Genomic DNA, 56,959 nt, shown 5'->3' with positions numbered 1-56,959 from the left:
ACCAGTCCGGCGAACAGACCAATTCTCGACAAGATTCTCGTCCTCATTCTCGCAGCGGCGTGCCGCTCCCTATTTCGCGCAACCCTATGCAAATCCAGTCACTGCACATAGCCTACCGGCTTGCCGGTGATTGGATGCGCGAACACGCCCATCTCCACGCCGAAAATGCTATTGAGCACATCGCCTTGCATGATCTGGTCCGGCGTGCCCCGCGTCAGCAGCTTGCCGTCCTTCAACGCGATCAGTTCGTCGCAATAGCGCGCCGCCATGTTGGGGTCATGCAGGACAACGACGACGCAGAGGTCGCGCTTGCGGCTGAGATCCTTGACGAGGGCCAGAACCTCGACCTGATGGGCGATGTCGAGCGCCGAAATCGGCTCGTCGAGCAGCATGACGCCGGCATTCTGCGCCACCAGCATGGCCAGCCAGGCGCGCTGGCGCTCACCACCGGACAGTTCGTCCACCAACCGGTCGGCAAAACCCTCCATGTCGGTTAGAACAAGCGCCTCCTCGACATGCCGCCTGTCCTCGCCACGGAACCGGCCAAGCGCCCCATGCCAAGGGTAGCGCCCGAGTGTCGCCAGTTCGCGCACGGTAAGACCGGTCGCAGCCGGCGTCGCCTGCGGCAGATAGGCCAGCGCGCGGGCAAGTTCTCGCGCGCCCCACTGCGCCAGCGGCCGCCGGGCGAAGGTGATGGCGCCCGAGCTTGCCGGCTGCTGGCGCGCCAGCAGCTTGATCAGCGTCGACTTGCCCGAGCCATTGTGGCCGATCAGCCCGTAGACGCGCGCTCGTTCCAGTTCGAGCGAGACAGGGCCGAGCAATGTTCGCTCGCCGGCGGCGAAACGCACCGCGTCGATGTGGAAGGCTGTCTCGGCATGAATTCCAGCCACGGTCCTGGTCTCTCTCCTGCACGGCCCCTTGGTCCAGCGATCTGGCTTTCGGCGGCCGATGCCGGTTGACTATGAAACATGACCTTACTAGTCAACATTTAGATGAGTTTTTGAATCAACAAATTTTTGGCACAGCCGCTGCACGTCGAAATTCCGCGGGCAGTGGGATGTACCGAAAAGGCCCTGGCATATTGCGGCCAGGGGGTCCGCGCCCGTAAGCAGAGCCACCGTCGGGGCGCCGCCTGCCCCCGCGCCTCACATCGATGAAAGTCTCCGGTTCGCTCGATGATCAGACGTTTCCTCTCCTATTACGCACCCTGGAAGGGGCTGTTCGCGCTCGACTTTTCCTGCGCCGTGATTGCCGGCCTGCTCGAACTCGGCTTTCCGATGGCGGTCCGCTCCTTCGTCGACCATCTTCTGCCGCGCCAGGACTGGACGCTCATCATCATCGCTTCGGTCGGCCTGCTGGTGATCTATATGCTCAACACGGCGCTGATGGCGGTGGTCACCTATTGGGGCCATATGCTCGGCATCAACATCGAGACCGAGATGCGGCGAAAGAGCTTCGACCATCTGCAGAAGCTCTCCTTCCGCTTCTACGACAACCACAAGACCGGCCATCTCGTCGGCCGCGTGACCAAGGACCTGGAGGAGATCGGCGAGATCGCCCATCACGGCCCCGAGGACCTGTTCATCGCCATCATGACCTTCGCCGGCGCCTTCGTGCTGATGTTCACGGTCAACATGCATCTGGCGCTGGTCACGGCGGTCATCGTGCCTGTCATCGCGTGGGTGACCATGCGCTATGGCGACCGCATGGAGCGCAACTGGCAGGCGCTTTACGGCCGGGTCGGCGATTTCAATGTCCGCATCGAGGAGAATGTCGGCGGCATGCGCGTGGTCCAGGCCTTCGCCAATGAAGAGCATGAGCGCACGCTGTTCGCCGGTGACAACCAGCGCTACCGGCAGACCAAGCTCGATGCCTACCGCATCATGGCCGCCAGCAATTCGCTGAACTACATGGGCATCAGGCTGATCCAGCTCGTGGTCATGCTCGCCGGCAGCTATCTGGTCATCACCGGAGGCCTCAGCAATGGCGGCTTCGTCGGTTTCCTGCTTTTGGTCGGCGTCTTCGTGCGGCCTATCGAGAAGATCAATTCGGTGATCGAAACCTATCCCAAGGGCATTGCCGGCTTCCGGCGCTACACGGAGCTTCTGGACACCGAACCCGATATTGCCGACCGACCCGGCGCCAAGGCTGCCGGCAATCTCAAGGGTGACATCGAGTATCGCGATGTCGGCTTCGGCTATGGCGACGGCAAGCCTGTTCTGAAGGGTATCGACCTGACCATCCACGCCGGCGAGACAATAGCCTTCGTCGGTCCGTCCGGCGCCGGCAAGACCACGCTCTGCTCGCTGCTGCCGCGCTTCTACGAGGTGGATGCCGGTGCGATCAGCATAGACGGCATCGACATCCGCGACATGACGCTGGCCTCGCTGCGCGGCCAGATCGGCATCGTCCAGCAGGATGTTTTCCTGTTTGGCGGTTCGGTCCGCGAAAACATCGCCTATGGCCGTCTTGGCGCCTCCGACGAGGCGATCGCCGACGCGGCGCGGCGGGCCCAGCTCGACGGCATGATCGCCGGGCTGCCCGCCGGCTACGACACCATCATCGGCGAACGCGGCGTCAAGCTTTCAGGCGGCCAGAAACAGCGCCTGGCGATCGCGCGCATGTTCCTGAAGAACCCGCCGATCCTGATCCTCGACGAGGCGACATCCGCGCTCGACACGCAGACGGAACGGGAAATCCAGAAGGCGCTGGCAGCGCTCGCCAAGGGGCGCACCACGCTGGTCATCGCTCATCGCCTGGCGACGATCCGCGGCGCCGACCGCATCGTCGTCGTGTCTGAGTCGGGGATTCTCGAGCAGGGTTCGCACAGTGAACTGCTCCGCGCCGATGGCATCTACCGTCGGCTGCATGACGCCCAGCATCTTGCGCCTTCACATTGATCCCGGACAGGCGTGCTTCAGGGGCCGTCAAGCCGCCGATCCACCCGTGCCACGAGCGGGCACAACGCCGGTTACCGGGAGCATCCCTGAAAAGGCCGGCTCAGATTGCTGAATGCCTCTCCTGCGACAGGCGAGGTACAAACGTGGCCGGCTGCGCGACATCGGTTTCGCGGCGGGCAAGGCTGTTGCGCACCAGCGCGATCGTTTCGCGGCCGGCGGTTGCGATCTGGCGCGGCCTGTCGACGCCCACCACCATGAATTCGGTGATCCCAAGCGCTGTATAGGGAAGCAGCGACAGCGCGGCGCGCGCGGGAGGCCCGGAGAGATCGACAGCCCTGTGCCCAGGCTCGGATGCACCGTCCTCGGGCTGAATGCTGATGGGAAGCGCGAAGCTCAGCTTGCCGACGCGCCCATGCTCGGCCGCGGCGCTGCGCACCCGCTCCATCAGGTGCCGGACCTCGTCCAGCGGCCCGGGCGTCAGCTCGAAGACATCGGCATGCCGGCCCGCCACCCTGAGCGCCGTTCCGGACTGTCCGCCCATCCGAATACTGATACCGGCGCCTTGCGGCTCCTTGCGCGGCACATAGCCACCCTTGATGCTGTAGAAGGTACCTTCGTGGTCGAAGGGATTTTCGTTCGACCACAGCCGCTTCAGCAGCACCAGATATTCGTCGGTCCGCTGCCAGACGACGGTGTGCCCGACCGGCCTTGCGTCGGCATCGTCGTCATTCAGCGGCTCACTGAGCATCCGCAGCGACAGGCGTCCGCCGCTTTTCGCGGCGATGGACGCCAGCTGTCGCGCCGCCACCGTTGGATCGACCACGCCCGCCCAATGCGTCAGCACGACCTCCAGCGACGAGGTGCGATCCAGCACCTGTGCGGCAAGATCCATGTTGGTCAGCAGCCCGGCCTGGTCGTCGACGACAATCCTCCGGAACCCGACATCCTCGATCAGCGACAGCTTCGTCGCGGTTTCCGCGAAATCGTAGAAGAAGGGCACGTTTGAACTCGTGCCGGCGGGCTGAACTTTTCCGGGAACATGCGTGAACTCGATCGGCATTGCCATCTCCATCACGTTGGAACCATTGTTGCGCGACGAATGGTACGCATCAAATCACGACAGGCACGCAGCAGCGTGCCCGGGATTCGGTTCATTCAAACTCCAAATTGCCTGAAAGCGGCGGACGCTACCCTTGGCTCCGAGCCCTGCGACTCACGGAATGATGCCCAGGACAACGGCACCGGTAAAGACGAACGCGAGGGCAAAGACGATGTACGCAAAAGCTCCGGCATAGGCCGGGCGGAAGGTCTGGGCATTGGCCAGCCTCTGGCCGCCGCGATCAGTCTGAGCGTTCTGGATATAGGACATAACGACCTCCGTCTCGACAATTAATCTATAAAACTGGTAGACTTTGTCGATTGCTATTTTTTGCCCATTGTTAGAATGATCTTCTACAAAATTTTGAGATTATGGTAATTCATACTAGGCCCCCGCCGGAAAAGCCGGCCTCACGCGGCGCAAAAGCCAGTCGCATCATCGGCTTGCCAGGGTTTCGGGTACCGCGAGGTCAGCGGCCGGTCAGCAGATGCTTGATGAAAAGGTTGAACAGTTCCGTCTGGCTGGAAATGTCGAGCTTGGCATAGATGTGCTTGCGATGGATCTTCACCGTGCCCTCGGCGATCTCAAGGATCCTGCCGATCGACACCGAGGAATGGCCGCGCAGGATAAGGCTGACGATGCCTTGCTCGCGACGTGTCAGGCGAGACGGCGCGAAGGTTTCGAATGCCTGCTCGACATCCTGGCCAGCGGGCTTGTGCGCGGGTTCGCTGTCCGACCCGGCTGGCGCCAGATGCTCCCAATGCCGTTGCGCCAGGCTCGTCACCATGGGCGCCGTCTGCCGCAACCGCTCAAAGTCCTCGTCGCAGAAGGCCGGGCTGGCATTCGCCCGCAACAGGGAATAGGCGAGATAGAAGCTGCCCTGGACTGGGACGAGGAAGACGATCTCTTCGGCCAGCGTGCCCGACTGCATCGAAATGCATGGATGCACGTCGGGCGAATTGTAGTACTCGCCCTCGAAGAAAGCGTCGGGCGCCAGGTCGGCCAGGCGGTGCAGCCCCTGCGGCGTGCGCCGCGCGCAGGCCGAATAAACGGCATCGAGAAGATAGGTGCCGTTGAGATAATTGGCCATGATCTGGCTCGAGGACACCGCGCCAAGCCCGTCATGCAGGAACATCGGCCGGTTGCGGCCAGGATAGGCAAACACGCAGCTGAGATCGAACGGCGCCACTCCCCGCAACGCGGCGTCGAGCCTCTCGGCAAATCCCTGTTTTCCGATCAGCGACACCAGCTGCGGCAACGCCTCGTGCCAGTCCGCCAGCGCCGACATCCGTTCCATCCCGCCTCCCCCGCCTTCGCATCCTGCACCCGGCGCTGAGCGCCCGACATATCTCCTTGGGGATATATACGCGGATGACCGGCTCCTGAACTATCCCCCGGTCGCAAGGGGCGAAGCGGACAGGCTTTGCCGCAACGAAGGGGAACAGCGATGACAGAGCAAGCCATGGACCGCGGGACGGGCGGCGTCACCTACCAGACCGTCGACAAGCAGTATTTCGAACAGCGTCAGTTGCAGCGTCATGCCGGCCTGTTCTCGCTGTGGATGATGGGGGTCGGCGCGGTGGTGGCCGGCGAATATTCCGGCTGGAACATCGGCCTGGCGCAAGGCGGCTTCGGCGGCATGCTGCTGGCCGCGCTGATCATCGGCTTCATGTACATTTGCCTCTGCTGTTCGATCGGTGAGATGAGCGCGGCGTTGCCGCATACGGGCGGCGCCTATTCCTTCTCGCGCACCGCGCTCGGCCCCTGGGGCGGCTTCACCACCGGGCTTGCCGAGAACATCGAGTTCGTGCTGGCACCGGCCGCCAACATGTTCTTCATGAGTTCATACCTCGCCGCGATCTTCGGCACGCCGCAAAGCGCGCTGCCGCTCTGGTGGGTGGCCGGCTATGTCGTCATGCTAGGCCTGTCGCTGCGCGGCCTCGAACTGTCGATGAAGGTGGTGATCTACATCACCGTGGCGGCGATCGCCGTGCTTCTGTTCTTCTTCGTCGTCGCCATCCCGCATGTCGACTTCTTCAGATACGCGCTGAACATCGGAGCCGCGGCGGATGGTCCGGCCGCGCTGGCCGATGGCAACGGCCCCTGGCTGCCCTTCGGCTTTACCGGCGTCATGCTGGCCCTGCCCTTTGGCGTCTACATGTTCCTGGCCGTGGAACAACTGCCGCTGACGGCGGAAGAAGCGAAGAACCCAACCCGCGACATGCCGCGCGCACTCATCCTGTCGATCGTGACGCTGATCGCGCTGGCGCTCGGCGTGCTGTTCTTCAGCGCCTCGATCCCGCACGGCGCGCATGCGATGGGCTCTTCCGGCGAGCCGCTGCTCGACGGTTTCCGCACCATCTTCGGCGACGGCTGGGCCAAGCTTCTGGCTTCGGTCGCGGTGCTAGGCCTTGCCGCCAGCTTCTTCGCCGGCAGTTTTGCCTCGGGCCGCAACATCTATTCGCTGTCGCGCGCCGGTTACCTGCCCACGTCGCTTTCGGTGACCGGCGCCCGTACCAAGACACCCAACAGGGCGCTCGCCACCGGCTCGGCCATGGCGTTATCGATGCTGCTGGTGGTCTGGTATCTCGGTGGCGAGAACAATGTCGCCTTCATGGGCGGCTTCCTGGTCTCGATGATCGTGTTCGCCGGCATGGTCTCCTACATCCTGCAAAGCATCGCATACCTGCGCCTGCGCACCCTCTATGCCTCGATTGCGCGGCCCTTCGTGAGCCCGCTCGGCCGGTTCGGCGCCTATGCAACGATCCTGATCTGCATCGTCACGCTCGCCTACCAGTTCTTCGATCCGCTCTATCGCTGGGCGGCGATCGCGGCGGCGGTCTGGTACGCGATCGGCCTGGCCTACTTCGGCTTCTATCGCCGCCACCGCCTTGTGCTGTCGCCGGAAGAGGAATTCGCCGTGTCCGGTGGCGCGCTTGGCCATCCCGAGCGTCGGGGATAGCATTGGTTCTACCAGCACATTTGAAATCACCAGGCAGGACACGGGAGTAAAACATGGGCACAAGACTGGCTGGCAAGGTCGCTATCATTTCGGGCGGCGCGACGGGGATGGGAGGCGCAGCCTCGGAGTTGTTCGCGGCCGAGGGCGCCAAGGTGGCGATCATCGACCGTAATGGGGAAGCGGCGGCGGCCACGGCGGCGGCGATCCGCGCGCGCGGCCATGTCGCCGAGCATTTTGTCGCCGACGTGTCCGACGAAGCCCAGGTCGAGGCCGCGGTGAAAGGGGCGACTGAAAAGCTCGGTCCGGTCACGGTACTGTTCAACCATGCCGGCACCATCGTGATAAAACCGTTCCTGGAGACGACGGTGCAGGAATGGGACTGGCTGCATGCCGTCAATGTGCGCTCGATGTTCCTGATGACGCGCGCCGTGCTGCCCGGCATGATAGCGGCGGGCGGCGGCTCGATCGTCTGCACCTCGTCGATCTCTGCGGTGGCGGCGACGCCGATGGAGGTGCTCTACGACACCACCAAGGGCGCCTGCCACATGTTCGCGCGCGCCATTGCCGTGGAATTCCGCGACCGCAACATACGCTGCAACGCGGTCTGCCCAGGCTTCATCCGCACGCCACACGGACTGCGCGAAGTCGCCGATCTCGGCAGGCTGGGCGTCGATGTGTCAGACGCGGCACTTGCCGCGCAGCAGGGCCGGATCGGCGAGCCGGAGGAGGTTGCGAAGGCGGCACTGTATCTGGCCAGCGACGAGGCCAGCTTCGTCAATGGCGCGCATCTGTTCGTGGACAATGGCTTTACCGCGATGTGACCGGACAAGCTTGTCGGGACACTACCCGCGCTTGATCAGCGCCATCGCGAGCCGCCACTCCTTTGATGGCACGGCTGCTCCGCTGTCTTGTTACCCGGCTAACAGGTGCTTCGCTCAAGCCCGTTCGAGCGCGATGGCAATCCCCTGCCCGACGCCGATGCACATGGTGGCCAGCGCGTAGCGAGCCCCGCGCTCACGCAGCTCAAGCGCTGCCGTGCCGGATATGCGGGCGCCGGACATGCCCAGCGGGTGGCCGAGCGCGATGGCGCCGCCATTTGGGTTGACGTGCCCGGCATCCTCCGCGATGCCGAGCTGGCGCAGCACGGCGATGCCTTGCGAGGCGAAGGCTTCGTTGAGCTCGATGACGTCGAACTCTTTTGGCGTCAGGCCGAGCCGCGCGCACAGTTTCCGCGTTGCCGGCGCCGGGCCGATGCCCATGATGCGCGGCTCGACACCGGCGGCGGCCCCGCCGAGGATGCGGGCGATCGGCGTCAGGCCGTACTTCTTGACGGCCGCTTCCGAGGCGACGATCAGCGCCGCCGCCCCGTCATTGACGCCGGATGCATTGCCGGCCGTCACCGTGCCGCCCTGTCGGAACGGCGTCGGCAATTTGGCCAGCGCCTCGACCGTTGTGCCGGCACGGGGATGCTCGTCCTTCGAGACCACAACGGCTTCGCCCTTGCGCTGCGGGATCGTCACCGGCGTGATCTCCTTGGCCAGCCGGCCACTGGCCTGCGCCGCGACCGCCTTGTCCTGGCTGCGCACGGCAAAGGCGTCCTGGTCGGCGCGCGCCACGGAAAAGTCCTCGGCGACGTTCTCGCCGGTCTCCGGCATCGAATCGACGCCGTACTGCTTCTTCATCAGCGGGTTGACGAAACGCCAGCCGATGGTGGTGTCATGGATCTCGGCATTGCGTGAGAAAGCAGTGTCGGCCTTGGGCAGGACGAAGGGCGCCCGGCTCATCGATTCGACGCCGCCGGCAATCATCAGCTCCGCCTCGCCGGCCTTGATGGCGCGCGCCGCCATGGTCAGCGCATCCATGCCGGAGCCGCAAAGACGGTTGACGGTCGAGCCCGGAATCTCCTTCGGCAGGCCAGCCAGCAACAGCGCCATCCTGGCCACATTGCGGTTGTCCTCGCCGGCCTGGTTGGCGCAGCCATAGACGAGATCATCTACCGCTTGCCAGTCAACGCCGGCATTGCGCTCGACCAGCGCCTTCAGCGGGATGGCGCCGAGATCGTCGGCCCGCACGGAAGACAGTGAGCCACCAAAGCGGCCGATAGGCGTGCGGATGTAGTCGCAGATATAGGCTTCGGCCATTAGGCAGCTTTCTCTTTTCCGGTTCCTTCATGCGCTGCCTTGGTTCGTGCCTGCAGGTCGCGCAATGTCTTGAGTTCGAGTTCGCTTGGCGCCGGTGTTTCGTCAAGCGCCTCCGCGAACTTTACCGCCCAGCCACAGGTCTCCTGCACCTGCTGGCGCGAGACGCCCGGATGCAACGACACGACGGTGAATTCCTTGGTCACCGGGTCCGGCTTCCAGATGGCGAGATCGGTGATCAGCAGCGTCGGGCCGGCGGTGTCGATGCCCAGGCGCTTGCGATGATCGCCACCATTGCCATGGCCGAAGGAGGTGAAGAAGTCGATCTTCTCGACCATGCCGCGCCTGGTCTGCGCCATGGTGATGTAGACCTCCTTTGACGAGGTCGCGATCTCCGGGGCGCCGCCGCCGCCGGGCAGCCTTGTCTTGGGATGGAAATAGTCGCCGATGACCGTGGTGTTGATGTTGCCGAACTTGTCGAGCTGCGCCGCACCGAGAAAGCCGATCGAGATCCGGCCGCCCTGCAGCCAGTAGCGAAACATTTCCGGCACCGCGACCGTAGTGACGGCGGTTTCGCACAGGTCGCCATCACCAATCGACAGCGGCAGGACGTCGGGAGCGGTGCCGATCGTGCCGCTCTCATAGATCAAGGTGATGTCCGGCGCATGCGTCAGCCGCGCCACATTGCAGGCGGCCGACGGGGCACCGATGCCAACGAAGCAGACATCGTCATTCCCGAGTGCGCGGCTGGCGGCGATCGTCATCATCTCGTTGGCGGTGAAGCCCAGATTGTCGCTCATGCCGCTTTCCTCAGATGCTCGACTCTATCCGCGAAATCGTCGGCGCTCTTTTCGATGACGTTTGCCTGCATCCACGACTGGAATTTTTCACGGTCGGCGGCGATCCCGTCCCACTCCAGATACGCGGCGTTGTCACGCGCATAATAGCCATGCGCGTAGGATGGATGCGACCCGCCGGGCACGACGGATATCGCTGCTATCGTCCAGCGCGGCAGCACGGTCAAATTGGGATGCAGATCGTCGAAATTGTCGACCACCTCCTCCACCGTCACCACCGCCCTCTTGGCTGCCAGCACCGCTTCCTTCTGGATGCCGATGATGCCCTCGACCAGCACATTGCCTTTCCGATCGGCCTTCTGCGCATGGATGAAGGTGACGTCAGGCCGGATCGAGGGAACGGCCGCCAGCACCTCGCCGGTGAATGGACAGGTGACCGACTTGATGTTCGGGTTGACCACTGCCAGACCTGCGCCGCGATAGCCCCGGAACACGGCGCAAGGCAGGCCGGCCGCGCCCGCCTCATAGGCATTGGCCATGCCGGCATGGCTGTGCTCCTCGATCTCGATCGCCCGCGGAAAGCCGTTCTCGATGGCGTCGCGGGCACGTCGCAGCAGGCCGACGCCAGGATTGCCGACATAGGAGAAGACGATCTTCTTGGCCATGCCCATGCCGATCATCTGGTCGTAGATCAGGTCAGGCGTCATGCGGACCAGGGTCAGGTCGCGAAACCCCTGGCGGATCGCCTCATGCGCCGCCGCCGTCGGGATCAGATGGGTGAAGCCCTCGAAGGCGACAGTGTCGCCACTGTTCAGGTTCTCGGCAACGGCATCTTTGAGCGGCAGGAACTTGACCATCCAACATGCTCCGGGATCCAAAATGTTCGTATTGCGCACATATGTTTTATATGCGATACTTTTTACATCGAATGAAAGCGCCGAGTCAATCCGGACGACGATGCCGTTCCGAGGTGGTGAGATGGACGAAGAAGCCGCTTCCCGTGATCATGTCGGCTCGCTCGAGCGCGGTCTTTCTGTCATGGAGATCCTGGCCCGGCATCCCATGGGCATGACGCTGACCGAAATGGCCGAGCAAGCCGGCCTGACACGCGCCGGCGCCCGCCGCTTCCTGCTGACGCTTGTCGCCACCGGCTACGCCACCCAAAATGGACGTGTGTTCTCGCTGTCGCCACGCCTGCTGACCGTTGCCCGCACCTGGCTCGGAGGCGGCTCGCTGTGGAGCTTCGCCGCACCCATCATGCGGGCGGTGGCAACCCAATTGAACGAGGCCTGCTCGGCGGCGATCCTGTCGGGTCAGGACGTCGTCTATGTCGCCCGCATTCCCGGCCGCCGCATCCTCAGTGTCTCGCTCGATGTCGGCACCAGGCTGCCGGCATACTGCACCTCGATGGGACGCGTGCTGCTGGCTGGGTTGACGCCCCAGGAATTGAAACCATTTCTCGGCCAGGCGACGATCGAGAGACGAACCCCGAAGACGATCACCGACATCGGTCTGCTGGCCGAGGCCATCGGCAAGGCGAAGACGGACGGCTTTGCCATCGTCGACGAGGAGCTGGAACTCGGCCTGCGCTCGATCGCCGTGCCGATCCGCGACCGCGCCGAACGCACGGTGGCGGCAATCAATGTCTCGACCCAGTCGGCGCGCTTTTCAGTCGCCGAGATGGAACGGGAAATCCTGCCGGCCCTGCTTGGCGCGAGGCAGCGCATCGAGGATTTCTTTGTGGTTTAATCAAATGCCCCGAAACCTTTCAACGCCGGCGCTGCCCCTCATTGTCCTGCGGGACATTTCTCCCCGTATAGTGACGGGGAGAAAGTAGCTGGCCGCAACGCCGGCGTTTTATCTACGCTGATGATTGGCGAAAGAAGCGACGAGCGGCCCTCTCCCCGTCTCTATACGGGGAGTTGAGGAATGGTCCGCTTGCGGACGAAAAGCCAATTGCTTGGCTTTCGAATGACGAAAGCAGGCAGGTGAGGGGCAGCGCGAACGTCCGCAATTGCCTCTAATCAATGCTTTATGCGGTCCCGCATTGCGTACCACAACATTCCCAGCACATAGAGCGGCCCGCGCAGCGCCGTGCCGCCCGGGAACGGCATCGGCGTCAGTGTCGAGAACAGATCGAGCCGTGACGCATCGCCCGTGATCGCTTCGGCCAAGAGCTTGCCCGACAGCGTCGACAGGATGACGCCCTTGCCGGAATAGCCATGCGCGAAATAGACCTCGCCATAGTGACCGACATGCGGCAGCCGCGACGTCGTCACCGAAACCAGCCCGCCCCATGCATGATCGATGCGGCAGCCCTTGAGCTGCGGAAAAGTGGCTTCCATGTGCGGCCGCACGAAGCCGGCGATATCAGCCGGCGGCGACGGCGTGTAGCGCTCGCCGCCGCCGAACAGCAGTCGGCCGTCCGCCGACATACGGTAATAGTTCACCACGAAGCGGGTGTCGGACACCGCGACATTGGCCGGGATGACATTGCGCTTGCCCTCCAGAGGCTCGGTGGCGACGATATAGTTGCCGACCGGCATGATGCGGCTGTTGACGCGCGGCTCCAGCCCATGGAGCAGCGCATCGCCCGCCAGCACGACATGCTTCGCCCGGACCGATCCCTTGGCCGTCGACACCCGGATGGACGGTTCGCGCTCCAGTTTTACCGCCACCGAATTCTCGTGGATGACGACGCCGGCGGCCACTGCCGCGCGGGCAAGGCCGAGCGTGTAATTGAGCGGATGCATGTGGCCGCCAAGCGGCTCGTACATCGCTCCATGATAGGGCGTGTCGACCTTGGCCCGGGCATCCGCCGCCGACAGGATCTCGACGTCCCGAAATCTCATCACGCTCTCGAGGCATTTGGCCTCGTCTTCCAGATCCTCGAGATCGGAGCCGTTGACCGCGCCGACCAGATGACCGGTCAGCCTCAGGTCGCAATCTATGGCATGGCGCTCGATGATATCGAGCACCAGGCCGCGTGCCTCGAAGGCAAGATCGAACAGCGCCTTCGCCCGTTCGGGCCCGTAGAGCTTGACCAGCCCCTTCGCGCCCTTGCGCAGGCCGGGGATCATCTGGCCGCCATTGCGGCCCGATGCGCCCCAGCCGATCTTGCCGCCTTCGAGCAGCACCACCTTCAGGCCGCGCTGGGCGGCGTGGAGGGCGGCGGACAGGCCGGTGCAGCCGCCACCGACCACCACCAGATCGGCGTCGACATCGCCGACGAGCGGCGGATGGTCTGGCGCCGGATTGGCGGTGGCGACATAATAGGATTTGCCGATATCGAGACCGGAATTGAAGCCTGTCGAGGGTGCCATTGTCACACCTTCAGCAGCAGGTGGTCGCGTTCCCAGCTCGTCACCACGCCCTGGAACAGGTCGAGCTCGACACTCTTGACGCGCAGGTAGGTCTGGAAGAAATCCTCGCCGAGCAGTTGTCGCACGGGTTCGCAAGCCTCGAACCGATCCAGCGCCTCCTCCATGGTCTTCGGCAGCGTGCTCTTGATCTTGTAGGCATTGCCCGACGCCTCGGCCGAGCGCGCCAGTTTCTGCTCGACCCCGAGATAGCCAGCGAGCAACGAAGCGGCGATCGCCAGATAGGGATTGCAATCGGCGCCCGGCAAGCGGTTCTCGACGCGCCGCGCGGCGCGCCCGCCGGCGGGAACACGCAGGCCGCAGGAACGGTTGTCGTGCGACCATTCGATGTTGGCCGGCGCGCTGTGGTTGGGCCTTATTCGACGGAACGAGTTCACGTTCGGCGCGAACAGCGGCATGATCTCCGGCACATATTTCTGCAGACCGCCGATGAAGTGATCGAACATCTCGGTGTCGGCGTCGTCAGCGCCGGCAAACAGCGCGTTACCTGCTTCGTCGACGACGGACATGTGCAGGTGCATCGAGCTGCCCGCCTGGGCCGCGATCGGCTTGGCCATGAAGGTGGCATGCATGCCGCATTGCTGCGCGGCCTGGCGCGTCAGCCGCTTGAACAGCAGCACCTGGTCGGCGAGCGACAGCGGATCGCCATGCAACAGGTTGATCTCCAGCTGAGCTGTTCCCGATTCATGGATCAGCGTGTCTAGCGGCAGCCCGGCGGCGGCGGCATAGTCATAGACGCGCCGGATCACCGGTTCGAACTCCTCGAGCGCCACCATGTCATAAGGGTGCTGCACGCCCTCGGCGCGGCCATTGGCGCCGATCGGCGCGGTCACCGGTTGATCGGGGTTGGGGTTGGGCGCGGTGAGATAGAACTCGACCTCCGGCGCCACCACCGCCCGCCAGCCGCGCTGGCGGTAAAGGTCGAGCACGGCGCGCAGCACATGGCGCGGCGAGGCCATCCAGGGCCGGCCGTCCATGTGGAAGGCGTCGGCGAAGACATAGGCCTTGCCCGCGCCGCCGCCCGGCGCCAGGCACAGCGTCGAGATATCGGGCACCATGCGCATGTCCGGGTCAGAATAGGCGAAGCCCTCGTCGATGGAGCCGGAATAGCGGCCATCGATGCTGACCAGGAAGGCGCTGCTCGGCAGATAGAGCGCGCGGTCTTCCAGCGCCTTGAGGAATTTTGCCGTCGGCAAGGCCTTGCCGCGCAGCACGCCGTTCATGTCCGGCACCAGGCACTCGACCTCGTTGATGCCGTGCTGAGCCAGCCAGGCCTTGGGATCGTTGCCAGTAAAGAGAGAGGTATGGGTCTTCTTGTCGAGCATTTCGTTCAAGTCCGTATCAGAGAGAGTATGGCTTGCGCGGCCACGTCCGTTCCAGGGTTCAGCGCCATCCTGGCTGCATTGTCCCTGAGGCGCGCGCGCATGGCATCGTCGGCCAGCAGGCCGAGAATGGTTCTCTCCAATACTCCTTCGGTCCAGGCATCGCGGCCGATATGGTCGCCGACGCCGGTTTCGCCCGCGCGTTGCGCGTTGTCGTGCCCGTCCCAGCAATAGGGCATGATCAGCGACGGCACGCCGAAGCGCAGCGCCTCGCAGAAACTGTTGTTGCCGCCGTGATGGATGAACAGGTCCGACTTCGCCACCACGGAGGGCTGCGGAAACCAGGCATCGAGATAGACATTGTCGGGCACCGCGCGGTAGGCGTCGCGCAGGCCGCCGGCATTGACGATGAAACGCGCGGGCAGCCGGTCGAAGACCGCGAGCATGCGCTCGATCAGCCCGACATCCATGGCGCCGAGGCTGCCGAAGCTCATATAGACCAGCGGCCCCTTGTTGCGCGGGAACACCGGCACCTCGAACGGCCCTTCCGAACGCACGCAGCCTTCGAGATAGACGAAGCGGGCTGGGTCGAGCGGGTTGGCGCGCTCGCGCCGCACGATCGACGGCGTCAGCAGCAGATTGAGGTCGGGCGAGGTTTCGAGGAACTGGCCCTTCGGCAACGGCGCCAGGCCGGCATCCGTCCGAAAACGGTTGAAGCGGTCATGCGCCGGCGCCGAGGCCGCCAGATAGCGCGCCTCGAACGCGGCGCGCCGCGGATCGTCGGCGGCAAGCCCAGACAGATATGGCGGTACGTGCGTATCCGGCAGTTCCGTTTCGGCGCAGGACACGACGCGCACCCATGGGCAGCCGGCGGCAGCGATCGCCGGGAACATGATGACATTGTCGAGCACCACCGCGTCAGGCTTCAGCCGTGCCAGCAATTGCCGCAGCGGCGCCTCCGCATTGACGGCGGTGTCGACAATCGCCTGCCATGTCGGCGCGACATAGGTTTCAAGCTGGTCGATAGGGCTCAGCCGGAAATGCGGCAGGTGCCGGCGCACGAAAGCCTGCCAGTAGCTCTGGCGCTCGCTGTCGGTCAGCGGGTCGTCGGTCGGCAGCTGGTATTCCTGGAAACCATAGTCGGCAAAGACGCCGGAAAAACCGGCATGACAGATGAAGACGGGCCGTGCGCCCTGGGCGCGCAACGCCTGCGCGATGCCGACGCAATTCAACGCCGCACCGAAGCTTGCTTCGGGAAACAGCGCGATGGTCGGGCTGGCTTTACGCGTCAATTATTTCCTCTTCAATCGGGTCGGCTGATCATGCCGAACAGCGCGGGAGCGCCTCGGCTGGCCGCTTGCGGTCGCTGGCTGCGGGAGAGCCGCAGATGGATACGAAGCAGATCGGCAGCCACCTCATACTGCCGGTTTTCGAGATGGTCGAGTATGTTCAGGTGTTCGCGCAAGGATTGCTTCAGGCGGAACACATTGACCCCGGCATAGATGCCCGGCAGCCGGCGCAACCTTAGATGATCCGACAGCGCGTCGGTGAGGAAACGATTGGCACAGCCGTCGGCGATCATGCCGTGAAAATCGATGTCCAGCCGCTGGAATTCGCGCGTGTCGAACGCGGCGTCCGCCAGCGCCGCCAGCGCCTCCATGCCCTGGCGCAACGCCACTGCCCGCGCGCCATCCAGCCGGAAGCCGGGCGCCAGGATGGCGGCCGGTTCCAGCAGCAGCCGGAACTCATAGCTTTCGCCCTGCGCCTCCGGATCGTCCGGCGCGCGCCGAAACAGCCAGGACTGGCCAGGAGCACGGTCCAGAAGATTCTCATCAGTTAGTTTATTAAGTGCTTTTAGTACCGTCTTGCGCTCGGCGTCGTACCGCCGCATCAATCCCGCGACGGTCACCGTCTGGTCCAGCCGCCGCGCCGAGCGGTCGCGCAGGATCGCCTCGGCGAGTTCGTCTTCCTCGGCGGCGGGCAGTTCGGCGGCAACGGAAGGCTGCGCGGCGAGATCGATGGCCAGGTGATAACCGCTATCCGCCTCCCAGCGCACCACGCCCTGTTCCGCGAGCAGACTGAGCGCCGCCCGCACCGGTGTGCGTGAAACATTGCACAGCGAGGCGATCTGCTGCTCCGGCAGGCGCGCGCCTGGCTCGAAGCCGCGCTGCCGCGCCACATCCAGGATGCGCTGCGCCAGGTCGAGATGGTTGGTGCGAGGTCGTCGGGCTGCGGCTTGCATGACTGGTCTCGTGAACGGCATGACCTTCATCGTTGACCGATAAGCCTCACGGAGGCAATCGACCAGATTCCTCGGCCAGTTTTCAAATTATGGATTGACGTACTTTTTTCTGCAATAGTACTGTGTGTGCAATCGGCAATAAAAAGACCGAGGGAACAGGATCGCAGCAGCGGCATAGGTCGCGCCGGTCCAATAAAAATTCGACGATCAACCGAATGGGAGTCTGTCATGACCGCTACCAGCCTGCGGCGCCGTGCGCTGAGAACGTCTTCACTCGCTCTCGGCCTCGCCTGGGCGCTGTCCGCGCCGGCGATGGCCGCCGACCTCGTCATTTCCAACTGGGATGGCTACATGGCGCCCGACGCCATGGCCGCCTTCAAGACCGCGACCGGTGTTTCCGGCGAAGTGGTCGTCCACGCCACCAATGAAGAGATCATGGGCAAGCTCATCGCCGCCGGCGGCAAGGGCTATGACGTGGTGTTCGTCTCGTCCCCCTTCGCCGAGGTGCTGAACAAGCTTGGCCTGACCGAGCCGATGGACCACGCCAAGATCCCCAATCTCGCCAACCTCTATCCCGAAGCCACCAAGCTGCCGCACGATGTCGGCAACACCTTCTCCGTGCCCTATACCTGGGGCACGACGGGCCTCTGCTACCGCTCGGATCTGGTCAAGACCGCGCCGACGAGTTGGAGCGATCTGCTGGCCCCTTCCGACGAATTGAAGGGCAAGACCACCATGCTGGCGACCGACCGCTGGCTCTTGGCCGCCGGACAGCTCGACAAGGGTTTTTCGGTCAACGAGACCGATCCGGCCAAGCTCGCCGAGGTCAAGGACCTGCTGATCTCCGCCAAGAAAACCCTGCTCGCCTATGACGACACCACCTTCTATTCGAAGCTGGTCTCCGGCGAGGCGCTGATGGTTCAGGCCTGGGACGGCTGGTGCAATTACGGTATCGCCGAAAAGCCCGAGATCAAATACGTCATCCCGAAGGAAGGCTCGGACCTGTGGGTCGACACGATGGTGGTGATGAAGGCTTCCGAGCACAAGGACGACGCCTTCAAGTTCGTCAACTTCATGCTCGACGCCAAGAACCATGCCTGGGCGGCGCAGAACATCGACTACAAGGTGCCGAACAAGCCGGCGATGGAAAGCCTTCCCGCCGATTTCCTGGCCAAGTTCCCGAACATGGCGATGCCGGTGGCCGACCTCGTCAAGTTCGAGCAACTGCGCGACGTCGGCGAAGCCCAGCGCGACTATTCGAAGATCGTCAGCGAGATCAAGGCCGCGCAGTAAGGCGGCAGTTCCATCAGCATCCTGGAAGTAAGCTTGCGTCCCTTCGCGCACCCCTCTGCCCTGCCGAGCATCTCCCCCTCAAGGCGGGAGATGGGCTGTGGCATTGCCTTAGCCAACCTTCAACGCAGCAGGGTGAGCGAGACGTCGAGGCTGCCGACCTCCCCCCTTGAGGGGGAGATGCCCGGCAGGGCAGAGGGGGGCATTTCGTGAAGCACCTGCTCTCCCGTTCCTCCCTGCTGATGGCCCCGGCGCTGGTCTGGCTGACCGCGCTGATGGTGATCCCATGCGCGCTGGTGCTGGCACTCGCCTTCTTCCGGCGCGGCATCTATGGCGGCATCGACTACACCGTCACGCTGGAGAATTTCGGGCTGGTCTTCGACCCGCTCTATGCCGGCATCTTCCTCAATTCGGCACGCATCGCCGGCACGGCCACCCTGATCGCGGTGGTGATTGGCTATGCCGCCGCCTATGCGATATCAGCGGCCCCGCGCCGCTGGCAGCCGGTGTTCCTGTTCTTCGCCGTGCTGCCCTTCTGGTCCAACTACCTGATCCGCACCTATGCCTGGATCGTGCTGCTCAACCGCGAAGGCCTGATCACCCAGCTGCTGCGCTGGTTCGGCTACACCGGCGAGCCGCCATCGATGCTCTACACCGAGGGCGCGGTCATCGCCGGCCTCGTCTACAACTACCTGCCCTTCGTCATCCTGGCCTGCTACGCCCCGCTGTCGCGGCTCAATCCGGAGCTGGCGGAAGCCTCGCGTGACCTCGGCGCTTCGGCCATCACCACATTCCGCCGTGTCGTCCTGCCGCTGACCGTGCCCGGCATCGCCGCCGGCGCGGTCTTCGTCTTCGTGCTGTCGATCGGCAATTTCGTCACGCCCGCCCTGCTCGGCGGCGGCCGCTTCCAGATGATCGGCAACCTCGTCTACGACCAGTTCCTCACCGCCAATGACTGGCCGTTCGGCGCGGCACTGGCCATGGCGCTGATCGCCATCATGCTGCTGGTGCTGATGGCGCAGGCGCTTGCCGCCGATCGCGCCTCCGGCCGTGCGACTGAAGCCAAAGGTAACGCCGATGGCTGAGCGCTCCCCTGCAACGCGGCGCGCGCTCTGGCTTGTGCTCAGCCTCGTCTTCGCTTTCCTCTACATCCCGATCGCCGTGCTGGTGGTCCTGTCCTTCAATGAAGGCGGACTGCCGACGGCATGGTCGGGCTTTTCACTGAGATGGTATGTCTCGCTCGCCCACAATTCCGCGATCCTGTCGGCCGGCCTCAACACGCTGATCGTCGCGCTGGTCTCGACAGCAATCGCCACTTTGCTCGGCACGCTGCTGGCGATCGGCGTCGAGATGCGCCGGCAATATGGCAAGGGGATCGAGGCGCTGATCTTCGCGCCGATGATCATTCCCGACATCGTGCTGGCGATCGCGCTGCTCTCGTTCTTTTCCATGATAAACCTGACCATGGGCCTGCATACCATCATCCTCGCCCATGTGGTCTTCAACCTCGCCTTCGTCTGTTCGGTGGTGCGCGCAAGGCTGAAGAGTTTCGACTGGTCGATCGTCGAGGCCTCCGCCGATCTCGGCGCCTCCGCCGTCACCACCTTCCGGCGCGTGACACTGCCGGTGATCCTGCCGGCGGTGATCGCCGGCGCGCTGCTTGCCTTCACGCTCTCGGTCGACGAATTCATCATCGCCTTCTTCACATCAGGCGCCGGCCGCGCCTCGACCACGCTGCCGATGCAGATCTACGCCATGATCCGCTTCGGCATCACGCCGGAAATAAACGCGCTGGCGACCATCGTCATGGCCGTTTCCATCACCGCGCTCACCCTTTCGCAGCGCCTGAACCGTGGGATTGTCGGCCAATGAGCGAACCGCGAACGCTGCTCGCCATCGATCATGTGTCGAAGAATTTCGGCAGGGTCACCGCCGTCGACGGCATCTCGCTGGATATCCGCGAGAACGAGTTCTTCGCGCTGCTTGGACCATCGGGCTGCGGCAAGACCACGCTCTTGCGCATGCTGGCCGGCTTCGAGACGCCAAGCGATGGCCGCATCCTGCTCGACGGCCATGACATAGCCCGGACACCGCCCAACAAGCGGCCGGTCAATCTGATGTTCCAGTCCTACGCGCTGTTCCCGCACATGAGCGTGCGCGCCAACGTTTCCTACGGCCTGGAAATGGAGCGTTTGCCGGCTAAGGAAATCCGCTCCCGCGTCGACGCCATCCTGGCGACGACCGAGCTTGTCCCTTTCGCCGACCGCAAGCCGGAGCAACTGTCGGGAGGCCAGAAGCAGCGTGTCGCCTTGGCGCGTGCCTTGGTCAAGCGGCCCCGGCTGCTGCTACTCGACGAGCCGCTCGGCGCGCTCGACAAGAAGCTGCGCGGCGCCATGCAGCTCGAACTCAAACGTCTGCAGCACGAGGTCGGCATAACCTTCGTCATCGTCACCCACGACCAGGAGGAATCGCTGGTCATGGCCGATCGCATGGCGGTGCTGAAAGACGGCAAGCTGCTGCAATGCGACACGCCGCACGCGGTCTATGAACATCCAGCCGACCGTTTCGTCGCCGATTTTATAGGCGTCATGAACTTCGTGCCGGGCAAAGCCACCACCGAAGGCGTGATGGCCGCGAATGGCGCTGAGATCGCCGGCAAGGTTCCCGCCACGCTTTCGTCCGGCACTTCGGCAGTGGCGTCGGTGCGGCCCGAGCGCATTCGGCTGTACCCATCGGACGGAACCAAAAACCGCACGGCCGGCCGGGTCGAGGCATTGGCCTATCAGGGGCTCGACCTGCAGCTGCATGTCCGCACGCCGCTGTCGTCAAAACCGTTCCTGGTGCGCGTCACCGCCGATGCCGCCGACCGCCGGCCAGTATCGGCTGGCGACCAGGTCGAACTCGGCTGGGATGCCGCCGATGTCAGAATATTCGCAGAGTGAGGAGAACTTGATGGCGCAGAAGACGATCGCGTTTTTTCCTGAAGCGGCCTATGGCCCGGCGCTGAATTCCGTAGGCATCGCCCAGGCGGTCGAGGCGCGCGGCCACAAGGCCGTGTTCCTGTCCGATCCCGGCTTCGTCGATGTCTACAAGGGCTACGGCTTCGAAGCGCACCCGGTGAACCTGTCGGAGCCGATGCCGCCTGAGCAGATGGCGAAATTCTGGGAGGATTTCATCAACGGCCACATCCCGAACTTCCGCAAATCGCCCTACGACCAGGTCGACAATTACGTCAGGGATTGCTGGACGGCGATCGTCGACAGCGCCAAATGGGCGCAGAAGGATCTGCCACGCGTTCTCGACGCCATCAAGCCGGATGTGATCTGTGTCGACAATGTCATCCTTTTCCCGGCGATCAAGCAGTACGGCAAGCCCTGGGTGCGCGTCATCTCCTGCTCGGAAAACGAGATCGAGGACGAGGACATCCCGCCGCATCTCTCCGGCTGCGGCGAGAACGACCATGCCGGGCACCAGCGCTATCGCGACCATTTCAACGCCGTGATCAAGCCGATCCATGACGACTTCAACGCCTTCCTGTCTGCCAACAACGAGGCGCCCTATCCGACCGGCCAGTTCTTTGAGGCCTCCCCCTATCTGAACCTGCTGCTCTACCCGGAAGCAGCAAAGTTCAAGCGGCGCCATCCGCTCGACCCGGCAAGGTTCCAGTATCTTGAAGGCTGCGTGCGGCAGGAGAAGCCGTACACAGTGCCGACCTTCGCCCAGAACAACACCGGGCCGCTGCTCTATGTTTCCTTCGGCAGTCTCGGAGCTGGCGATGTCGATCTCCTGAAGCGCATCATCGCGACGCTGGGCAAGACGCGCTACCGCGCGCTGGTCAATGTCGGCGGCTACAAGGACCAGTACACGGATGTGCCCGGCAACGTCATCGTCGACAGCTGGTTTCCGCAGCCCTCGGTCATCCCGCAGGTCGATGCGGTCATCCACCATGGCGGCAACAACTCGTTCACGGAGTGCCTCTATTTCGGCAAGCCGGCCATCATCATGCCCTATGTCTGGGACGGCCATGACAACGCCACCCGTGTCCAGGAGACAGGCCACGGCTTCGGCATGCCGCGCTATGACTGGAACGATGCCGAACTGGTCGCCAGGATAGAGACCTGCCTGACCGATCCCGCGATCAAGGCCAAACTGGCGAGGACATCGGCGCAGATGCGGGGGCAGAATGGTCCGGAGAAAGCGGCGGGTTTGCTGGAGGCGTTGCTGTGAGGTTTGACATGCTGAGCCAAGGCACCCCCCTCTGGTCTGCCGGCCATCTCCCCCTCAAGGTGGTAGATCGGCCGTCACCACCGCTTTCGCCAATCGCAAAGCTCACAAGGAATGCGCCCCCGCGGATACTGCCAATCTCCCCCCTTGAGGGGGGCCTCTTAGAGCGGCAACGGATCGGCGTTCCGCGTCACGATCACGGAGCGCACTCATGACCTCCTCAGCCCCCCACCTTCACCACGCTTCCACCCGCACCGATCTCGTCGACTGGGGCGTCCAGCCGGACGCGCTGGACGGCGCCTCACACTCGACCGGACGGCTTGTGCATAAAGGCCCGAACAACCAGCCGGAATCCGGCATCTGGGTCTGCACGCCCGGGCGCTGGCGGCTCTCGATCCCGCGCGATGAATTGTGCCATTTCGTCTCCGGCCGCGCGACCTACCGGTCGGATGTCGGCGAGGTGATAGACGTCTCGGCCGGAACCGTGGTCATGTTTCCCGCCGGCTGGACGGGCGAATGCACGGTGCATGAGACCATGCGCAACGTCTACATGCTGGCCTGAACAGCAACGGGAGCGTGACGACATGCCGACACCGCACTGGCCGACGGCCTCGAGCGTGGAACTGGAGGATTGGGGCGCGGGCGGCAACACGATCGCCGGCTCGCCACGCGCCTCGGGCAAGGTCCTGTTCCAGCATTCTGACGGATCGAGCGAATGCGGCCTGTGGTCGTGCACGCCGGGCACGCGCAAGGTCAGCTTTGCCTCCGACGAGTTCTGCCATTTCCTGTCGGGACGCGGCAGCTACATCCACGACAATGGCGAGCGGATTCCGGTCGAGACCGGCACGCTTGTCTTCTTCCCCGCCGGCTGGACCGGCACCTCGACAATCACCGAAACGCTGACCAAGGCCTTCATGTGCCGGTGAGCACTTTTTCAAGGAAATCGATATGACAACCCCAATCATGAAATCGCCGCTCGCCATCACCGACCTCGTCGACTGGGGTGTCATCCCCACCATGATCGAGGGCGAGTCCCACACCTCTGGCAAGCTGCTGCACAAAGGGCCGGAAGGCCGGTCCGAATGCGGCCTGTGGGTCTGCACGCCCGGCAAATGGCATTGCCACGTCACCCGTGACGAGTTCTGCCACTTCCTCGAAGGGCGCTGCACCTACGTCCATGAATCCGGCGAGGTGATCGAGATCGAGCCGGACACCGCGGCCTTTTTCCCGCAGGACTGGAAAGGCGTCTGCACCGTCCATGAGACGATCAAGAAGGTCTACATGATCCGCTGAGCCTTCTCGATCAGTCTTCAAGGAGGACGAATATGCATTTCTCGCCCGACCGGCCGACCTTCTTCGTCAATCCGGACTACCGGCCGATGGCCGGCGCGACCAAGCCGGTGATTGACCCGGCGACGCTTGAAACCGTCGGCGCGATCGCCGCGGCCACCCATGGCGAGATCGACGCCGCGCTCACCGCCGCGACCAGGGCGCAGGCAGCCTGGAAGAAGCTCGACGCCAAGAGCCGCGCCAAACATCTGCACGCCGTCGCCAACGCCATCGAGGCCGCCGACTTCACGCGCTGTGCGGAGCTGATGGTGCGCGAGATGGGCAAGCCTTATCCGGAAGCCATCGGCGAGATCGCCAATTGCGCGCCGATCTTCCGTTACTATGCCGAGATGGCGCGCGACGATGCCGGCAAGATCGCCGGCACGACGCAGGCCGGTTCGTTCCAGTATGCGCGCTACGAGCCCTATGGCGTCTCCGTCCACATCATGCCCTACAATTTCCCGATCCTTTTGATGTGCTGGACGGTCGCCGCCTCGCTTGCCGCCGGCAATGCCTGCGTCATCAAGCCGGCCGAGGCGACGACGCTGTCGACGCTCGACTACATGAGCGTGTTCCGCTCGCTGCCGGAAGGGCTGGTCTCCTGCCTCCCCGGCGGCGCTGCCACGGCGCAGGCGCTGATTACGTCCGACCGCACCCATGCCGTCGCCTTCACCGGCTCGGTCGCCGCCGGCAAGGCGGTGGCGGTGGCTTGCGCCGAACGCATGAAACCTTGCGTCATCGAGGCCGGCGGCAGCGATCCGCTGATCATCAGCGCACACGCCCCGCTGGAGGTCGCCGCGGCCGGCAGCGTCACCGCTGCCTTCCATCTCACCGGCCAGGTCTGCACCTCGGCCGAGCGCTTTTTCGTCGTCGATGCGGTGCATGACCGCTTCGTCGAGCTGTTCGCCGAAAGGACACGCGCGCTGCGCATCGGAAACGGCATGGACAAGACCGAAATCGGTCCGCTGGTCAGCGAAGCCGCACGGGCCAAGGTGATGCGCCTGGTCGACGAGGCCGTGCGTGGCGGCGCCGTTGCCGTTACCGGCGGCCGCATCCCGCCGGCGCACCCCACCGGGTGGTTCTATGAGCCGACGATCCTGACCGGCGTGACGCCGGACATGGCCATCGTGCGCGAGGAATGCTTCGGGCCGGTCGCCGCCATCTGCCGCGTCAGGGATTTCGACGAGGCAATCCGGCTTGCCAATGACAGCCCGTTCGGGCTCGGCGCCTCCGTCTTCACCACCGACCTCGCCGAAGCGCATGAGGCGGCCGAGCGGCTGGAAGCCGGGATGGTCTGGGTCAACAACCCGCTGATCGACAATGACGCCCTACCCTTCGGCGGCTGGAAGGCATCAGGCCTCGGCCGGGAGCTCGGACGCCAGGGCCTCGATGCCTTCCGCCGTTCGAAGATGGTGATCATCGATCACAGACCGGCGATCCAGGAATGGTGGTATCCCTACCCCGACAGCTGGTTCCGCGAGACCGGCGGCCGCAAGCACGTGTGAAGCAGCAGCGCGGCACAACTGCCCTGCTCTCACCACATCATGCCCCGATCGCTTCGACCAAGACGCGCGAGACGGACGCGACAGCCGCGTTGCGCTTAGCCAGATTCGCCTTGGAGCCCGTAAGGTAGACCGTCATCACGATCGGATTGCCGGACGCCGGCCAGATGACGGCTGCATCATTGGTGCTGCCGCGATCTCCGGTGCCTGTCTTGTCGCCGCATGTCCAGCCCTTGGGCAGTCCTGCCCGGATACGGTCGTCGCCGGTCTTGTTTGCCACCAACCAGGCGACAAGTTGCGCCCGGCCTTTCTGTGACAGTCCGTCCGCGAGAGTGAGCCGCGCGACGGTCTCGGCCATGGCGGCTGGAGACGTCGTGTCGCGCACGTCGCCGGGCAGCGATTCGTTGAGCTCCGGCTCGATCCGGTCCAACCTAGTCACCGTGTCGCCGAGCGAGCGAAGATAGACCGTCAGTTGCGCAGGCCCGCCGAAAGAGTCAAGCATCAGGTTTCCAGCGCCATTGTCGCTCACTGTCACGGCTGCCTCGCAAATCGCGGCCATCGTCATCTCGCCGCCGGCATGGCTTTTCGTTACCGGCGAATTGGCAACCACGTCACTGTGCGGAACCTTGAGGCGGCGGTCCAGCTGTTCCATCCCGCCATCGACACGGTGCAGGACCAATGCGGCGGCCAGCGCCTTGAACGTGCTGCACATCGGGAACAGCTCGCTTTCCCGATACCCGAATTGTGCGTCCGTGCCGGAAATCCGGCATGCCACACCCAGGCGCCCGCCGCTTTCTGCCTCGATCCGCCTTATTTTCGGCGTCAGCCCATCAAATTTTGTCGGGCTCGCCGCCGCCTTCGCGATCGCGCCTAAGGTGGCGGGTGCCATCAGAACCACCGCGAGACCACTGATGAAATTGCGTCTGCTTGTCATGTCCACACTCTCTCTTGCCCCGCGCCGCAGAACTGGACCGGATCCGGCGCCATCGCAAACGAGTAAACGTCGCCTCCGTCATAAGAGAATCTAGGGCTCGAATTCATGAAGCGATCGCATCTTCCGCTGAACGGCCTGCGTGCCTTCGAGGCTTCAGCCCGTCATCTAAGCTTCACGGGCGCCGGCCTTGAGCTGCGCGTCACGCAGGCCGCCGTCAGCCATCAGGTGAAGGGTTTGGAGCAGGTGCTTGGCGTCAAGCTCTTTCGCAGGCTGCCGCGCGGACTTGTCTTGAGCGAGGAGGGCGAAGCATTGCTGCCGGTGCTGACCGACGCCTTCAACAGAATCAGCGTTACGCTCGACCGTTTCGAAGGGGGCCGTTTCAACGACATCGTCACCGTTGGCGTGGTTGGCACCTTCGCCGCCGGATGGCTCATTCCCCGGCTGCCGCTTTTTCATCAGGCCTATCCGGAAATCGATCTGCGCATCTCGACCAACAACAACCGGGTCAACCTCGCCGCTGACGGGCTCGACTTTGCCATCCGCTTTGGCGACGGCTCCTGGCAGGGAACGGAAAACACGCCGCTTGTGTCCGGCGCACTTTCGCCGGCCTGCGCGCCCGACATCGCGGCGCGCCTGCGCGACCCCTCGGATCTCGCTGGTGAGACTCTGCTGGCCTCCTACCGGGAAGACGAATGGCTGCGCTGGTTCGAGGCAGCCGGATGCCATTGTCCGCCGATCAAGGGAATCGTCTTCGATTCGTCCATCACCATGGCCAATGCCGCCGTCCAGGGCGCCGGCGTTGCGCTTTTGCCCGTCGCTATGTTCAGCCGCGAACTCGGCGATGGCAGCCTCATCCAACCCTTCGACTGGTCGGTTGAAGTCGGCCGCTACTGGCTATCGGCACTGCGCAAACGTCAACACTCCCGGTCGATGACGATGTTCGCGGACTGGCTGAAGACCCAAGCCGACAGCAATTCCAGGAAAGCTGTCTAGCGGTTCTCCCCCCGAAATCGCGTGGAAGGCAAGCCTCAGCCTATGCTTTCGCCGCCGTCGATGACCAGCGCCTGGCCGGTCATGAAGGATGAGCGGTCCGAGACCAGGAACAGGATGGCCTCGGCGATCTCCTCGGCGCTGGCCCAGCGCCCCATCGGGATCTTGGTGCGGACATAGTTTTCAATCGCATCCCGCCCGCCCATCTGGGCGATGAACGGTTCGTTGAACGGCGTGTCGACCCAGCCCGGGCAGAGCGCGTTGACGCGGACATTGTGCTTTGCGTAGTCGAGCGACATCTGCCGGGTCATCGCCACCACGGCATGTTTGGAGGTGGCGTAGGCGATCATTTCGCGATCGTAGAAGACGCCTGAATTCGAGGCGGTGTTGAGGATGACCCCGCCGCCCTGCGCGACCATCGACGGCATGACGATCCTGGCCGCCAGGAACTGGGCGCGGACATTGACCCGCCACGACGCATCCATGCCGTCGACCTCGACTTCGGTCAGCGTGCCGCCGACCTGAATGCCGGCGTGGTTGTGCAGGATGTCGATGCGGCCATGCCTGTCTAGCGTGCCGGCGATCAGTTGCTCGACGGCCGCGTCCTCGTTGACATCGGTGGCGATGGCCTCGGCCTGTCCACCCGATGCCCGGATGTCGCAAGCCGTCGCTTCGCCGGCGGCCCGGTCCCTGTCGGCGATGACGACCATCGCGCCTTCCCGGCCCATGATGATGGCGCCGGCGCGCCCGATGCCGGAACCGGCGCCTGTCACCACGGCGATGCGGTCTTTGAGGATCATGATGCGGCTTTCAGTTTGATGGCTTGCGTTGGCGCAGCTGCCATTGGGCAAGCACCACGAGCAGAACGGAGGCGACCAGCACGATGGTCGCGATGGCGTTGATTTCCGGCGTGACGCCACGCCGGATCGACGCGAAGACATAGATCGGCAGCGTCGTCTGCGCGCCGGCGACGAAGAAGGCGACGATGAAATCATCGAAGGAGAAGGTGAAGGCGAGCAGAAAGCCGGCGACCACCGCCGGCATGATCTGCGGCAGGACGATCGAGCGGAACGTCGTCAGCGGCGTCGCGTAAAGATCGCTCGAGGCTTCGACCAGGTTGCGGTCGAGACTGGCGAGACGCGTGCCGACGATCATCGTCACCAGCGCCATCGAGAACAGGCCGTGCGCGGCGATGATCGAGCCATAACCAAGCGACAGCCTGGGTGGCTGGTCGCCGGGCCAGATCGAGGCGAGGAACGGATTGACGACCGCGAACAGCTGGACCAGCGCGACCAGCGTGGAGATGCCGATGACGACGCCGGGAACGACGATCGCGGCCCCCAGCAGCGCATCGAACACAGCCCGGGTACGGGCACCAACGCGCGCCAGGCCGAGCGCCGCGGCCGTGCCGCACACCGCCGCGAGCAAGGCGCTGGTGGTGGCGATGAACAGGCTGTTCTTCAGCGCCTCGACCAGGAATGGATTTGACAGCGCGGTGCCGTACCACTGCACCGAGAAGCCGGTGAACTCGCTGGCATGGCGGCCCGCGTTGAAGGAGAACAATACGACAAGCGCGATCGGCAGATAGAGAAAGGCGAAGACGGCGGTGACGAAGGCGCGCATCAGATCAGATCCACACGGCGAGCGCCCGAGACCCGGGTCGAGATACGGTTGGCGGCAATCAGCACCACCACCGAAACCGCAACCAGCGTGATGGCGATGGCCGATCCGAACGGCCAGTTGCGCGACTGCAGGAACAGGTCGACCAGCGCATTGCCGATGAAGAACACCTTGCCGCCGCCCAGCAGCGTCGGGATGAGATATTCGCCAAGCAGCAGGATCATCACCAGCGAGAAGCCGGTCATCACGCCCGGCAGCGACAGCTTCAGGGTTACCCCCAGGAAGGTCGAGAGCGGCGTCGCGCCGAGGTCGGCCGAGGCTTCCAGCAGCCGGCGGTCGAGCCGTTCGAGACTGACATAGATCGGCAGGATCATCAGCGGCAGATAGCCATAGACGATGCCGAGCAGCACCGCGCCCGGCGTGTTGATCAGCCTGACATCGTCGAGACCGACAAGGGCGAGCAGTGCCGGGATGCCGCGCCCACCCAGAATGTACATCCAGGCATAGGTCCGCATCAAAAGGCTCGTCCAGAACGGGATGACGACGAGCGCCAGCAGGATCAGCCGCCAGCGCCGCGGCGCACGCAAGGCGAGGTAGTAGGCGACCGGATAGGCGACGAGCAGGCAGGCGATAGCGCCCACCGGCGCCAGAACCATCGTGTTCCAGAAGGCGGTCGCCCGCGCCGGAAGGTTGGCGTATTGCGCCAGCGTGAAGGCGGCCTGATAGCCGCCTTCCGGCGCCCGCTCGCCGACGCTGAACACGGCGATGGCAATGAACGGCAACACCAGGAACACCACCAGCCACGCCGTCGCCGGGGCAAGCAGCAAGGCGGTCAGGAAGTTATGACGAAATCTGTTGCCGTGCATGGAAACCGCCCCGATGCCGGTGGGCACGCGCCCACCGGTCAATTGTCCGCCTCAGCCCGGTTCTCAGGCGGACTTGAAACGTGCCATCAGCTCGGCGCGGCCCGGATCGGTCAGCGTCGCCGCGGCGCCGAATTCGAGCGGCGTCAACAAGTCGGCGGCCGGATAGAGGATCGGATTGTCCAACACTTCCTTCGGCAGCAGCTTGTTGACGCGCGCGTCGGTCGACGGCGCGCCATTGGCAAGGTGTTCCTTCACCGCGACCCGCGGGTTCATCAAATAGTTGAGCAGCGCATAGCCGGCCGGCTTGTTGGGCGCATCCTTCGGGATGGCGTAGAAGTCGGTCCAGATCTCGCCGCCTTCCTTGCCCAGCACATAGGCGATCTCGGGGATGTCGCGATGCAGCTGTGCGCCGTCATTGGTCCAGCACATGGTCATCCAGGCATCGCCGGCGCGCATTCCCGGCTGATAGTCGGACGAGACCGCGAACAGATGCGGCTTGACCTTCAGCAGCAGTGCCTCGGCCTTGGCGAGTTCGTCCTGCTTCAGCGAGTTGAACGAATAGCCGTAATATTTCAGCGCATTGCCGATCGTGGTCAGCTGGTAGTCATGCACCATGGTGCGGCCGTCACCCTCGGCCATGGCCGTGTCCCAGAACTCCTTCCAGCTCGTCATCGGCTTGGCGAGCTTCTTGGTGTTGACGGCGAACCCGGTGGTGCCCCAGTTCTTCGGCACCGCGTAGATGACCTTGTCGATCGTGCCCTCGGCGGTGAAGCGCGGATCTTCCTGCGTGCCGTCGAAATTCGGCAGCTTCGCCATGTCCAGCGGCTCGATGATGCCGAGCTTCTTGTAGGTCGAGATCGTGTAGTTGGTCGGCACGAACAGGCTCCAGCCCGACGCGCCGGCCTGCAGCTTGGCCAGCATCTCCTCGTTGGAGCCGAACACGTTGACCTCGACGGCGACGCCGGTGTCCTTCTTGAAGTTCTCGAAGGTCTGCGGGTCATGGTAGTTCGGCCAGGTGGCGATCGACATGCGGTCGCCAAGGCTCTCGGCGGCAAAGGCCGGCGTCGGCATGATGCCGATCTCGCGCGCCATCACCGCTGTCGCGATTCCGAGGCCTGTGAGGCCAAGAAAGTCGCGGCGGCCAATCGAGCCGCGCTTGAGGCGCATCAGCTGGTCAACGAATTTCTCGGGGCTTATCGGCAGTCCATCACGATATGATTTCGACATGTTTGTTTACCCTCTGGTTGGTCCCGTTGTTATTGGTCTCCGGAAACGCCAGCGGCGTTCCAGCGGCAAAGCCGATGGCGACGGGTTCACCCGGCTTGAAGAGGTTTCCATGGCCGATCACATGGTCGGCCTTGGCGAGCAGCGTGCCCAGGCCCTGGACCTCGATGGCGTATTCCGCCGTCGAGCCCAGGAAGATGCGGTTGCGCACGATGCCCTTGAACGGGCCGCTCGTCGGAGCGCCGAGACTGAGCGTTTCAGGACGCAGGCTGACCGAGACGGCCTCGCCCTTCCGCAAGGCGGCCCGCTTGCGCGCCGCTATGACGGTGCCATCGGCCAGTGCCACCTCCACCAGATCGCCGGAATGCCCGGCGACGGTACCGCTCAACAGATTGGTCTTGCCGACGAAGTCGGCGACGAACAGGTCGGCGGGCTCGTCATAGATCTCGCTGGGTTGTCCGAGCTGGACGATACGGCCGCCATTCATGACGCAGACGAAATCGCTCATCGACAGCGCTTCCTCCTGATCGTGGGTGACCAGGACGAAGGTGATGCCGATCTCGCGCTGCAAATTCTGCAGCTCGATCTGCATGTCCGTGCGCAGCTTCTTGTCGAGTGCTGCCAGCGGCTCGTCGAGCAAAAGCACCGCCGGCTTGTTGACCAGCGCGCGCGCCAGCGCGACGCGCTGCTGCTGTCCGCCGGAAAGCTCGTGGATCTTGCGGCGGCCATAGCCGGCCAGCCGCACCATTTCGAGCGCTTCGCCGGCCCGCTGGCCGATCTCGCGTGACGACAACCGGGGGCGGGCCTGGCGCAGCCCATAGGCGACGTTGTCCTCGACATCGAGATGCGGGAACAGCGCGTATTGCTGGAACACCATGTTGACCGGCCGCCGGTAGGGCGGCGTGCCCGCCATGTCCTGGCCTCGGATCAACACCTGGCCTTCGCTCGGCTGCTCGAACCCGCCGATCATACGCAGGCATGTGGTCTTGCCGCAGCCGGACGGCCCCAGCAGCGCGACAAAGGCGGAGGGCGGTACCGTGAGGTCGATGCCGGTGACCGCGGTCACCGCGCCATAGCGCTTGGTGACGCCGCGAAACTCGATGTCGGGCACTGCGGTCAAAGGCTGAGGGCTCCAGCGACAGGGCAATTTCAGGACGCTACCAGAGCCAAGTGCGGCTAGTATATACCTCGCAGGTGGTATATCTGATCTATTTTATCGTTCAGAGGGGTATGATTGAGCGTGTCCCGAGGCGACGAATACAACCATCTCGCCCAGCTCGTCGCCGCGACCCGGGAGACGAGCGGCGAGCTCTTCGGCAAGGCCATGGTCGATTGGCTGCGGCAACATGTCGGCTTCGATCATTGCGTGATCTTCGGCTATCGCGGCGCCTCACGCCCAACGCTTCTGTTCGAAACCTTCTCGCCGGCCGAAAGCCACGTCTTCGTCGCGCTCTACCAGGAAGGGCCCTATCTGCTGGACCCGTTCCATCACGCGGCGGTCGAGCGCAAGGAAGGGTTCTGGCGCATGCGCGAACTGGCGCCGGACCGCTTCTATACCAGCGAATATTTCCGCTCCTATTACAGCCAGACCAGGCTGGCCGAGGAGGTCGGCTTCTTCGTGCCGCTGCCCGACAAGGACGCGCTGGTTATCTCGCTGATGAGGCTGCGTGCTTCCGGTCCGTTTGGAACCGCCGATGCCCGGTTGTTACGCGACATGGCGCCGGCAGTGATCAGCCTGGCCCGGCTGCGCTGGCCGGGCCTGCCGGTCGACGAACCCACGGGAACGAAGCTGGACGAGACGATTGCCTCGGTCAACGACTTCGACCGTGCGCATATCTGGCAGAGCCTGTCGCTGACGCCGCGCGAAAAGCATGTCGTCGACCTGGTGCTGCAGGGGCACTCGACCGAGTCGATCGCCAGGGCCATGCGCATCGTGCCGGGAACCGTGAAGGTCCACCGCCGCAACATCTACCGCAAGCTAAAGATCAAGTCGCAGGCAGGGCTCTTCGCACGCTTCGTCGAGATCATCGGCGCCCGGATAAGGTAGCTCGACCAGCCCAGCCACAGCTTGCCGGGCAATCGCTTCTGATTCGAACGCCTCTCACCCCATTTTCGAGGGTTGGCGCCGCCCCTCACCTGCCTGCCGGCATCCTCTCCCCGTATAGTGACGGGGAGAGGAGTGCTCGTTACCGGTTTCGCCAATCGTCAGCGTCGCAAGAAGAGCGCCCAGGTTGCGGCCGGGCACTTCTCCCCGTCACTATACGGGGAGAAGTGCCCGGCAGGGCGATGAGGGGCGGCGCTGACTTCGACAATTGAGTCTCCACCACGACTGTCGTCGATTGCCCATGGCGCTCGATCAGGGTACCTCGCCGTCCCACGAGCCGGTTTCGGCCATCCGTTTCAGCAACGGCGCCGGCTTGAAGACTTGCCTGCCGGTGCGCTCATGCCAATACTCGAGCCGTTCAACGATCTTGCCAGCCCCTTCCAGTCCGGCCCAGAACATCGGGCCGCCCTTGCCGATGGGAAAGCCGTAGCCATTGACCCAGACGACATCGATATCCGAGGCGCGGGCAGCGATCTTCTCCTCGAGGATTTTCGCGCCTTCATTGATCATCGGATAAAGCGTTCGCTCGATGATCTCCTCGGCGCCGATCGCTCGTGGCGCGATGCCCTTCTCCGCGGCCTTGGCGCGGATGAGCGCCTCGACCTCAGGATCGGCAACCGGCGTGCGCGCGCCAGCCTCATAAAGGTAGAAGCCCCTGCCGGTTTTCTGGCCGAAACGTCCCTGTTCGCACAGCGTGTCGGAGATGACAGCCGTGAGGCCCCGCGCCTTGCGATTGCGCCAGCCTATGTCGAGGCCGGCGAGATCGCCCATCTGGAACGGGCCCATCGGCCAGCCGAAATCGGTGAACGCCTGGTCGATCTGGCCGGGCGTTGCCCCTTCGAGCAGCAGCGCTTCGGACTCGGAGCCGCGCGCGGCCAGCATGCGGTTGCCCACGAAGCCGTGGCAGACGCCGACGACGACAGCCACCTTGCCGATGCGGCGCGCCATGTCGACGACGGTCGCCAGCGCATCGGGCGCGGTCTTGTCGGCGCGCACGATCTCCAAGAGCTTCATGACATTGGCCGGCGAGAAGAAATGCAGGCCGAGCACATCCTGCGGCCGCGAGATCGACGCGGCGATCTCGTTGATGTCGAGATAGGAAGTGTTGGTGGCAAGGATGGCGCCGGGTTTGGCCACGGCGTCGAGCTTGCCGAATACCTCCTTCTTCACCGCCATGTCCTCGAAGACAGCCTCGACGATCAGGTCGCACTCAGCGAGGTCGGCATAGTCGGTGGAGCCCTTGAACTGGGCGAGCCGCTCGCGCTTGGCCTCTTCGGTCAAGGAGCCGCGGGTGACGGACACGGCGTAGTTCTTCTCGATCGTGCCAAGCCCGCGCTGCAGCGCCTCATGGCTGGTTTCCAGCAGGGTGACCGGATAGCCGCCATTGGCGAAGGCCATGGCGATGCCGCCCCCCATCGTGCCGGCGCCGATGACGCCGACGCGGGCGATCCGGCGCTTGGGCGTATCCTTGCCCGGAATCTTTGCCGCCTCACGTTCGGCGAAGAACAGATGGCGCTGCGCCCGCGACTGTTCGCTGGCGACAAGCGTCACGAACAGCGCGCGCTCGGCCGCCAGTGCTTCGTCGAAAGGCAGCGTGACGGCGTTGCGCACCGCTTGAGCACAGGCGACCGGCGCCTCGAGCCCACGCGCTTTTTTGGCGAGCAACGCGGCTTCGGCATCGAAAGCCGCCAGATCGGTTTGCTCGAGCTCGTCATCGCGGTCGCGCACCGGCGTGAACGGGCCACCCTTGCGGGCTATTTCCCTGGCGAAGTTCACCGCATGGGCGGTCAGATCGCCCTGGAAGACAGCGTCGACCAGACCGTTGGCATGCGCCTCGTCCGCACCGATCGGCGCACCCGAGACAATCATCCTCAGCGCTTTCACCGCCCCGACAAGACGCGGCAGCCGCACCGTGCCGCCGCCGCCCGGCAACAGGCCAAGCTTCACCTCGGGCAAGCCGAGCTTGGCGCCGGCGTCAGCGACGCGGAAATGGCAGCCCAGTGCCAACTCGAGGCCGCCGCCGAGCGCGGTGCCGTGAATGGCCGCGACCGTCGGCTTGGCGATGGTTTCGAGCGTCACGATCAGCGCGCGCAGTTCGGGCTGCCGCACCGGCTTGCCGAATTCGGTGATGTCGGCCCCGGCAACGAAGGTTCGGCCGGCGCAGGCGATGACGATGGCCGCGACAGAGGCGTCATCGCGCAAGGCAACCAGCGCCTGCATCAGCGGCTCGCGGACATGAAAACTCAGCGCGTTGACCGGCGGATTGTCGATGGCGACGATGGCGACATCGCCGTCCCGGCTGACCTTCACGAAATCGGACACGCAAAACCTCCCAGCATGATGAGCGACCGTGGCCGCGCGCACGGGATTTACAGCGCGACGAAGCGGATGGGAACCGGCATGGCGCAATGATTAGCGTTGGCCGCCAGCCTCCGCCACGAGCATCTCCGGCATCGCGGCATTCAGAGTGCGCCCGCCGCGCCATGAGGCGAAGGCAGCGACCAGGTAGAGGATTGCCGAGAAGCTGAAGGCAAAGACCAGGCCATGCTTGAACGGTGCCGACATCAGTTCGGGGAAGAAGGCGTGGCCGGTCAGCGTGTCAATGCTCTGTTGCGGCAGCGCGTGCAGGACATCGGCCGGGATCAGCTCGCCCATCGGATTGTAGCCGAGGAAGGCGGCGAACAGGCTGGCGACCGGCGGCATGTTGGCGATCTGATGGGCAACGGCTTGCGGCACATGCTGCGCCAGCAGCCCGGCCTCCATGCTTTGCGGCAGGCTGGCGGCAAGGCCGACGATCATCAGGCTGAAGAACAGGCCTATCGACAGCACCTGCCCGGCATTGGTGGTGGTGGCACGCATGCCAGAGGCCTGGCCGCGTTCGCGCGCCGGCACCGAATTCATGATCTGCGTCGAGTTCGGCGCCACGAACAGGCCGGAGCCAAGGCCGTTGAGGAACAGCAGGGCGGCAAAGGCCGTGTAGGAGAAGTCGGCCGGCAGCGCCATCATCGCCACGAAGCTGGCCGCGCCCACCACCATGCCGCCCACGGCGAAAGGCACGCCTCCGACGCGGTCGGAGAAATAGCCGGACACCGGCCCGGCGATGAGGAAACCTATGGTCAGCGGCAGCATGAAGATCGCCGACCACAGCGGCGTTTCCTCGAACGAATAGCCATGCAGCGGCAGCCAGATGCCCTGCAGCCAGACGATCAGCATGAACTGCAGCCCGCCGCGCGCGATGCCCGAGGCGAGGTTGGCGATGTTGCCATAGGCGAAACCGGGAATGCGGAACAGTTTCAGGTCGAGCATCGGCTTGGCGACGCGTTGCTCGATGAACACGAAGGCGATCAGCGAAATGAAGCCGATGGCAAAGAGGGTCAGCACCTTGGGGCTGGTCCACGCCATGACCTGGTCGCCATAGGGCTGAAGGCCATAGGTGATGGCGGTGAGAATGAGCACGAGGCCGAGGCCGAAGCTGATATTGCCGAGCCAGTCGATCGTGTGGGTGGAACGGTTCGGCGCATCGTGCAGCTTCAGATAGGCCCAGACCGTGCCGACAAGGCCAAATGGCACATTGATCCAGAACACCAGCCGCCAGTCGGTGTCGGCGAGCAGGCCGCCGATCAGCAGGCCGATGAATTGGCCGCCGATGGCCGCCACGACGTTGATACCGAGCGCGAAGCCGCGCTCGTTTTCCGGAAAGGCATCTGTGAGCAGCGCCGTCGAATTGGCCATGATCAGCGCGCCGCCAATGCCCTGGATGATGCGCACCGATATCAGGTACATCGCGGCGAAGTCGCCTTGGCCGGGCAACAGGCTGAGCGCGATCGAGGCTGCGGTGAAGATCGCGAAGCCGAGATTGTACATCCTGGCCCGGCCGAACTGGTCGCCGAGCCGGCCGAAGGCGACCACCAGCACCGCCGTGGCGATCATGTAGCCGATGATCGCCCAGAGCAGATAGTTGATGTTGCCGGGATCGAGCGCCTTGAGGCCGATGCCGCGAAACACCGCCGGCAGGCTGATCAGTAGGATGGAGCCGTTGATGGCGGCGGCCAGCATGCCAAGCGTGGTGTTGCTCAGGACCATCCACTTATGGTTCCGCGGAAGGCTCTCTAAGGCGGCGTTCATGATGACGACTTTCGAAGGTGCTGGCGTGATCCGGGCCGGCGCTATATATGAGGATGATCTCAGGTTTGGAAATATGAGGATGGCCTCGCAAAAAGCAAGAGCCTCGGTGTCAAATCCGCGTGCACCGCAGCAAAAAAGAGGACGCGAGCGGGTCGCGGCGCTGATGGCGAGCGCGGCACAGCTGTTCGTCGAGAAGGGTTTCGACGCCACGACGATGACCGAGATCGCCGCGCGGGCGGGTGCGGCCATCGGCACGCTCTACCTGTTCTTCCCGACCAAGGAGGCGTTGGCAGAGGCTATTCTGGCGGAGCATGCGGAAGCCCTGTCCACGCAACTGGACGCCTTGCAGGAACGCGCCAAAGGCCTCGCGCCAGCGGCGATCGCCGATGCACTGTTCGATGTGCTCGGCGCCTTCCTCGCCGCGCATCCTGCCTATTCGGCGCTGCTCGACCTTCCCGGCGACGATGGCTGGCGGCGCCAGATGCGCGCGAGACGGCGGGCGCAGATCGCGGCTTTGTTCGCGCGGGCCGAACCATCGCTGCCGCCGGGCCAGGCGGAGCGGCTGGCCGTCATCGTGCCGCAGCTGATGCGCATTCCGCTGGCGCTGGTCGGTGAAAAGAGATTGCGCGACGGCGTGCTGGAGGAATTGCGGCTGATGCTGGCGCGGCATCTGGGCGAGGTTGCGACGGAACGGTAAATTTACCGGACCGCCTTCTGCCCACCGGCAGCCGTGATCACGCCCACAATGATCAGCCCCGTCAACAGTAGCCGCACCCCGGCGCTGACGCCGAATGTGTTGAGCATGGTCAAAAGCAGCACCAGGAACAATGCCGCGCCCCAGACGCCGGGGACGTTGGCCTTGCCGCCGGCGACCGATGTGCCGCCGATGACGACGACGGCGATGGAGGCCAGCAGATATTCATTGCCGATATCGACATTGGCGCCACGGAAATAGCCTGCGAGCAGTGCGCCGTCGATGCCGCCGAGCGCCCCCGAAAGCGTGTAGGTGAGGAAGCGGATGCGGCCGACATTGACGCCGGCAAGCCACGCGGCGCGGATGTTCTGGCCGATCGCCAGCACCGAGCGGCCATAGACCATGCGCTGCAGGGCGATGGCAGCACCGATGGTGAACAGCACGGTGAGGATCGCCAGCACCGGAATGCCAAGGACCTGCCAGTTGGCGAAGTCGGCGAAACCCGGCGGCGGCTTGATCTGCAGCCCGCGCCCGTAGCTGATGTCGATCGACTGGATGATGAAGCTGGCCGACAGCGTGGCGATGATCGGCGGAATGCGCAACGCCCAGATCAGCAGATAGTTGACGGCGCCGACCGCCATGCCGCAGGCGAGTGCAGCCAAAAGCCCGACCGCGATCATGGAATCGTTGCCGTCCATCACTTTCATCGCGACGGCGCTGGCAAGGCCGATATTGGCCGGCAGCGAAAGGTCGACATTGCCGGGGCCAAGCGTGATGACGAACATCTGCCCGACGCCGACGATTACGGTGAAGACGGCAAGCGAAAGTGCGGCCGTGATCATGCCGCCCGCGCCATGGCCGCCGGTGAACACAATAGTCGCCAGCCATACCAGCAGCGCGCCGAGGAATGACCAGATCCAGGGTTTGGCGAGCAGGGATTTCACCAATGTCATCGCTCACCCCTCCCTGCGGCTGATCAGCACCCGCGCCGCCAGCACGATGATCAGGATGGCGCCGTTCGCGGCCACCTGCCAGTCGGGCGGGATGTGCATGAAGGTGAGCAGTGGCGAGGCGGCCAGTGCCAATGTCAGCGCGCCGATCACCGCGCCGATCGGCGACACGCGGCCACCGACGAATTCGCCCCCACCAAGGATGACGCCGGCAATCGCCAGCAGCGTGTAGCCATTGCCGATATTGGCATCAGCCGAAGTGGTGATGCCGATCAGGGCCATGCCAGACAGCACGCCAAAGACGCCGGCCAGCGCGAAAAGCACGATCTTGGTCTTCAGCAGCGACCAGCCGGCGCGCCCAAGTGCGGCCGGATTGCCCCCCGAGCCGCGCAGGATGACGCCATAGGACGTGCGCATCAGGCCGAAATGGACAATGAGGCCGACCAGCAGCGCCGCGATGATCGGGAATGGCACGAAGGGCGGTTTGAAAGCCATGATCGCCAGCAGCCAGTCCGGCGCCTTGCCGCCCGGTTTCGGCAGGACGAGAATGGCGAGCCCCTGCCAGACGAAGCTCATGCCCAGCGTCACCACGATCGAAGGCAGGTTGCGCAGATGGATGAGCGCGCCGAGCAGCGCATAGACCCCGATCGATCCGAGCAGGATGGCGGCGCCGACGAGCGGCGCGTCCTTCAGCCATGTCGCGGCGACACAGCCGACGAAACCGACAAAGGTGCCAATCGACAGGTCCAGTTCATTGCCGGCGATGACGAACATCTGCGCGATCGTCGCCAGCGCGATCGGGATCGCCAGGTTCAGCATCAGGCTGAAGCCGAAATAACTGATGGCGCGCGGGTTGAGCCAGGCGATGGCGATCAGCACGATCGCCAGCGACAGCGCCGGCAGCAGCCCGCGCAGCAGGCGGGCGCGCGCCAGCGCTCCACGCTCGGCGTAATTCCTGGCGGTGGTGTCGAGGCTGGCGGCAGTCATCTCAGGCCGCATCGCCGAAGGAGGACTGGATGATCTTCTCCTCGGTCAGCTCGTCGCGACGCAGATTGGCAACGATCCGGCCGTTCTTGAAGACATGGATGTGGTCGCAATTGTCGAGCTCTTCGGTTTCGGTCGTGTACCAGAGGAAGGTGCGGCCGCGCCCGGCCTCCTCGCGGATGAGGTCGTAGACTTCGAGCTTGGTGCCGATGTCGACACCGCGCATCGGATCGTCCATCAGCACGATCTGGGCGTCGGAGCCGAGCGCCCGGGCAAAAAGCGCCTTCTGCTGGTTGCCGCCCGACAGCGAAAAGATGTTGTTGTTCATGTCCGGCGTGCGGATGCCGATCTTCTTGCGCCAGAACTCGGCGAGTTCGGCCTCGCGCCGGGGCGAGATCAACAGCCCGCCGCGCAACCGTGCCAGCGAGCGGATGCCGATATTCTCCGCGATCGACCATTGCGGGAAGATGCCATCCGACTGCCGGTCGCCGGCGACCAGTGCCACCGGCGCGGTGACCTCGATGCCGGGCCGGGCGCGTGATGCCGCCGTAAAGATCGCCAGCAACAGGTCCGTCTGGCCGTGGCCCGCCAGACCGGCGAGGCCGATGATCTGGCCCGCATGCGCCACGAGTTCCTTGCCGTCCTCCTGGCGAACCGGCCGGGCCCTGACCCTGAGGACGCCGGTCGCCGGCCGGGCGCTCGCGATCGCCGCCTGCTTGCGAGCCTCCGCTCCGCCCATTGCCGCCACCAACCTGTCGCGATCGAAGGTATTGGCCGCGGCGGCGGCCACGATCTTGCCATCGCGCATCACCACGATGCGGTCGGCATTGCCGAGCACCTCGCCCAGCAGATGCGAGATCAGGATGCAGCTGCGCCCGCTGGCGACGAAGCGCCGGACGAAGGCCAGCAACTGCCCCGCCGTATGGGCGTCGAGCGACGATGTCGGTTCGTCGAGGATGACCAGTTCGAGCGGATCCTGCGTCACGGTGAAAGCGCGCGCCACCTCGACCATCTGACGCCGGCCGATCGAAAGGTCGCCTGCTATGTCGGCCGCCGAGATGGTATGGCCCGGGAAGATCTCGTCAAGCTTGGCGGTGATGAGATCCGCCGCCTTGCGCCGCCAGCCGACGCCGCGCAGCGACGGGTGGTTGATGCGTGTGTTCTCGGCGACGCTGAGATTGGGACACAACGACAGTTCCTGGAACACGCAGCGTATGCCAAGCCTCTGCGCGCGTGGCACGGAATAGTCTTGCTCCATGCCGCCGCGCACCGCGATCCGGCCGCTGTCGGGCAACAACGTGCCCGCCACCATGTGCATGAGCGTCGACTTGCCCGCGCCATTGTGGCCGACGAGACCGACACACTCCCCGGAACGAACGCTGAAATCGACACCGTCAAGCGCGCGGACAGCGCCGAAATGCTTTGCGGCGCTGTCCAGCCTGATGATGTCCGCACTTGCCCCGGACCGTGTTTCAGTCATGCTTGGCGGTACCCGGTGGCAATACGGGCGGCAACGATAGCCGGTGACTCACTTGATGTTGGCTTTGATGGCCGCCATGGCATCGGCTTGCGTGTATTCGTGGCTGGCTACGCCGCCCTTGACGATCTTCGGCAGTTCGGCCTCGAAATCGTCCTGGGTGAAGGCGAGGTAGGGCACCAGCAGGTCGTGCGGAATGTCGGTGCGGCCGTCGAGGACCTGCTGCGCCACCCAGAAAGCGAGTGACGATACACCGGGGGCGATGGAAGCCGACCAGGTCTTGTATCCGTCCTTGTCCTTCTGTTCCTTCCACCACTGCAACTCGTCCTGGCGATTGCCCATGATGATGGTCGGGCGCGGCTTTCCGGCAGCGGCGAAAGCCTGTGCCGCGCCATAGCCGTCGCCACCCTGATCGACGATGCCGACGACATCCGGAAGCGATGGCAGGATCGTCGCGACCGCCTTCTGGGCCGTGGTCTGGTCCCAGTCGCCCGTGACAGAGCCGACGATCTTGAACTCGGGATGAGCGGCGATGCCTTCCAGGATTCCGGCATGGATAGCATCATCGATCGACGTGCCGGCCAGCCCGCGGATTTCCAGCAGATTGCCGCCCTTGGGCTGGAACTTGGCCATCTGCTCGACTTCCTGCTTGCCCATGTCCTTGAAGTCGACGACGACACGATAAGCGCACGGTTCGGTCACCGTGCCGTCGAAGGAGACGACGACGATGCCGGCGGCGCAAGCCTGCTTGATGGCGCCGTTCAGCGCGTCCGGGGAAGCGGCGTTGATGACGATAGCGTCATAGCCCTGCAGGATGAGGTTCTGGACCTGGGCCGCCTGGGTCGGCACTTCCTTGTCGGCCGTCGTGAAGATGTCGGCGGCCGCGACGATCTTGTCGGCAACCGCCTTCTTGGTGACGATCGCATAGCTGTCGAGCATGGCCTGCCGCCAGGAATTGCCCGCATAGTTGTTTGAGAAGGCGATCTTCTTGCCGCTGGTATCCGCGGATGCGGTGCCTGACGCGAGCATGGCGGCAAGGGCGCCCAAGACGAACAGTTTCTTCATGTCGTACTCCTCCCATGAGTTTATTGGTCTGGCTGATTTTGGTGGCTGATGCGGTTCCGTCCCTGTTTTTTATCTATTGTCAGACAAATGCAGATGATCACGCTTGTCAACTGCGATCGGTGAGAGTTTGACGATCAACTTGCGGTGCAATGATTGAAAAGACTTCGCGTACTGGTCTAGGGATTGCGGGCAGGAGACCGAAATCAAGATGGCAGAAGCGCCGACCGTTGCTCTGGGCGCCCCGGGAATTCCGGCGCGTTGGACGTCAAGCGCCAAGAGCGGGGTCGGAACGGCGTTTTCGCCAACCGGCCGCGTCTGGTTCACGATCAGCCACGGCATCCTCAACGAGGTCTACTATCCGCGTGTCGACAGCGCCTGCACACGCGACATGGGACTGCTCGTGACCGGCCCCGGCGGATATTTCTCCGAAGAGAAACGCGACGCCGGGCACAGGATCGAACCCTTCGAGGAAGGCGTCCCCGCCTACAGGCTGGTCAACACCGCTGCCGATGGCGCCTACCGGATCGAAAAGCGCATCCTCGCCGATCCGGCGCGTCCGGTCCTGCTGCAGGAAATCGAGTTCACGCCGCTCAAGGGCGTCGCCGGCGATTACCATGTCTACACGTTGCTTGCCCCGCATCTCGTCAATGCCGGCATGGGCAACACCGCCTGGGTCGCCAAGCACAAGGGCGAGACGATGCTGTTCGCATCAGGGCGCGGCACATGCCTGGCGCTCGCTTCGTCCGTGCCTTGGGCCGCGTGCTCGGCCGGTTATGTCGGTGTCTCCGATGGCTGGCAGCAACTCCAGCATACGGGCCGGCTCGATCCGGCTTCGCTTCGGGCCGAAGACGGCAATGTCGCGCTGACCGGCGAGATCGGCTTTTCGGCTGGAAAGACCAAGGCCGTGCTGGCAATGGGTTTTGGGGCGACGCCCGAGGAAGCCGCCGACAACGCCCTGGCCAGCTTGAAACGGGGTTTTCCAGCCGCGGCCAAATCCTATGTCGAACAGTGGCGCAAATGGCAGACAAGCCTGCTGCCCCTCGACCGGCGCGCCGCATCCGGCATCAACCCCTATCGCGTCAGCACCGCTGTCCTGGCGACGCATCGTTCGTCGGCAAAGCCCGGAGCGACCGTCGCCAGCCTGTCGATCCCCTGGGGCTTCAGCAAGGGCGATGACGATCTCGGCGGCTACCATCTGGTCTGGCCGCGCGATCTGGTCGAAACCGCCGGTGGTTTCATGGCCGCCGGCGACCTCGACGAAGCACTGCGGATCCTCACCTATCTTCGCACCATCCAGGAGGCGGACGGCCACTGGCCGCAGAATGTTTGGCTGGACGGAACCGCCTATTGGCCGGGCATCCAGATGGATGAATGCGCCTTCCCGCTGCTGCTCGCCGACGCACTGCGCCGCGCCGGCCATCTGCCCCGCGCCAAGCTGGTCTCCTTCCTGCTGATGATCGAGCGGGCGGCGTCCTACATCGTCAAGAACGGTCCCGTGACGGGTGAAGACCGCTGGGAAGAGGATGCAGGCTACAGCCCTTTCGCACTGGCCGTGGAGATCGCGGCACTCCTTGCCGCGGCCGACATTCTCGACGCCTGCGGCAAGGCGGAGCCGGCAAACTATCTGCGCGAAACCGCCGACAGCTGGAACGACCAGGTCGAGCGCTGGACCTATGTGACCGGCACCGACCTCTCAAGCCAAGTTGGCGTCGCCGGCTACTATGTGCGCATCGCCCCGCCCGATACCGCCGACGCCGCGTCACCCAAGGACGGCTATGTGCCGATCAAGAACCGGCCGCCCGGCGACACCGACCGGCCGGCCGAGGCCATCGTCAGCCCGGACGCGCTGGCGCTTGTCCGCTTTGGCCTCAGGGCCGCCGACGATCCGCGCATCGTCGACACCGTCAAGGTCATCGATGCCCGGCTCCGTTGCGACCTGCCGCAAGGACCGCTCTGGTACCGCTATACCGATGATGGCTATGGCGAACATGAGGACGGCGCCCCTTTCGACGGCACCGGCCAGGGCCGGCCATGGCCGCTGCTGGCCGGCGAACGCGCCCACTACGAACTGGCGGCGGGCAACAATGCCATGGCGGAAAGCCTGCTCAGGACACTGGAGTCTTCGGCCGAACCCGGCGGCCTGCTGCCGGAACAGAGCTGGGATGGTCCCGACATGCCGCAGCGCGAATTGCGGCTGGGCGGACCGACGGGTAGCGCCATGCCGCTGGTCTGGGCGCATTCGGAGCATATCAAGCTGTTGCGTTCGCTTCGCGACGGCGCCGTCTTCGACATGCCGCCGCAAGGCGCCAAGCGCTACATCGAGGACAGGACCACATCGCCGCTTCGGACATGGCGGTTCAACAACAAGCTGCGCACGATCCCGTCCGGCAAGCTGCTGCGGATCGAACTGCCGACCCGTGCCGTGATCCGCTGGAGCATCGACGGCTGGGCGACTTCCGCCGAAAGCAACACGGCTGAAAACGCCTTCGGTGTTCATCTGGCGGACCTTCCGGTCGCGACTGCCTACGCCGATACCAACGTCATTTTCACTTTTCACTGGCTCGATGCCGACTGTTGGGAGAATGTCGACTTCTCCGTCGGCATCGAAGGCTAGAACCCGAGACAGTCACTAGATCTTCCCTCAAGAAACCAGGACGAGAACATGCAGATCGGAATGATGGGACTTGGCAGGATGGGCGCCAACATGGTCCGCCGCCTGATGCGTGACGGCCACGAATGCGTCGTCTACGACATCAACGCGGCCAGCGTCGACGCGCTGGTGAAGGATGGTGCCTCCGGGGCGTCGTCGATGGAGGAGTTCATCGGCAAGCTGGCCAAGCCGCGCTGCTTGTGGCTGATGCTGCCGGCTGCGATCACCGGCAAGGTCGTCGACCAGGCGGCGGGCCTTATGGAGCCCGGCGATATCATCATCGACGGCGGTAATTCCTACTATCACGATGCCGTCGACCAGGCCGCGAAACTCGCCACCAAGGGTATCCATCTTGTCGATGTCGGCACCAGCGGCGGTGTCTGGGGCCTGGAGCGTGGCTACTGCCTGATGATCGGCGGTCCCGACGTGGCGGTACAGCACCTCGATTCGATCTTTGCCACGCTGGCGCCCGGCGCCGATGCCGGTGCGCCCGCGCCCGACAAGGCCGGCGGCACGGCGCCCTTCGGCTACCTGCATTGCGGCCCGAGCGGCGCCGGCCATTTCGTCAAGATGGTGCACAACGGCATCGAATATGGCGTCATGGCCGCCTATGCCGAAGGCATGAACATCCTGAAATCCGCCAATGCCGGCAAGCGTCAGCGAACGGCTGACGCCGAGACCAGCCCTCTGGAAAACCCGCAATACTACCAGTTCGACATCGACCTGCCCCAGGTGGCCGAGGTCTGGCGCCATGGCAGCGTCATCGGCTCGTGGTTGCTCGATCTCACCGCCGGCGCCCTGAAGAGCGATCCGGCCCTGGCACAGTTCGGTGGCCGCGTCTCGGATTCCGGCGAAGGCCGCTGGACGCTGAAGGCGGCGATCGACACCGGCGTGCCGGCGCCGGTTCTGTCCTCGGCCCTGTTCGACAGGTTCTCCTCGCAGGGCGAATCCGAATTCGCCGACAAGTTGCTCTCGGCCATGCGCTACGCCTTCGGCGGCCATCTCGAGAAGCCCAAGGCCGGCTCGTGACGGCGGACAGGGAGACACGCTCATGAGCCAGGAACGTTCCGACACGCTGGTGCTCTTTGGAGCAACCGGCGATCTCGCCCACAAGAAGATCTTCCCCGCGCTGTATGCCATGGTCGCCAAGGGGACCCTCACCGAGCCGGTGATCGGCGTCGCCTTCGACCCTTGGGACCTGAAGCAGTTGCAGGCACGCGCCCGCGACGGCATCGTCAACGCCCTTGGCGGCATTGACGAGAAGGTCTTCGCCAAGCTCGCTTCGCTGCTTCGCTATGTCAGCGGCGACTACAAGGATTCCGGCACGTTCGAGAAGCTGAAAAGCGCGCTCGGGACCGCACACCGCCCCCTGCATTACATGGCGGTGCCGCCGAACATGTTCGAGACGGTGGTCCAGGGGCTGGAGCAATCGGGCACCGCGCAGGGTGCGCGGTTGATGGTGGAAAAACCCTTCGGCCACGATCTGCAATCGGCACGCTGGCTGAATCGTGTCCTGCATCTGGTGTTCGACGAACAATCGATCTTCCGCATCGACCATTATCTCGGCAAGGAAGCGATCCAGAACCTGCTCTACTTCCGCTTCGCCAATTCATTTCTCGAGCCGATCTGGAACCGCAACTTCGTTGAAAGCGTGCAGATCACCATGGCCGAGGATTTCGGCGTCGAGGGACGCGGCCGCTTCTACGACGAGGTCGGCTGCATCAGGGACGTCATCGAGAACCACCTTCTCAACATCCTCCTGCTGCTCGCCATGGAGCCGCCGGTCGGCCGCTCCGCCGACGACCTCATCGACGAGAAGGTGCAGGTCCTCCGCGCGATCCGCACGCTGACCAAGGACGATGTCGTGCGCGGCCAGTTCAAGGGCTATCTCCAGGAGCCCGGCGTGGCGCCGAATTCGCCGGTCGAGACCTTCGCGGCGGTGCGTTTCTTCGTCGATACCTGGCGCTGGCAGGACGTGCCGTTCTTTATCCGCGCCGGCAAGAACATGCCGGTGCACGTCACCGAGGTGGTGGTGCGGCTGAAGCGGCCGCCGCTCGATGTCTTCGATCCGATCAAGCCCGGCGATGCCAACTATGTGCGCTTCCGCATCGATCCGCAGGTGGTGATCGCCATAGGCGCGCAGCGCAAGGCGCCCGGCGACGACATGGTCGGCGAGCAGGTGGAACTGACCGCGCTCGACCACAGCAAGGCCGAAATGCCGCCCTATGAAAGGCTGATCGGCGACGCCATGAACGGCAACGGCCAGTTGTTCACCCGCCAGGATGCGGCCGAACTTGCCTGGCGCATCGTCGGTCCGGTTCTCGGCGACACCACGCCGCCGCATCTTTACGAGCCGAAAACCTGGGGCCCGGCGGACGCCATGGTCGGCTTCGGGCCGCCCGATGGCTGGATCGATCCGGTAAAATAGTTCTTCGGAGGGGAAGCCATGAAACGTCCGGCAAAGACCGCGCCAGCCAATCGAAAGATCGTGCTTTCGATCGATATCGGCGGATCGCACGTCAAGGTCCTCACCAGCGCCGGCGGCGAGGAGCGCCGGGCCGATTCCGGGCCTGGCCTCACGCCTCGGCAGATGATCGAGACGGTAAACAAGCTCGCCGAAGGCCTGTCATACGACGTCATCTCCATGGGCTATCCCGGCCCCGTTCGCGACAACAAGCCGGTGAAAGATCCTGCAAATCTCGGCAAGGGTTGGGCGGGGTATGATTTCGCCGCGCAATTCGGCAAACCGGTGAAGATCGTCAACGACGCCACGATGCAGGCCATTGGCAGCTATGAGGGCGGGCGCATGCTGTTCCTGGGCCTTGGGACCGGCCTCGGCGCCGCGATGATCCTCGTCAATGTCGCCCAGCCGATGGAGCTCGCGCATCTTCCCTACAGGAAGGGCGGCAGCTTCGAGGATTATATTGGCGAACGCGGTCTTGAAAAACGTGGTAAGAAGAAATGGCGCAAGCATGTTTTCGACGTTGTCGACAGGCTTCGCGCCGCCCTGCAGCCCGACTATGTGGTCATCGGCGGCGGTAATGTCGAAAAGCTTGACGTACTACCTCCTGATTGCAGGCGCGGTGACAACACACGCGCCTTCGAAGGCGGTTTTCGACTATGGAGCGACAACGCACCTGTCGTCTGATATTATTACGGATTAGTATAGTCGTTCAAAATAACGTGTGTTACAGCACTAATCATTGCGCTGCCCAGATTTGCCGACTAGGAATCCGCCAGTCCACCGACGGAGAAAATAGTTTGGCCGACGATAGCAACAACGCTCGCAAAGAGATCGACCTTCTCGAGCTGACCGCCCATATCGTGTCCGCCTATGTCGAGAAGAACCGCTTGCCGGCGTCCGGCCTGGGCGACCTTATCGCCAGCGTCAGCGCTTCGATAAGCGGCCTTGGAAAGCCGGTTGAACCGGCTCCGGTGCCGCTTGTCCCTGCCGTCAATCCGAAGAGGTCGGTAACGCCGGATTATATCATCTGCCTGGAAGACGGCAAAAAATTCAAATCCTTGAAGCGCCACCTGGGCGTTCATTTCGGACTGACACCGGACGCCTATCGCGCCAAGTGGGGCCTGCCTTCCGACTATCCGATGGTCGCTCCCAACTATGCCGCGTCACGCTCGGAACTGGCGAAGTCGATCGGCCTTGGCCGCAAGATCGAGCCGGCAGCCGCGCCCGCCAAGGCCAAGCCGCGCAAGGCCAAGGTTCCAGCCTAGGCGACCACTGCCGACTGACATCCGTCTTCCATGCTGGCCCGATGCATCGTATCGGGCCAGACCTATCTTTTGCGTACATCGCCCCATAGAGATCTGGCTTCAGTCCAGAACAGCTCCGGGGGGATGCGATCATGAACTACGCAAGAATGGTGATCGAGAAAGAGGCGCCGGAAGAATACGGCTACGACCGCATCCGCTACAACCTTTCCGAAAGCTCCATCACCGACCAGAAGCTCTCCGACATCGGCCTGTCGCTTCCCGATCTCACGCTTTTCTATGGCGAACACCGGGGCGACAAGGATTTGCGGGCGCTGATCGCCGCGCAGGATGAGATCATCTCGCCCGATGATGTATTGGTCACCGCGGGTGCCGCGGGTGCGCTGTTCATCATCTCGACTTCGCTCCTGTCCGAGCGCGACCACCTTGTCGTCATCCGGCCCAACTATGCCACCAACATCGAGACGCCCCGGGCGATCGGTTGCGCCATCAGCTATGTGGACCTGGCTTTCGAGGACGGGTTCGCGATAGATGTCGCGCGTGTCGCGGCGGCGATACAACCGAACACCAGGCTGATCAGCGTCACCTGTCCGCACAATCCGACCGGCACCATGATGGACCGCGCCGACCTCGACGCACTGGTGGCGCTCGCTGACAGCAGCAACTGCCATCTGCTGGTCGACGAGACTTATCGCGATCTTTCCTATGGAAGGCGATTGCCGTCGGCGGCGTCGCTGAGCACACGGGCGATCAGCGTGTCGTCACTGTCCAAGGCCTTCGGCATTCCCGGCATCCGCATCGGCTGGCTGGTCACGCGCGACAAGGCGCTGCAGGAACGGTTCCTGGCCGCCAAGGAACAGATCGGCATCTGCGGCAGTGTCATCGACGAGGGTATCGCGCGCGGCATGCTTGAGCGCCGCGACAGCTTTCTGGCGACGCTTCTGCCCGAAATGGCCAGGCGTCGCGACATCGTCCAGGCCTGGATCGATCGCGAACCGCTGGTCGACTGGGTGCGCCCTGAAGGCGGTGTCGTCGGCTTCCCGCGCCTCAATGTCGATCCCGGCTTCGACCTCGACCGGTTCTATGTGAACCTGCTGGAAAATCACGGCACCTATGTGGGGCCCGGCCACTGGTTCGAAATGCCCAAGCACTTCTTCCGCGTGGGCTTCGGCTGGCCGACGGAAGCGCAATTGCGCGCGGGCCTCGACGCCATTTCAGCCGCGCTTCGGCGGTAAGGTCGGCTGCTATTTGGCAAAGCCGACCGAAAATTCCTGATCAAACAGCGGTTTTTTTGCGCGCGTCGCGTGCTGAACTGCGATAATAACCAAATTGGCCGGAACAGCGCCCATTCGGGAAGTGCCCCGCCTGCCAATGCCATCGCAACGGGGCCTCTCTCAATGATATCAGAACAAACCTCGCCGGAGCCGCGTTACGCCGCGTTCCGGCACAAAGCCTTCCTCAGCTACTGGACGGCGCGCTTCCTCACCACCTTCGCGACCATGATCGTGTCCGTCGCCGTCGGCTGGCAGGTCTATGATTTGACGCGCAAGCCCTTCGACCTCGGCATTGTCGGCATCGTCCAGTTCCTGCCGTCGCTGCTGCTGGTGCTGGTCACGGGTGTCGTCGCCGACCGCTTCGGGCGCCGGCTGATCATGGCACTGGCGACCTCGGTCGAGGGAATCTGCGCCCTCCTCCTGCTGTTCCTGACGCTGCGCGGTCTGGTCAGCCCGTTGCCGATCTTCGCCGTGCTGGCGATATTCGGAACGGCGCGCGCCTTCTTCGGGCCTGCCTCGTCGTCGCTGTTTGCCAATCTGGTGCCGCCGGAGGATTTCGGCAATGCGATCGCCTGGAACTCGTCGGCGTGGCAGACGGCAACGATCGTCGGCCCGGTCGCCGGCGGCCTGCTTTACGGCGTCTCGCCCGAGCTCGCTTACGCAATCGCAGCCGCCCTGATGCTGGTTGCCGCGCTTTTGATCTTCACCATCCCGAAGCCTGTCCAGCAAACCGCCACCGACAAGCCGACGATGGAGACGCTGTTTGCCGGCTTCCGCTACATCTGGGGCGAGAAGATCGTGCTGGGCGCCATCTCGCTCGACCTCTTCGCCGTGCTCCTGTCAGGCGCCTCGGCATTGCTGCCGATCTATGCACGCGACATCCTGCAACTCGGGCCTTGGGGCCTCGGCCTGCTGCGCTCGGCGCCCGGCATCGGCGCCATCTGCGTCGCGGTGTGGCTCGCCGGGCACCCGATCCGCAACCATGCGGGCGTGATCATGCTGGGCTTCGTCGCGGCGTTCGGCGCCTTCACCGTGCTGTTTGGCCTCTCGACCATCACCTGGCTGTCGATCGTCGCCCTTGCCTTCCTAGGCGCCACCGACATGTTCAGCGTCTATATCAGGGAAACGCTGATCCAGTTGTGGACGCCGGACGAGGTGCGCGGCCGCGTCAACGCCGTCAACCAGGTCTTCGTCGGTGCTTCCAATGAAGTCGGTGAGTTCCGCGCCGGGACGATGGCCGCGCTGATCGGCACCGTGCCGGCCGTGGTAATCGGTGGCGTCGGCGCCATCGCGGTCGCCGGCCTGTGGGCCTATCTTTTTCCGCAATTGCGCAAGGTTCGCCACCTCAACGGACGCAACTGACGTTGAGCAAGATCCATCACTTCGTCACAGGAACTCCCATGATCACCTGTTACCTGAAATATGTCATCGACCCCTACAAGCTTGCCGAGTTTGAGGAATATGGCCGCCGCTGGATCGGCCTGGTCGACCGCCTCGGGGGAAACCATCATGGCTATTTCCTTCCAAGCGAAGGGGCGAACAATATCGCCTATGCCATGTTCAGTTTTCCGAGCCTTGCCGAATACGAGGACTATCGCAAGCGGATGGCTGCCGACCCGGAATGCCAGGAGGTGTTTGAAACGGAAAAACGCAATCGCAGCATTCTAAGCTACGAGCGCAGCTTCCTGCGGCCGGTGCTCGAACCGTAGAGCCTGTTCCATCCCGATGGAATCGGGATTGGGCTCTATCTGTTTGTTTGAACATGATCTCTGGACAAACGGCAACCGTTTGTCCGAGAAAACCGGGTTCCACTTTTCGGGATCATGCTCCAGGGAGCTCTATAAGAGAGGGCTACCGCACCACCGGTCTACCGAAGATCAGATGCAGGAATTCGCCCAGCCAGCGTTTGAGATGCATGTCCCAGATCAGTCTTCCGCCGAGATGATCGCGGCCTGGCTGGGCGCCAGGCAGCTCGAACCTGTGCTCGCCGTGCACCACCCAGCGGTGCATCATCGCCCTGGTCAATTCACCATGGAACTGGATGCCCCAGGCATTGTCGCCATAGCGAAAAGCCTGGTTGGGATAGGTCTCGGCGGTTGCCAGAAGCGTCGCCTCTTTCGGCAGCGAGAAGCCCTCGCGGTGGAACTGGTAGACCATTTCCGGCCAGTGCATCAGCTTCTTGCCCGCCTCTGTCGCTTTCAGCGGATACCAGCCGATCTCGACCAAACCTTCGTCATGCCCCTCGACCTTGCCGCCGAGATGGTTGACCAGCATCTGCGCGCCTAGGCAGATGCCGAGGAACGGCCGGTTCTCCTTCAGGGGGATATCAAGCCAGGCGGTTTCGCGGCGGACGAATTCATCCCCGTCATTGGCGCTCATCGGTCCGCCGAACACCACCGCGCCGGCGTGGCCCTCCAGCGTTTCCGGCAAGCCGTCGCCAAGCGGCGGACGGCGGATATCGAGATCGAAGCCGGCCTCCAGCAACATATGCCCAACGCGGCCGGGGCTCGACGTCTCCTGATGCAGAACGACCAGAATTGTTGGCTTCGAACGCTGTCTTGTCGGCAAGCGAACCTCGTCCCGCTCTATTCGTCGCTCGACGTTCCGGTGGCGCCCGGCGCATGCGCCGCAGCCCTGCGGCGGGCCTCGACCCGGTCGTGGCGTTCGACGCCGATCAGTTCGGCGACACGCCAGACTGTGTTGTCTTCGAGCTCGTGCAATTCGCCGTCGGCATAGACGATCTCCCACATCAGGCCGATGAAGGCCTTGCGCGCATCGGCGTCGAGGTGGCGCTTCAACACGCTGGTGAAGGCATAGAGGTCGATCGCCTCATTGTCGGCGCGCTCGCCGGCAGCCGCCAGAGCCTCCAGTTCCGCGCCGCTGATCGAATAGCTTTCCGCCAGCACCTCCTTGAAGCGTTCCCATTCGACATCCTGGCGCACGCCGTCGGCGCTCATCACATGATAGAGCAGCGCCGAGGCGGCAACGCGCGGATCATCCGCGCTGGGACGGGCACCGGCGCCGATCGGCAATTCCTTCAGAAACGACAGAACGCGTTCGAACATCAAGCATTTCCCATTCGTGGAGACCTGTCGCCAGGAGCACTGCCTTCAGGATCGGGCCTCATCAAAACAAGCGAAACCGGCGTTGTGATTTCTCCGCCTCGTCGTCCGGGTCGACGCCGGGATCGTCTGGCAAGCGCGCCAGTTCCTCCGCCGGTTCGACGGCCTCCGCATTGGTCGGCACGGCTGCAAAAGCGGCCGCGGTCACCGGCGTGACGTGATCGCTGTCTCCGGCCACGGCTTGCCCCGCCGGCTCGTCGGAGGAAATCGTCGCATGATCGATTGTCTCGGGCGCGCTTTCGCGCGCCACCGGTGCGGCGATGGCCGCCGCCGCGATTTCCGTCGTGTCATCATGGCTGTCGATCAAATGGCCGAGGCGCTCCATCGGCGCGCGCCATTCGAAGGCGTCGAGCTTGCCGGTGACCGGCGAGACCGGCGCCCAGTGTTCCGAGATGACGCCGTCGGTGACCCAGGCAGGATCGCGCGGCGCGCGCACCGCCTTGGAGAGGAGCTGCCGCACCTTGCCCTGGTCGCCGGTTTCGGCTTCCTCGATGTCGGCCAGCAGCAGATACGCGCCTTCGCGGCGGTCCATCCTGATCGCCGCTTCCGCCTCGCGGCGCGCCGTCTTGTAATCCTGTGCATCAAGTGCCGCGCGCGCCACGGTCAGCGAGGACTCGGCGTGGTTCTTCTTCAGCTCCTGCAGCTTCTTCGCCCGGTTCAGCCGGTCGAGCACGGCGTCGCCCGGGCGGGCATGGGTATAGAGTTCGGCGATCTCCGGATGCGGTTCGGCCTTCCAGGCCGTTTCGAGGATCTTGGAACCCTTGCGTACGTCTTTCTGGCGAAACAGGGCCTTGGCCGCGATGACCGCCGCCGGTGCGAAATCCGGGCGCAGCCTGTTGGCCTCGACGGCCGCCGCCTTGGCCCCGTTGGGATCGCTGTCGATCAAGGCATGCGCCTTGGCGGTGAGCAGCACGGCGCGGCGCCGGTTGGCGGCGTCGCGCTCGATCTGCCGCGTCGATTTCTGCGCCTCGACCAGTTTCAGCGCACCGTCCCAATCGCCGCGCTGGGTCAGCTCTTCCAGCGTCGATTCGGCGGCCCAGGCGAGTTGCGGCGCCATCACCGCCGCACGGCCGGCATAGTGCCGGGCGGCATTGCGATCACCCAGGCGTTCGGCTTCGAGATAGAGGCCTCGCAGGCCGAGCAACCGCATTTCGGGATCGTCCAGCATGCTCTCGAATTTTTCCCGCGCGCCCTCGTGGTCGCCTTCGAGCAGCGAGGCCTGCGCCTCGAGCAAGTGTATCAGCGGCTCCTGGTCGGAGCGGATGAGCTTGGCCGCTTCCTTGGTCTTCTTGCGGGCCAGGACACCATCGCCGGCGCCGGCGGCGATCATGCCGGTCGACAATGCCTGATAGCCACGGTCGCGGCGGCGCACCCGGAAGTAGCGCGAGATGGTGTAGGGACTGTTCCACAGCGACTTGACCAGCCACCAGAGGATCATCACCGCCGCGACCACGGCGACGACGGCCACGGCCGCGACCATCAGGCTAACCTGGTACTGATAGCCATTGAAGGTGATGACCATGTCACCGGGACGGTCGGCCAGCCAGGCAAAGCCGAGCCCGAGAGCGAAGACGACGACAAGGAAGATGAGAATTCGGATCATCGTCAGGTCCTCACGCCTTCATCGCGCCGGCAATCAGCGCCTCGATCTGCGTCTCGACATCCATGCGCGCCTTCAGTTTGCCGGCAAAGTCAGCGCCCGCCGCCTTGGCCGCATCGGGCAGAGTGCCATATTCGCTGAGCGCCTTGGCATAGTCGCCCTGGGTGACAGCCACCTCCATGCGCGCGACGGTCTGCGGAACGCCGGTGCCCTCGACGGCGCCGACCGGCCGGACCTTGACCAGCGATTCGGCGCTGGACATCAGATTTTGCAGGAAGCCGGCATTCTGGTCGACGGGCCGCGCCGCGGCGATCATGGCGGTGGCGGCGGCATCCGCGCCGGCGGTGATTTCGGCCCGGGTCGGCACCCCCTTCTCCGCATAGGCGCGCAGTGTCGCGAGCTGCGGCGCGTCCGGTGCGATCGCGGCAAAGGTTTCAAGCTCGGCATTGAAGGGTGCGCCACGGTCGAGCGCGGACTTCAGCGCGGAAGCGGCGATGGCAAGCGCGATCTTCGGCTGCGACGCCTGCGCCTCCACCTTGCCGGACAGCTGCGACACGGATTGCTCCAGCGCCGCAAGGCGGCCCTGCTGGGCAGTCGCCGTCTCGCCGGCGGATTTGACCAACGCGTCAAGCCCCGCGAGTTTCTCGTTGAGCGGGCCGAGATCGACAGGCGCCTTGCTGCTGGCCTGGTCAAGTGCCGCGACAGCCGTTTCGATCTGCTTGACCTTGTCGCCAAGCGCCGCAAGGGCTGCGCTGTCGCCCGCATTCCCGGATCCCGCAGCCGATTTAAGAGCCGCGACATCGGCCTTCACCTGGTCGAGGGCCGACGACAGGCCGTCGACCTTGGCCGACGCGTCGGTGTTGCCGGCCGCCTGCTTGGCCCCCGCGATCTCGGATCTCAGGGCGGAGATCTGACTGTTGACGCCATCGAGCGACACGCCGGCGGAACCCGGCGCGCCGAGCACGCCGGCGAACTGCAGGGCACCAGCCCCGACCAGCGCGATGACACCGCCGATGACGCCGGCCGCGATGCCGTTGATGCCCCCACGCTTCGGTTGCGCTGCCATGGTCTCTTCCCTCGTCGCGGATTTTGGTGGCGCGGCCGCGGCGGGACCGGTCTTTGGAGTTGCATCCTCGAAACTGTAGTCGAATCCCGTCGCACGATCGGCCGGATCTTCCGATCCGGTCGGATAGCTGGGCTTCGAATCGTCGCCGCCCTCGGATTCCGTGGATTTCTGCCCGGCGGACTGCTTGGTCCCGGTGGCGTCGGTGTGTTCCCATGGTTCCAGATCGGTCTGGTCGGCATGCACCGGTTCCGCCGGCACCTCCGGCTGCGAGGCCTCCTTGGCCTGGCCGGTATCCTCGATCTCGGCCTTGCCGGAATCCTCGCCGACAATGCGCGAGACGGCGCCGGGCTCTAGTTCGATCGTCACCGGCTCGCGGCGGCTTTTCGAATGTCGCATCTTCGGCGTCTTGACCATGCTTTGGGCTCCGCAAAATTCGCTTCGGGATGGTTCAAAAAAGGGTCTATCACATCACCAAGCGGTGAAAAGGGGCGGTGTGATGACGCGGATCATCGCCACCCCTTCAAAAGCTCAAGCAACACCTCTTCATCGGGTTCCGCCGCGACGCGGATTTTTTCGCCGTCGGCCACATCCAGGGCGGTGGCGATGCGCTTGGAAAGCGCAAGAAAACGTGTCTTTTCAAAAAGCTCATGCAATGCCGGCCGGCGAGCCAGGGCCTGTATCGCTGCCGCCGCCTTGGCCGAGTAAAGCAGCGCCACGTCGACCGGCTGACCGGACAGATGCTCGACGACAGCCGCGTCCGTATAGGCCGGCGCGACCGTGTCATAGGTTTCGATCGGGTGGACCCCGACTCCCGCCGCCTTCAGCCGCGCCTCGAATACCGGAAACCGCACACGGCCGCACAGGTAGATGACCGCCTTTCCCGAAAGCCGGCTGGCAAGCATGTCGGCCAGCGCTTCGGCATTGCCCGGACCTTCGTCGACGTCCATAAACCCAGCCGCTCGCGCGGCCTCCGCCGTTCGCTTGCCGACGGCATGGCAGGGCAAGGCCGCCAACGCGGCCATGATTTCCTTGGGGGCATGGCGGATGGCATTGGCGCTGGTGACGACAACCGCGATGGCATTCTCGGGAACAAGCCCGGTTTCGACCGGCAGCGCCTCCGTCTTGGTCAAGGGCAGCAGCACCGGCTGAAAACCCATCTCCCGCAGTCGCCGTGCCGTGCTGGACGCGCCGGGTTCCGGTCTCGTCACCAGAACGCGGACCACAGTCAGGCCCAGCCGTCGAAAAAGTCTTCGCCGGCCTTCGCCCGCACCGCGCGCGCTGCTTCATCGCCGATGCGGGCCGC

Annotated in this window: 54 protein-coding genes (2 of these 54 running past the window's edge); 24 read left to right on the top strand and 30 right to left on the bottom strand. The window is 64.2% G+C overall.

The annotated features are described in order from the left end of the window. Positions 1–32 carry the beginning of a tonB-system energizer ExbB gene (gene exbB / locus ACO07C_RS18865; RefSeq protein ID WP_421915672.1) on the bottom strand. Its footprint begins 946 nt before the window's first position, so 32 of the gene's 978 nt are visible here — the first part of the coding sequence; the start codon lies at positions 30–32; the stop codon falls past the left edge of the window. A 66-nt stretch (positions 33–98) separates the two neighbouring features. Beyond that, positions 99–890, bottom strand: coding sequence for an ATP-binding cassette domain-containing protein (locus tag ACO07C_RS18860; RefSeq protein ID WP_421915671.1), 792 nt, complete (start codon positions 888–890; stop codon positions 99–101). 285 nt (positions 891–1,175) lie between these two features. On the opposite strand from ACO07C_RS18860, the gene ACO07C_RS18855 reads away from it, so the two are divergent. Beyond that, positions 1,176–2,900, top strand: coding sequence for an ABC transporter ATP-binding protein (locus tag ACO07C_RS18855; RefSeq protein WP_421915670.1), 1,725 nt, complete (start codon positions 1,176–1,178; stop codon positions 2,898–2,900). Positions 2,901–3,000: 100 nt separating this feature from the next. Here the strand turns inward: ACO07C_RS18855 and ACO07C_RS18850 are convergent, their stop codons facing one another. The 3 genes from ACO07C_RS18850 to ACO07C_RS18840 all read right to left on the bottom strand — a co-directional run bounded on the left by ACO07C_RS18850 (position 3,001) and on the right by ACO07C_RS18840 (position 5,296). Further along, positions 3,001–3,960, bottom strand: a complete 960-nt coding sequence (locus ACO07C_RS18850; RefSeq protein ID WP_421915669.1) for an LLM class flavin-dependent oxidoreductase — start codon at positions 3,958–3,960, stop codon at positions 3,001–3,003. Positions 3,961–4,113: 153 nt separating this feature from the next. Then, a complete protein-coding gene (locus ACO07C_RS18845; RefSeq protein WP_421915668.1) occupies positions 4,114–4,269 on the bottom strand; it encodes a hypothetical protein in 156 nt (51 codons plus the stop codon). 199 nt (positions 4,270–4,468) lie between these two features. Next, the gene (locus tag ACO07C_RS18840; protein WP_421915667.1) at positions 4,469–5,296 is read right to left on the bottom strand and encodes a helix-turn-helix transcriptional regulator; all 828 of its coding nucleotides are present in this window, start codon (positions 5,294–5,296) and stop codon (positions 4,469–4,471) included. A 165-nt stretch (positions 5,297–5,461) separates the two neighbouring features. Here ACO07C_RS18840 and ACO07C_RS18835 point away from each other — a divergent pair, with 165 nt between their 5' ends. Together ACO07C_RS18835 and ACO07C_RS18830 are read left to right on the top strand one after the other, a co-directional pair. After that, positions 5,462–6,961, top strand: coding sequence for an amino acid permease (locus ACO07C_RS18835; protein WP_421917567.1), 1,500 nt, complete (start codon positions 5,462–5,464; stop codon positions 6,959–6,961). Between the two features lie 53 nt (positions 6,962–7,014). Continuing rightward, positions 7,015–7,782, top strand: coding sequence for an SDR family NAD(P)-dependent oxidoreductase (locus tag ACO07C_RS18830; RefSeq protein ID WP_421915666.1), 768 nt, complete (start codon positions 7,015–7,017; stop codon positions 7,780–7,782). Positions 7,783–7,896: 114 nt separating this feature from the next. On the opposite strand, the gene pcaF is transcribed toward ACO07C_RS18830, so the two are convergent. The 3 genes from pcaF to ACO07C_RS18815 are packed head-to-tail and all read right to left on the bottom strand — an operon-like array spanning position 7,897 to position 10,753. Continuing rightward, entirely contained in the window at positions 7,897–9,102 is a 1,206-nt protein-coding gene (gene pcaF, locus ACO07C_RS18825) for a 3-oxoadipyl-CoA thiolase (protein WP_421915665.1), read from the bottom strand. Next, entirely contained in the window at positions 9,102–9,899 is a 798-nt protein-coding gene (locus tag ACO07C_RS18820) for a CoA-transferase subunit beta (protein ID WP_421915664.1), read from the bottom strand. The genes pcaF and ACO07C_RS18820 overlap by 1 nt, the downstream gene beginning before the upstream one ends. After that, entirely contained in the window at positions 9,896–10,753 is an 858-nt protein-coding gene (locus ACO07C_RS18815; RefSeq protein ID WP_421915663.1) for a CoA transferase subunit A, read from the bottom strand. The genes ACO07C_RS18820 and ACO07C_RS18815 overlap by 4 nt, the downstream gene beginning before the upstream one ends. Before the next feature lie 121 nt (positions 10,754–10,874). Between ACO07C_RS18815 and ACO07C_RS18810 the strand changes: the two genes are divergently transcribed. Next, the gene (locus ACO07C_RS18810) at positions 10,875–11,645 is read left to right on the top strand and encodes an IclR family transcriptional regulator domain-containing protein (RefSeq protein WP_421915662.1); all 771 of its coding nucleotides are present in this window, start codon (positions 10,875–10,877) and stop codon (positions 11,643–11,645) included. Between the two features lie 275 nt (positions 11,646–11,920). Here the strand turns inward: ACO07C_RS18810 and ACO07C_RS18805 are convergent, their stop codons facing one another. The 4 genes from ACO07C_RS18805 to ACO07C_RS18790 are packed head-to-tail and all read right to left on the bottom strand — an operon-like array spanning position 11,921 to position 16,840. Continuing rightward, entirely contained in the window at positions 11,921–13,219 is a 1,299-nt protein-coding gene (locus ACO07C_RS18805; protein ID WP_421915661.1) for an NAD(P)/FAD-dependent oxidoreductase, read from the bottom strand. Positions 13,220–13,221: 2 nt separating this feature from the next. Next, positions 13,222–14,601 carry a glutamine synthetase family protein gene (locus ACO07C_RS18800; RefSeq protein ID WP_421915660.1) on the bottom strand — a complete coding sequence of 460 codons (1,380 nt, stop codon included), beginning with the start codon at positions 14,599–14,601 and terminating at the stop codon, positions 13,222–13,224. Positions 14,602–14,606: 5 nt separating this feature from the next. Continuing rightward, positions 14,607–15,890 carry a glycosyltransferase gene (locus ACO07C_RS18795; protein ID WP_421915659.1) on the bottom strand — a complete coding sequence of 428 codons (1,284 nt, stop codon included), beginning with the start codon at positions 15,888–15,890 and terminating at the stop codon, positions 14,607–14,609. A gap of 11 nt (positions 15,891–15,901) precedes the next feature. Beyond that, positions 15,902–16,840 (bottom strand): GntR family transcriptional regulator, encoded by a 939-nt coding sequence (locus ACO07C_RS18790; protein WP_421915658.1) that lies wholly within the window; start codon positions 16,838–16,840, stop codon positions 15,902–15,904. Positions 16,841–17,068: 228 nt separating this feature from the next. On the opposite strand from ACO07C_RS18790, the gene ACO07C_RS18785 reads away from it, so the two are divergent. The 9 genes from ACO07C_RS18785 (at position 17,069) to ACO07C_RS18745 (ending at position 25,188) form a co-directional block, all read left to right on the top strand. Beyond that, positions 17,069–18,133 (top strand): polyamine ABC transporter substrate-binding protein, encoded by a 1,065-nt coding sequence (locus tag ACO07C_RS18785; protein WP_421915657.1) that lies wholly within the window; start codon positions 17,069–17,071, stop codon positions 18,131–18,133. Positions 18,134–18,372: 239 nt separating this feature from the next. After that, complete coding sequence (locus ACO07C_RS18780; RefSeq protein WP_421917566.1) at positions 18,373–19,215, top strand: ABC transporter permease; 843 nt, start codon at positions 18,373–18,375, stop codon at positions 19,213–19,215. After that, positions 19,208–20,002, top strand: coding sequence for an ABC transporter permease (locus ACO07C_RS18775; protein ID WP_421915655.1), 795 nt, complete (start codon positions 19,208–19,210; stop codon positions 20,000–20,002). Before ACO07C_RS18780 ends, ACO07C_RS18775 begins: the two co-directional genes overlap by 8 nt. Beyond that, positions 19,999–21,072 (top strand): ABC transporter ATP-binding protein, encoded by a 1,074-nt coding sequence (locus tag ACO07C_RS18770; protein ID WP_421915654.1) that lies wholly within the window; start codon positions 19,999–20,001, stop codon positions 21,070–21,072. The genes ACO07C_RS18775 and ACO07C_RS18770 overlap by 4 nt, the downstream gene beginning before the upstream one ends. Positions 21,073–21,082: 10 nt before the next feature. After that, entirely contained in the window at positions 21,083–22,357 is a 1,275-nt protein-coding gene (locus ACO07C_RS18765) for a glycosyltransferase (RefSeq protein ID WP_421915653.1), read from the top strand. Positions 22,358–22,565: 208 nt separating this feature from the next. Further along, positions 22,566–22,916 (top strand): cupin domain-containing protein, encoded by a 351-nt coding sequence (locus tag ACO07C_RS18760; RefSeq protein WP_421915652.1) that lies wholly within the window; start codon positions 22,566–22,568, stop codon positions 22,914–22,916. 22 nt (positions 22,917–22,938) lie between these two features. Further along, entirely contained in the window at positions 22,939–23,280 is a 342-nt protein-coding gene (locus tag ACO07C_RS18755; RefSeq protein WP_421915651.1) for a cupin domain-containing protein, read from the top strand. Positions 23,281–23,302: 22 nt separating this feature from the next. Beyond that, positions 23,303–23,647, top strand: coding sequence for a cupin domain-containing protein (locus ACO07C_RS18750; RefSeq protein WP_352555550.1), 345 nt, complete (start codon positions 23,303–23,305; stop codon positions 23,645–23,647). Positions 23,648–23,679: 32 nt separating this feature from the next. Further along, positions 23,680–25,188: an aldehyde dehydrogenase family protein gene (locus ACO07C_RS18745; RefSeq protein WP_421915650.1), complete on the top strand. Its 1,509-nt coding sequence runs from the start codon at positions 23,680–23,682 to the stop codon at positions 25,186–25,188. A 37-nt stretch (positions 25,189–25,225) separates the two neighbouring features. On the opposite strand, the gene bla is transcribed toward ACO07C_RS18745, so the two are convergent. Then, complete coding sequence (gene bla / locus ACO07C_RS18740) at positions 25,226–26,074, bottom strand: class A beta-lactamase (protein WP_421915649.1); 849 nt, start codon at positions 26,072–26,074, stop codon at positions 25,226–25,228. A 150-nt stretch (positions 26,075–26,224) separates the two neighbouring features. On the opposite strand from bla, the gene ACO07C_RS18735 reads away from it, so the two are divergent. Next, positions 26,225–27,112, top strand: a complete 888-nt coding sequence (locus ACO07C_RS18735; protein WP_421915648.1) for a LysR family transcriptional regulator — start codon at positions 26,225–26,227, stop codon at positions 27,110–27,112. Between the two features lie 35 nt (positions 27,113–27,147). Here ACO07C_RS18735 and ACO07C_RS18730 read toward each other — a convergent pair whose 3' ends face one another. The 5 genes from ACO07C_RS18730 to ACO07C_RS18710 form a co-directional block, all read right to left on the bottom strand. Continuing rightward, positions 27,148–27,909, bottom strand: a complete 762-nt coding sequence (locus ACO07C_RS18730; protein ID WP_421915646.1) for an SDR family NAD(P)-dependent oxidoreductase — start codon at positions 27,907–27,909, stop codon at positions 27,148–27,150. Between the two features lie 10 nt (positions 27,910–27,919). After that, positions 27,920–28,732 (bottom strand): ABC transporter permease, encoded by an 813-nt coding sequence (locus tag ACO07C_RS18725; RefSeq protein WP_421915645.1) that lies wholly within the window; start codon positions 28,730–28,732, stop codon positions 27,920–27,922. Continuing rightward, positions 28,732–29,595 carry an ABC transporter permease gene (locus ACO07C_RS18720; protein ID WP_421915644.1) on the bottom strand — a complete coding sequence of 288 codons (864 nt, stop codon included), beginning with the start codon at positions 29,593–29,595 and terminating at the stop codon, positions 28,732–28,734. The genes ACO07C_RS18725 and ACO07C_RS18720 overlap by 1 nt, the downstream gene beginning before the upstream one ends. A gap of 63 nt (positions 29,596–29,658) precedes the next feature. After that, complete coding sequence (locus ACO07C_RS18715) at positions 29,659–30,822, bottom strand: ABC transporter substrate-binding protein (RefSeq protein WP_421915643.1); 1,164 nt, start codon at positions 30,820–30,822, stop codon at positions 29,659–29,661. Then, positions 30,803–31,939, bottom strand: a complete 1,137-nt coding sequence (locus ACO07C_RS18710; RefSeq protein ID WP_421915642.1) for an ABC transporter ATP-binding protein — start codon at positions 31,937–31,939, stop codon at positions 30,803–30,805. The genes ACO07C_RS18715 and ACO07C_RS18710 overlap by 20 nt, the downstream gene beginning before the upstream one ends. A 120-nt stretch (positions 31,940–32,059) precedes the next feature. Here ACO07C_RS18710 and ACO07C_RS18705 point away from each other — a divergent pair, with 120 nt between their 5' ends. Further along, on the top strand, positions 32,060–32,866 hold the full coding sequence (locus ACO07C_RS18705) for a LuxR C-terminal-related transcriptional regulator (RefSeq protein WP_421917565.1): 807 nt from the start codon (positions 32,060–32,062) through the stop codon (positions 32,864–32,866). Positions 32,867–33,175: 309 nt separating this feature from the next. Here ACO07C_RS18705 and ACO07C_RS18700 read toward each other — a convergent pair whose 3' ends face one another. After that, the gene (locus ACO07C_RS18700) at positions 33,176–35,245 is read right to left on the bottom strand and encodes a 3-hydroxyacyl-CoA dehydrogenase NAD-binding domain-containing protein (protein WP_421915641.1); all 2,070 of its coding nucleotides are present in this window, start codon (positions 35,243–35,245) and stop codon (positions 33,176–33,178) included. A gap of 90 nt (positions 35,246–35,335) precedes the next feature. Beyond that, a complete protein-coding gene (locus tag ACO07C_RS18695; RefSeq protein WP_421915640.1) occupies positions 35,336–37,006 on the bottom strand; it encodes an MFS transporter in 1,671 nt (556 codons plus the stop codon). 121 nt (positions 37,007–37,127) lie between these two features. Here ACO07C_RS18695 and ACO07C_RS18690 point away from each other — a divergent pair, with 121 nt between their 5' ends. Further along, the gene (locus tag ACO07C_RS18690) at positions 37,128–37,745 is read left to right on the top strand and encodes a TetR/AcrR family transcriptional regulator (RefSeq protein WP_421915639.1); all 618 of its coding nucleotides are present in this window, start codon (positions 37,128–37,130) and stop codon (positions 37,743–37,745) included. Positions 37,746–37,747: 2 nt separating this feature from the next. Here ACO07C_RS18690 and ACO07C_RS18685 read toward each other — a convergent pair whose 3' ends face one another. The 4 genes from ACO07C_RS18685 to ACO07C_RS18670 are packed head-to-tail and all read right to left on the bottom strand — an operon-like array spanning position 37,748 to position 42,218. After that, positions 37,748–38,695, bottom strand: a complete 948-nt coding sequence (locus ACO07C_RS18685) for an ABC transporter permease (protein ID WP_421915638.1) — start codon at positions 38,693–38,695, stop codon at positions 37,748–37,750. Between the two features lie 3 nt (positions 38,696–38,698). Then, positions 38,699–39,679, bottom strand: a complete 981-nt coding sequence (locus ACO07C_RS18680; protein WP_421915637.1) for an ABC transporter permease — start codon at positions 39,677–39,679, stop codon at positions 38,699–38,701. Position 39,680: 1 nt separating this feature from the next. Next, positions 39,681–41,156 carry a sugar ABC transporter ATP-binding protein gene (locus ACO07C_RS18675; protein ID WP_421915636.1) on the bottom strand — a complete coding sequence of 492 codons (1,476 nt, stop codon included), beginning with the start codon at positions 41,154–41,156 and terminating at the stop codon, positions 39,681–39,683. 48 nt (positions 41,157–41,204) lie between these two features. Further along, the gene (locus ACO07C_RS18670) at positions 41,205–42,218 is read right to left on the bottom strand and encodes a substrate-binding domain-containing protein (protein WP_421915634.1); all 1,014 of its coding nucleotides are present in this window, start codon (positions 42,216–42,218) and stop codon (positions 41,205–41,207) included. Positions 42,219–42,426: 208 nt separating this feature from the next. Here ACO07C_RS18670 and ACO07C_RS18665 point away from each other — a divergent pair, with 208 nt between their 5' ends. The 8 genes from ACO07C_RS18665 to ACO07C_RS18630 all read left to right on the top strand — a co-directional run bounded on the left by ACO07C_RS18665 (position 42,427) and on the right by ACO07C_RS18630 (position 51,577). Continuing rightward, positions 42,427–44,832: a glucan 1,4-alpha-glucosidase gene (locus ACO07C_RS18665; RefSeq protein WP_421915633.1), complete on the top strand. Its 2,406-nt coding sequence runs from the start codon at positions 42,427–42,429 to the stop codon at positions 44,830–44,832. A gap of 48 nt (positions 44,833–44,880) precedes the next feature. Then, positions 44,881–45,897, top strand: a complete 1,017-nt coding sequence (gnd, locus tag ACO07C_RS18660; RefSeq protein WP_421915632.1) for a phosphogluconate dehydrogenase (NAD(+)-dependent, decarboxylating) — start codon at positions 44,881–44,883, stop codon at positions 45,895–45,897. 22 nt (positions 45,898–45,919) lie between these two features. Continuing rightward, complete coding sequence (zwf, locus tag ACO07C_RS18655) at positions 45,920–47,296, top strand: glucose-6-phosphate dehydrogenase (protein ID WP_421915631.1); 1,377 nt, start codon at positions 45,920–45,922, stop codon at positions 47,294–47,296. Between the two features lie 18 nt (positions 47,297–47,314). Further along, a complete protein-coding gene (locus tag ACO07C_RS18650; RefSeq protein ID WP_421915630.1) occupies positions 47,315–48,016 on the top strand; it encodes an ROK family protein in 702 nt (233 codons plus the stop codon). A 113-nt stretch (positions 48,017–48,129) separates the two neighbouring features. Next, entirely contained in the window at positions 48,130–48,597 is a 468-nt protein-coding gene (locus ACO07C_RS18645; RefSeq protein ID WP_421915629.1) for a MucR family transcriptional regulator, read from the top strand. 131 nt (positions 48,598–48,728) lie between these two features. Continuing rightward, entirely contained in the window at positions 48,729–49,829 is a 1,101-nt protein-coding gene (locus tag ACO07C_RS18640; RefSeq protein WP_421915628.1) for an aminotransferase class I/II-fold pyridoxal phosphate-dependent enzyme, read from the top strand. A gap of 162 nt (positions 49,830–49,991) precedes the next feature. After that, positions 49,992–51,230 carry an MFS transporter gene (locus ACO07C_RS18635; RefSeq protein ID WP_421915626.1) on the top strand — a complete coding sequence of 413 codons (1,239 nt, stop codon included), beginning with the start codon at positions 49,992–49,994 and terminating at the stop codon, positions 51,228–51,230. Positions 51,231–51,268: 38 nt separating this feature from the next. Beyond that, a complete protein-coding gene (locus tag ACO07C_RS18630; protein WP_421915625.1) occupies positions 51,269–51,577 on the top strand; it encodes an NIPSNAP family protein in 309 nt (102 codons plus the stop codon). A 142-nt stretch (positions 51,578–51,719) separates the two neighbouring features. On the opposite strand, the gene ACO07C_RS18625 is transcribed toward ACO07C_RS18630, so the two are convergent. The 6 genes from ACO07C_RS18625 to hemC all read right to left on the bottom strand — a co-directional run. Beyond that, positions 51,720–52,436, bottom strand: coding sequence for a glutamine amidotransferase (locus ACO07C_RS18625; protein WP_421915624.1), 717 nt, complete (start codon positions 52,434–52,436; stop codon positions 51,720–51,722). Between the two features lie 17 nt (positions 52,437–52,453). Next, positions 52,454–52,933, bottom strand: coding sequence for a TerB family tellurite resistance protein (locus ACO07C_RS18620; RefSeq protein ID WP_421915623.1), 480 nt, complete (start codon positions 52,931–52,933; stop codon positions 52,454–52,456). Between the two features lie 61 nt (positions 52,934–52,994). Then, positions 52,995–54,593, bottom strand: a complete 1,599-nt coding sequence (locus ACO07C_RS18615) for a heme biosynthesis protein HemY (protein WP_421915622.1) — start codon at positions 54,591–54,593, stop codon at positions 52,995–52,997. A gap of 10 nt (positions 54,594–54,603) precedes the next feature. Beyond that, on the bottom strand, positions 54,604–56,070 hold the full coding sequence (locus ACO07C_RS18610; RefSeq protein WP_421915620.1) for a COG4223 family protein: 1,467 nt from the start codon (positions 56,068–56,070) through the stop codon (positions 54,604–54,606). A gap of 92 nt (positions 56,071–56,162) precedes the next feature. After that, on the bottom strand, positions 56,163–56,879 hold the full coding sequence (locus ACO07C_RS18605) for a uroporphyrinogen-III synthase (RefSeq protein ID WP_421915619.1): 717 nt from the start codon (positions 56,877–56,879) through the stop codon (positions 56,163–56,165). A 2-nt stretch (positions 56,880–56,881) separates the two neighbouring features. Further along, positions 56,882–56,959, bottom strand: partial view of a hydroxymethylbilane synthase gene (gene hemC, locus ACO07C_RS18600; protein ID WP_421915617.1) — the final stretch only. Its footprint extends 849 nt past the window's final position; 78 of the gene's 927 nt are visible here — the last part of the coding sequence; the start codon falls outside the window, past its right edge; it ends in the stop codon at positions 56,882–56,884.

The sequence above is a fragment of the Mesorhizobium sp. genome, assembly GCF_965229135.1.
GTDB lineage: Bacteria > Pseudomonadota > Alphaproteobacteria > Rhizobiales > Rhizobiaceae > Mesorhizobium.
This window is presented reverse-complemented; position numbering and strand designations above follow the sequence as displayed.

Coding starts and splice junctions, on each gene's coding strand:
- ACO07C_RS18695 (WP_421915640.1), bottom strand. CDS start 37,006: ATGGTCCTGAGCAACACCACGCTTGGCATGCTGGCCGCCGCCATCAAC.
- ACO07C_RS18735 (WP_421915648.1), top strand. CDS start 26,225: ATGAAGCGATCGCATCTTCCGCTGAACGGCCTGCGTGCCTTCGAGGCT.
- ACO07C_RS18815 (WP_421915663.1), bottom strand. CDS start 10,753: ATGGTCAAGTTCCTGCCGCTCAAAGATGCCGTTGCCGAGAACCTGAAC.
- ACO07C_RS18820 (WP_421915664.1), bottom strand. CDS start 9,899: ATGAGCGACAATCTGGGCTTCACCGCCAACGAGATGATGACGATCGCC.
- ACO07C_RS18725 (WP_421915645.1), bottom strand. CDS start 28,732: ATGCGCGCCTTCGTCACCGCCGTCTTCGCCTTTCTCTATCTGCCGATC.
- ACO07C_RS18830 (WP_421915666.1), top strand. CDS start 7,015: ATGGGCACAAGACTGGCTGGCAAGGTCGCTATCATTTCGGGCGGCGCG.
- pcaF (WP_421915665.1), bottom strand. CDS start 9,102: ATGGCCGAAGCCTATATCTGCGACTACATCCGCACGCCTATCGGCCGC.
- ACO07C_RS18760 (WP_421915652.1), top strand. CDS start 22,566: ATGACCTCCTCAGCCCCCCACCTTCACCACGCTTCCACCCGCACCGAT.
- ACO07C_RS18630 (WP_421915625.1), top strand. CDS start 51,269: ATGATCACCTGTTACCTGAAATATGTCATCGACCCCTACAAGCTTGCC.
- ACO07C_RS18800 (WP_421915660.1), bottom strand. CDS start 14,601: ATGCTCGACAAGAAGACCCATACCTCTCTCTTTACTGGCAACGATCCC.
- ACO07C_RS18665 (WP_421915633.1), top strand. CDS start 42,427: ATGGCAGAAGCGCCGACCGTTGCTCTGGGCGCCCCGGGAATTCCGGCG.
- ACO07C_RS18790 (WP_421915658.1), bottom strand. CDS start 16,840: ATGCAAGCCGCAGCCCGACGACCTCGCACCAACCATCTCGACCTGGCG.
- ACO07C_RS18810 (WP_421915662.1), top strand. CDS start 10,875: ATGGACGAAGAAGCCGCTTCCCGTGATCATGTCGGCTCGCTCGAGCGC.
- ACO07C_RS18765 (WP_421915653.1), top strand. CDS start 21,083: ATGGCGCAGAAGACGATCGCGTTTTTTCCTGAAGCGGCCTATGGCCCG.
- ACO07C_RS18745 (WP_421915650.1), top strand. CDS start 23,680: ATGCATTTCTCGCCCGACCGGCCGACCTTCTTCGTCAATCCGGACTAC.
- ACO07C_RS18835 (WP_421917567.1), top strand. CDS start 5,462: ATGGACCGCGGGACGGGCGGCGTCACCTACCAGACCGTCGACAAGCAG.
- bla (WP_421915649.1), bottom strand. CDS start 26,074: ATGGCACCCGCCACCTTAGGCGCGATCGCGAAGGCGGCGGCGAGCCCG.
- ACO07C_RS18615 (WP_421915622.1), bottom strand. CDS start 54,593: ATGATCCGAATTCTCATCTTCCTTGTCGTCGTCTTCGCTCTCGGGCTC.
- ACO07C_RS18690 (WP_421915639.1), top strand. CDS start 37,128: ATGGCCTCGCAAAAAGCAAGAGCCTCGGTGTCAAATCCGCGTGCACCG.
- ACO07C_RS18650 (WP_421915630.1), top strand. CDS start 47,315: ATGAAACGTCCGGCAAAGACCGCGCCAGCCAATCGAAAGATCGTGCTT.
- ACO07C_RS18770 (WP_421915654.1), top strand. CDS start 19,999: ATGAGCGAACCGCGAACGCTGCTCGCCATCGATCATGTGTCGAAGAAT.
- ACO07C_RS18670 (WP_421915634.1), bottom strand. CDS start 42,218: ATGAAGAAACTGTTCGTCTTGGGCGCCCTTGCCGCCATGCTCGCGTCA.
- ACO07C_RS18635 (WP_421915626.1), top strand. CDS start 49,992: ATGATATCAGAACAAACCTCGCCGGAGCCGCGTTACGCCGCGTTCCGG.
- ACO07C_RS18680 (WP_421915637.1), bottom strand. CDS start 39,679: ATGACTGCCGCCAGCCTCGACACCACCGCCAGGAATTACGCCGAGCGT.
- ACO07C_RS18850 (WP_421915669.1), bottom strand. CDS start 3,960: ATGCCGATCGAGTTCACGCATGTTCCCGGAAAAGTTCAGCCCGCCGGC.
- ACO07C_RS18730 (WP_421915646.1), bottom strand. CDS start 27,909: ATGATCCTCAAAGACCGCATCGCCGTGGTGACAGGCGCCGGTTCCGGC.
- ACO07C_RS18750 (WP_352555550.1), top strand. CDS start 23,303: ATGACAACCCCAATCATGAAATCGCCGCTCGCCATCACCGACCTCGTC.
- ACO07C_RS18755 (WP_421915651.1), top strand. CDS start 22,939: ATGCCGACACCGCACTGGCCGACGGCCTCGAGCGTGGAACTGGAGGAT.
- ACO07C_RS18640 (WP_421915628.1), top strand. CDS start 48,729: ATGAACTACGCAAGAATGGTGATCGAGAAAGAGGCGCCGGAAGAATAC.
- ACO07C_RS18720 (WP_421915644.1), bottom strand. CDS start 29,595: ATGCACGGCAACAGATTTCGTCATAACTTCCTGACCGCCTTGCTGCTT.
- ACO07C_RS18610 (WP_421915620.1), bottom strand. CDS start 56,070: ATGGTCAAGACGCCGAAGATGCGACATTCGAAAAGCCGCCGCGAGCCG.
- ACO07C_RS18785 (WP_421915657.1), top strand. CDS start 17,069: ATGACCGCTACCAGCCTGCGGCGCCGTGCGCTGAGAACGTCTTCACTC.
- gnd (WP_421915632.1), top strand. CDS start 44,881: ATGCAGATCGGAATGATGGGACTTGGCAGGATGGGCGCCAACATGGTC.
- zwf (WP_421915631.1), top strand. CDS start 45,920: ATGAGCCAGGAACGTTCCGACACGCTGGTGCTCTTTGGAGCAACCGGC.
- ACO07C_RS18805 (WP_421915661.1), bottom strand. CDS start 13,219: ATGGCACCCTCGACAGGCTTCAATTCCGGTCTCGATATCGGCAAATCC.
- ACO07C_RS18620 (WP_421915623.1), bottom strand. CDS start 52,933: ATGTTCGAACGCGTTCTGTCGTTTCTGAAGGAATTGCCGATCGGCGCC.
- ACO07C_RS18715 (WP_421915643.1), bottom strand. CDS start 30,822: ATGTCGAAATCATATCGTGATGGACTGCCGATAAGCCCCGAGAAATTC.
- ACO07C_RS18840 (WP_421915667.1), bottom strand. CDS start 5,296: ATGGAACGGATGTCGGCGCTGGCGGACTGGCACGAGGCGTTGCCGCAG.
- ACO07C_RS18775 (WP_421915655.1), top strand. CDS start 19,208: ATGGCTGAGCGCTCCCCTGCAACGCGGCGCGCGCTCTGGCTTGTGCTC.
- ACO07C_RS18685 (WP_421915638.1), bottom strand. CDS start 38,695: ATGACATTGGTGAAATCCCTGCTCGCCAAACCCTGGATCTGGTCATTC.
- ACO07C_RS18845 (WP_421915668.1), bottom strand. CDS start 4,269: ATGTCCTATATCCAGAACGCTCAGACTGATCGCGGCGGCCAGAGGCTG.
- ACO07C_RS18780 (WP_421917566.1), top strand. CDS start 18,373: ATGGCCCCGGCGCTGGTCTGGCTGACCGCGCTGATGGTGATCCCATGC.
- ACO07C_RS18675 (WP_421915636.1), bottom strand. CDS start 41,156: ATGACTGAAACACGGTCCGGGGCAAGTGCGGACATCATCAGGCTGGAC.
- ACO07C_RS18855 (WP_421915670.1), top strand. CDS start 1,176: ATGATCAGACGTTTCCTCTCCTATTACGCACCCTGGAAGGGGCTGTTC.